The sequence below is a fragment of the Alcanivorax sp. genome (genome assembly GCF_040118815.1).
Taxonomy (GTDB): Bacteria; Pseudomonadota; Gammaproteobacteria; order Pseudomonadales; family Alcanivoracaceae; genus Alcanivorax.
Genome location: NZ_JBEDTC010000001.1, coordinates 346028 through 402324, shown reverse-complemented (window position 1 = coordinate 402324; position 56297 = coordinate 346028). Strand labels below are relative to the sequence as shown.

Annotated in this window: 59 protein-coding genes and 2 tRNA genes (2 of these 61 running past the window's edge); 15 read left to right on the top strand and 46 right to left on the bottom strand. The window is 57.7% G+C overall.

What is annotated here, in order from left to right:
- On the bottom strand, positions 1-1012 hold the 5' portion of the coding sequence (locus ABNH18_RS01835) for a DegQ family serine endoprotease (protein ID WP_349381342.1). 422 nt of this gene lie to the left of the window's left edge; the window shows 1012 of its 1434 coding nt (coding positions 1-1012); the start codon lies at positions 1010-1012; its stop codon lies off the left edge, out of view.
- Positions 1013-1135: 123 nt separating this feature from the next.
- Positions 1136-1807, bottom strand: coding sequence for a class I SAM-dependent methyltransferase (locus ABNH18_RS01830; protein WP_349381176.1), 672 nt, complete (start codon positions 1805-1807; stop codon positions 1136-1138).
- A 49-nt stretch (positions 1808-1856) separates the two neighbouring features.
- Here ABNH18_RS01830 and ABNH18_RS01825 point away from each other — a divergent pair, with 49 nt between their 5' ends.
- Positions 1857-3791, top strand: coding sequence for a hypothetical protein (locus tag ABNH18_RS01825; protein ID WP_349381175.1), 1935 nt, complete (start codon positions 1857-1859; stop codon positions 3789-3791).
- Here ABNH18_RS01825 and trmH read toward each other — a convergent pair.
- Positions 3754-4446 (bottom strand): tRNA (guanosine(18)-2'-O)-methyltransferase TrmH, encoded by a 693-nt coding sequence (gene trmH / locus ABNH18_RS01820; protein ID WP_349381174.1) that lies wholly within the window; start codon positions 4444-4446, stop codon positions 3754-3756. The two genes, ABNH18_RS01825 and trmH, sit on opposite strands and share 38 nt — an antisense overlap.
- A 306-nt stretch (positions 4447-4752) precedes the next feature.
- On the opposite strand from trmH, the gene ABNH18_RS01815 reads away from it, so the two are divergent.
- On the top strand, positions 4753-5961 hold the full coding sequence (locus ABNH18_RS01815; protein ID WP_349381173.1) for a CaiB/BaiF CoA transferase family protein: 1209 nt from the start codon (positions 4753-4755) through the stop codon (positions 5959-5961).
- An 85-nt stretch (positions 5962-6046) separates the two neighbouring features.
- Complete coding sequence (locus tag ABNH18_RS01810) at positions 6047-6220, top strand: hypothetical protein (RefSeq protein ID WP_349381172.1); 174 nt, start codon at positions 6047-6049, stop codon at positions 6218-6220.
- 15 nt (positions 6221-6235) lie between these two features.
- On the opposite strand, the gene ABNH18_RS01805 is transcribed toward ABNH18_RS01810, so the two are convergent.
- The gene (locus ABNH18_RS01805) at positions 6236-6679 is read right to left on the bottom strand and encodes a group III truncated hemoglobin (RefSeq protein ID WP_349381171.1); all 444 of its coding nucleotides are present in this window, start codon (positions 6677-6679) and stop codon (positions 6236-6238) included.
- A gap of 49 nt (positions 6680-6728) precedes the next feature.
- The gene (locus ABNH18_RS01800) at positions 6729-7046 is read right to left on the bottom strand and encodes an Mpo1-like protein (protein WP_349381170.1); all 318 of its coding nucleotides are present in this window, start codon (positions 7044-7046) and stop codon (positions 6729-6731) included.
- Between the two features lie 288 nt (positions 7047-7334).
- On the opposite strand from ABNH18_RS01800, the gene ABNH18_RS01795 reads away from it, so the two are divergent.
- On the top strand, positions 7335-8567 hold the full coding sequence (locus ABNH18_RS01795; protein WP_349381169.1) for a serine hydrolase domain-containing protein: 1233 nt from the start codon (positions 7335-7337) through the stop codon (positions 8565-8567).
- Positions 8568-8673: 106 nt separating this feature from the next.
- Here ABNH18_RS01795 and ABNH18_RS01790 read toward each other — a convergent pair whose 3' ends face one another.
- The 7 genes from ABNH18_RS01790 to xerD form a co-directional block, all read right to left on the bottom strand.
- Positions 8674-8898 carry a DUF3565 domain-containing protein gene (locus ABNH18_RS01790; RefSeq protein WP_349381168.1) on the bottom strand — a complete coding sequence of 75 codons (225 nt, stop codon included), beginning with the start codon at positions 8896-8898 and terminating at the stop codon, positions 8674-8676.
- A 98-nt stretch (positions 8899-8996) separates the two neighbouring features.
- On the bottom strand, positions 8997-10565 hold the full coding sequence (locus ABNH18_RS01785) for a BCCT family transporter (RefSeq protein WP_349381167.1): 1569 nt from the start codon (positions 10563-10565) through the stop codon (positions 8997-8999).
- A gap of 650 nt (positions 10566-11215) precedes the next feature.
- On the bottom strand, positions 11216-12298 hold the full coding sequence (gene thrC / locus ABNH18_RS01780; RefSeq protein WP_349381166.1) for a threonine synthase: 1083 nt from the start codon (positions 12296-12298) through the stop codon (positions 11216-11218).
- Positions 12299-12465: 167 nt separating this feature from the next.
- The gene (locus ABNH18_RS01775) at positions 12466-13767 is read right to left on the bottom strand and encodes a homoserine dehydrogenase (RefSeq protein WP_349381165.1); all 1302 of its coding nucleotides are present in this window, start codon (positions 13765-13767) and stop codon (positions 12466-12468) included.
- A 42-nt stretch (positions 13768-13809) separates the two neighbouring features.
- Positions 13810-15000 carry an alanine transaminase gene (gene alaC / locus ABNH18_RS01770; RefSeq protein WP_349381164.1) on the bottom strand — a complete coding sequence of 397 codons (1191 nt, stop codon included), beginning with the start codon at positions 14998-15000 and terminating at the stop codon, positions 13810-13812.
- 121 nt (positions 15001-15121) lie between these two features.
- Positions 15122-15865 (bottom strand): DsbC family protein, encoded by a 744-nt coding sequence (locus ABNH18_RS01765; RefSeq protein WP_349381163.1) that lies wholly within the window; start codon positions 15863-15865, stop codon positions 15122-15124.
- A 45-nt stretch (positions 15866-15910) separates the two neighbouring features.
- Positions 15911-16840 (bottom strand): site-specific tyrosine recombinase XerD, encoded by a 930-nt coding sequence (gene xerD / locus ABNH18_RS01760; protein WP_349381162.1) that lies wholly within the window; start codon positions 16838-16840, stop codon positions 15911-15913.
- 186 nt (positions 16841-17026) lie between these two features.
- Here xerD and ABNH18_RS01755 point away from each other — a divergent pair, with 186 nt between their 5' ends.
- On the top strand, positions 17027-17281 hold the full coding sequence (locus ABNH18_RS01755) for a GlsB/YeaQ/YmgE family stress response membrane protein (protein ID WP_349381161.1): 255 nt from the start codon (positions 17027-17029) through the stop codon (positions 17279-17281).
- 183 nt (positions 17282-17464) lie between these two features.
- Here ABNH18_RS01755 and rplS read toward each other — a convergent pair whose 3' ends face one another.
- The 5 genes from rplS to ffh all read right to left on the bottom strand — a co-directional run bounded on the left by rplS (position 17465) and on the right by ffh (position 21135).
- Entirely contained in the window at positions 17465-17821 is a 357-nt protein-coding gene (gene rplS / locus ABNH18_RS01750; protein ID WP_349381160.1) for a 50S ribosomal protein L19, read from the bottom strand.
- 10 nt (positions 17822-17831) lie between these two features.
- Positions 17832-18629 (bottom strand): tRNA (guanosine(37)-N1)-methyltransferase TrmD, encoded by a 798-nt coding sequence (trmD, locus tag ABNH18_RS01745; protein WP_349381159.1) that lies wholly within the window; start codon positions 18627-18629, stop codon positions 17832-17834.
- Positions 18630-19196 carry a ribosome maturation factor RimM gene (gene rimM / locus ABNH18_RS01740; protein WP_349381158.1) on the bottom strand — a complete coding sequence of 189 codons (567 nt, stop codon included), beginning with the start codon at positions 19194-19196 and terminating at the stop codon, positions 18630-18632.
- A complete protein-coding gene (gene rpsP / locus ABNH18_RS01735) occupies positions 19196-19444 on the bottom strand; it encodes a 30S ribosomal protein S16 (protein WP_007149040.1) in 249 nt (82 codons plus the stop codon). Before rpsP ends, rimM begins: the two co-directional genes overlap by 1 nt.
- A gap of 269 nt (positions 19445-19713) precedes the next feature.
- Positions 19714-21135 carry a signal recognition particle protein gene (ffh, locus tag ABNH18_RS01730; protein WP_349381157.1) on the bottom strand — a complete coding sequence of 474 codons (1422 nt, stop codon included), beginning with the start codon at positions 21133-21135 and terminating at the stop codon, positions 19714-19716.
- Between the two features lie 229 nt (positions 21136-21364).
- Between ffh and ABNH18_RS01725 the strand changes: the two genes are divergently transcribed.
- Together ABNH18_RS01725 and ABNH18_RS01720 are read left to right on the top strand one after the other, a co-directional pair.
- Positions 21365-22165 carry a cytochrome C assembly family protein gene (locus ABNH18_RS01725; protein ID WP_349381156.1) on the top strand — a complete coding sequence of 267 codons (801 nt, stop codon included), beginning with the start codon at positions 21365-21367 and terminating at the stop codon, positions 22163-22165.
- A 154-nt stretch (positions 22166-22319) separates the two neighbouring features.
- The gene (locus ABNH18_RS01720; RefSeq protein WP_349381155.1) at positions 22320-23582 is read left to right on the top strand and encodes an HlyC/CorC family transporter; all 1263 of its coding nucleotides are present in this window, start codon (positions 22320-22322) and stop codon (positions 23580-23582) included.
- A 143-nt stretch (positions 23583-23725) separates the two neighbouring features.
- Here the strand turns inward: ABNH18_RS01720 and rssA are convergent, their stop codons facing one another.
- From rssA to ABNH18_RS01700, 4 genes are read right to left on the bottom strand one after another with little or no spacing between them, the layout of a single operon-like run.
- The gene (gene rssA / locus ABNH18_RS01715; protein ID WP_349381154.1) at positions 23726-24655 is read right to left on the bottom strand and encodes a patatin-like phospholipase RssA; all 930 of its coding nucleotides are present in this window, start codon (positions 24653-24655) and stop codon (positions 23726-23728) included.
- On the bottom strand, positions 24652-24861 hold the full coding sequence (locus ABNH18_RS01710) for a DUF1289 domain-containing protein (protein WP_349381153.1): 210 nt from the start codon (positions 24859-24861) through the stop codon (positions 24652-24654). The genes rssA and ABNH18_RS01710 overlap by 4 nt, the downstream gene beginning before the upstream one ends.
- On the bottom strand, positions 24854-25390 hold the full coding sequence (locus ABNH18_RS01705; protein ID WP_007149553.1) for a gamma carbonic anhydrase family protein: 537 nt from the start codon (positions 25388-25390) through the stop codon (positions 24854-24856). The genes ABNH18_RS01710 and ABNH18_RS01705 overlap by 8 nt, the downstream gene beginning before the upstream one ends.
- Before the next feature lie 50 nt (positions 25391-25440).
- The gene (locus tag ABNH18_RS01700) at positions 25441-26013 is read right to left on the bottom strand and encodes a CoA pyrophosphatase (RefSeq protein ID WP_349381152.1); all 573 of its coding nucleotides are present in this window, start codon (positions 26011-26013) and stop codon (positions 25441-25443) included.
- A 319-nt stretch (positions 26014-26332) separates the two neighbouring features.
- Here ABNH18_RS01700 and ABNH18_RS01695 point away from each other — a divergent pair, with 319 nt between their 5' ends.
- A complete protein-coding gene (locus ABNH18_RS01695) occupies positions 26333-26890 on the top strand; it encodes an NUDIX hydrolase (protein WP_349381151.1) in 558 nt (185 codons plus the stop codon).
- Between the two features lie 20 nt (positions 26891-26910).
- Here the strand turns inward: ABNH18_RS01695 and ABNH18_RS01690 are convergent, their stop codons facing one another.
- The 4 genes from ABNH18_RS01690 to purL form a co-directional block, all read right to left on the bottom strand.
- On the bottom strand, positions 26911-27255 hold the full coding sequence (locus ABNH18_RS01690; RefSeq protein ID WP_349381150.1) for a YqfO family protein: 345 nt from the start codon (positions 27253-27255) through the stop codon (positions 26911-26913).
- 27 nt (positions 27256-27282) lie between these two features.
- Positions 27283-27996, bottom strand: a complete 714-nt coding sequence (locus ABNH18_RS01685) for a PaaI family thioesterase (RefSeq protein ID WP_349381149.1) — start codon at positions 27994-27996, stop codon at positions 27283-27285.
- 3 nt (positions 27997-27999) lie between these two features.
- On the bottom strand, positions 28000-28665 hold the full coding sequence (locus ABNH18_RS01680) for a PaaI family thioesterase (RefSeq protein WP_349381148.1): 666 nt from the start codon (positions 28663-28665) through the stop codon (positions 28000-28002).
- A gap of 177 nt (positions 28666-28842) precedes the next feature.
- Entirely contained in the window at positions 28843-32733 is a 3891-nt protein-coding gene (purL, locus tag ABNH18_RS01675; protein WP_349381147.1) for a phosphoribosylformylglycinamidine synthase, read from the bottom strand.
- 421 nt (positions 32734-33154) lie between these two features.
- On the opposite strand from purL, the gene mltF reads away from it, so the two are divergent.
- Entirely contained in the window at positions 33155-34558 is a 1404-nt protein-coding gene (gene mltF, locus ABNH18_RS01670) for a membrane-bound lytic murein transglycosylase MltF (protein WP_349381146.1), read from the top strand.
- A gap of 193 nt (positions 34559-34751) precedes the next feature.
- Here mltF and ABNH18_RS01665 read toward each other — a convergent pair.
- Positions 34752-34828: transfer RNA gene (locus tag ABNH18_RS01665), tRNA-Val, on the bottom strand.
- A 143-nt stretch (positions 34829-34971) separates the two neighbouring features.
- Positions 34972-35667 carry a GntR family transcriptional regulator gene (locus ABNH18_RS01660; protein WP_349381145.1) on the bottom strand — a complete coding sequence of 232 codons (696 nt, stop codon included), beginning with the start codon at positions 35665-35667 and terminating at the stop codon, positions 34972-34974.
- A 195-nt stretch (positions 35668-35862) separates the two neighbouring features.
- Here ABNH18_RS01660 and ABNH18_RS01655 point away from each other — a divergent pair, with 195 nt between their 5' ends.
- On the top strand, positions 35863-36408 hold the full coding sequence (locus ABNH18_RS01655; RefSeq protein WP_349381144.1) for a hypothetical protein: 546 nt from the start codon (positions 35863-35865) through the stop codon (positions 36406-36408).
- A gap of 269 nt (positions 36409-36677) precedes the next feature.
- A complete protein-coding gene (locus ABNH18_RS01650; protein WP_349381143.1) occupies positions 36678-36836 on the top strand; it encodes a hypothetical protein in 159 nt (52 codons plus the stop codon).
- Between the two features lie 196 nt (positions 36837-37032).
- Here the strand turns inward: ABNH18_RS01650 and ABNH18_RS01645 are convergent, their stop codons facing one another.
- The 6 genes from ABNH18_RS01645 to dapA all read right to left on the bottom strand — a co-directional run bounded on the left by ABNH18_RS01645 (position 37033) and on the right by dapA (position 41002).
- Positions 37033-37539, bottom strand: a complete 507-nt coding sequence (locus ABNH18_RS01645) for a hypothetical protein (protein ID WP_349381142.1) — start codon at positions 37537-37539, stop codon at positions 37033-37035.
- Between the two features lie 142 nt (positions 37540-37681).
- Positions 37682-37915, bottom strand: a complete 234-nt coding sequence (locus tag ABNH18_RS01640) for a DUF6726 family protein (RefSeq protein ID WP_349381141.1) — start codon at positions 37913-37915, stop codon at positions 37682-37684.
- 72 nt (positions 37916-37987) lie between these two features.
- Positions 37988-38704: a phosphoribosylaminoimidazolesuccinocarboxamide synthase gene (purC, locus tag ABNH18_RS01635; protein ID WP_349381140.1), complete on the bottom strand. Its 717-nt coding sequence runs from the start codon at positions 38702-38704 to the stop codon at positions 37988-37990.
- Positions 38705-38730: 26 nt separating this feature from the next.
- Positions 38731-39504, bottom strand: a complete 774-nt coding sequence (locus ABNH18_RS01630) for an MBL fold metallo-hydrolase (protein ID WP_349381139.1) — start codon at positions 39502-39504, stop codon at positions 38731-38733.
- Entirely contained in the window at positions 39504-40121 is a 618-nt protein-coding gene (bamC, locus tag ABNH18_RS01625; protein ID WP_349381138.1) for an NlpB/DapX family lipoprotein, read from the bottom strand. The genes ABNH18_RS01630 and bamC overlap by 1 nt, the downstream gene beginning before the upstream one ends.
- The gene (gene dapA / locus ABNH18_RS01620; RefSeq protein WP_349381137.1) at positions 40118-41002 is read right to left on the bottom strand and encodes a 4-hydroxy-tetrahydrodipicolinate synthase; all 885 of its coding nucleotides are present in this window, start codon (positions 41000-41002) and stop codon (positions 40118-40120) included. Before dapA ends, bamC begins: the two co-directional genes overlap by 4 nt.
- 351 nt (positions 41003-41353) lie before the next feature.
- On the opposite strand from dapA, the gene ABNH18_RS01615 reads away from it, so the two are divergent.
- Positions 41354-41881 (top strand): glycine cleavage system transcriptional repressor, encoded by a 528-nt coding sequence (locus ABNH18_RS01615; protein WP_349381136.1) that lies wholly within the window; start codon positions 41354-41356, stop codon positions 41879-41881.
- A gap of 74 nt (positions 41882-41955) precedes the next feature.
- Complete coding sequence (gene bcp / locus ABNH18_RS01610; protein ID WP_349381135.1) at positions 41956-42444, top strand: thioredoxin-dependent thiol peroxidase; 489 nt, start codon at positions 41956-41958, stop codon at positions 42442-42444.
- Between the two features lie 70 nt (positions 42445-42514).
- Here the strand turns inward: bcp and ABNH18_RS01605 are convergent, their stop codons facing one another.
- Together ABNH18_RS01605 and ABNH18_RS01600 are read right to left on the bottom strand one after the other, a co-directional pair.
- Positions 42515-43606 (bottom strand): AI-2E family transporter, encoded by a 1092-nt coding sequence (locus ABNH18_RS01605; protein ID WP_349381134.1) that lies wholly within the window; start codon positions 43604-43606, stop codon positions 42515-42517.
- Positions 43606-43869, bottom strand: coding sequence for a sulfurtransferase TusA family protein (locus ABNH18_RS01600; RefSeq protein ID WP_349381133.1), 264 nt, complete (start codon positions 43867-43869; stop codon positions 43606-43608). The genes ABNH18_RS01605 and ABNH18_RS01600 overlap by 1 nt, the downstream gene beginning before the upstream one ends.
- A gap of 125 nt (positions 43870-43994) precedes the next feature.
- On the opposite strand from ABNH18_RS01600, the gene ABNH18_RS01595 reads away from it, so the two are divergent.
- Entirely contained in the window at positions 43995-45428 is a 1434-nt protein-coding gene (locus tag ABNH18_RS01595) for a M48 family metalloprotease (protein WP_349381132.1), read from the top strand.
- Positions 45429-45656: 228 nt separating this feature from the next.
- Here ABNH18_RS01595 and nadA read toward each other — a convergent pair whose 3' ends face one another.
- The 7 genes from nadA to ABNH18_RS01560 form a co-directional block, all read right to left on the bottom strand.
- A complete protein-coding gene (nadA, locus tag ABNH18_RS01590) occupies positions 45657-46706 on the bottom strand; it encodes a quinolinate synthase NadA (protein ID WP_349381131.1) in 1050 nt (349 codons plus the stop codon).
- Positions 46707-46859: 153 nt separating this feature from the next.
- Positions 46860-48128 (bottom strand): class I SAM-dependent methyltransferase, encoded by a 1269-nt coding sequence (locus ABNH18_RS01585; RefSeq protein ID WP_349381130.1) that lies wholly within the window; start codon positions 48126-48128, stop codon positions 46860-46862.
- Positions 48129-48133: 5 nt separating this feature from the next.
- Entirely contained in the window at positions 48134-48934 is an 801-nt protein-coding gene (locus ABNH18_RS01580; protein WP_349381129.1) for a DUF1365 domain-containing protein, read from the bottom strand.
- The gene (locus tag ABNH18_RS01575; RefSeq protein WP_349381128.1) at positions 48931-50202 is read right to left on the bottom strand and encodes an NAD(P)/FAD-dependent oxidoreductase; all 1272 of its coding nucleotides are present in this window, start codon (positions 50200-50202) and stop codon (positions 48931-48933) included. Before ABNH18_RS01575 ends, ABNH18_RS01580 begins: the two co-directional genes overlap by 4 nt.
- Positions 50199-51704: a cryptochrome/photolyase family protein gene (locus tag ABNH18_RS01570; RefSeq protein WP_349381127.1), complete on the bottom strand. Its 1506-nt coding sequence runs from the start codon at positions 51702-51704 to the stop codon at positions 50199-50201. Before ABNH18_RS01570 ends, ABNH18_RS01575 begins: the two co-directional genes overlap by 4 nt.
- A complete protein-coding gene (locus ABNH18_RS01565; RefSeq protein WP_349381126.1) occupies positions 51701-52603 on the bottom strand; it encodes a MerR family transcriptional regulator in 903 nt (300 codons plus the stop codon). Before ABNH18_RS01565 ends, ABNH18_RS01570 begins: the two co-directional genes overlap by 4 nt.
- Positions 52600-53601 (bottom strand): YbgA family protein, encoded by a 1002-nt coding sequence (locus tag ABNH18_RS01560; RefSeq protein WP_349381125.1) that lies wholly within the window; start codon positions 53599-53601, stop codon positions 52600-52602. Before ABNH18_RS01560 ends, ABNH18_RS01565 begins: the two co-directional genes overlap by 4 nt.
- Before the next feature lie 213 nt (positions 53602-53814).
- On the opposite strand from ABNH18_RS01560, the gene ABNH18_RS01555 reads away from it, so the two are divergent.
- Positions 53815-54207: a DUF2493 domain-containing protein gene (locus ABNH18_RS01555; RefSeq protein ID WP_349381124.1), complete on the top strand. Its 393-nt coding sequence runs from the start codon at positions 53815-53817 to the stop codon at positions 54205-54207.
- Between the two features lie 110 nt (positions 54208-54317).
- Here the strand turns inward: ABNH18_RS01555 and ABNH18_RS01550 are convergent.
- The 4 genes from ABNH18_RS01550 to ybgF all read right to left on the bottom strand — a co-directional run.
- Positions 54318-54393, bottom strand: a tRNA-Lys gene (locus ABNH18_RS01550).
- Between the two features lie 72 nt (positions 54394-54465).
- On the bottom strand, positions 54466-55134 hold the full coding sequence (queC, locus tag ABNH18_RS01545; protein ID WP_349381123.1) for a 7-cyano-7-deazaguanine synthase QueC: 669 nt from the start codon (positions 55132-55134) through the stop codon (positions 54466-54468).
- Positions 55135-55201: 67 nt separating this feature from the next.
- The gene (gene queE, locus ABNH18_RS01540) at positions 55202-55843 is read right to left on the bottom strand and encodes a 7-carboxy-7-deazaguanine synthase QueE (protein ID WP_349381122.1); all 642 of its coding nucleotides are present in this window, start codon (positions 55841-55843) and stop codon (positions 55202-55204) included.
- Positions 55844-55947: 104 nt separating this feature from the next.
- Positions 55948-56297, bottom strand: the 3' portion of a protein-coding gene (gene ybgF, locus ABNH18_RS01535; protein WP_349381121.1) for a tol-pal system protein YbgF. Its footprint extends 403 nt past the window's final position; the window shows 350 of its 753 coding nt (coding positions 404-753); the start codon falls outside the window, past its right edge — the gene reads right to left on this strand; it ends in the stop codon at positions 55948-55950.

Here is a 56297-nt window from a genome sequence, read left to right as displayed (position 1 = left end):
CGTCCACGGCGGTGACCACATCACCGCTTTTCAGTCCTGCTTTCTCAGCGGCGCTGTCTTCTACGACCTGGGTAATCACCACACCGCGCTGGCGCTCAACACCAAAGGCTTCTGCCAACTCCGCCGTCAGGTCCTGAATAGTGACGCCGAGCATGCCGCGACGCACTTCACCATGTTCGATGAGCTGCTGCATCACGTTCTCGGCCATTTCGGTAGGGATGGCAAACCCAATACCTACATTGCCACCGGCAGGCGCCAGAATCGCCGTATTGATACCGACGAGCTCACCGCGCAAATTGACCAGTGCACCACCGGAATTACCCGGGTTAATGGACGCATCGGTTTGGATAAAGCTTTCGTACCCTTCAATGCCCAACCCGGTGCGCCCCAGTGCGGAGACTATGCCGCTGGTAACGGTCTGACCAAGTCCGAAGGGGTTACCGATGGCGACCACAAAGTCACCGACCCGCAGGCCAGTGGAATCCGCAATGGCGATTTGCGTGAGGCGCTCTGCGTTCTCCAGTTTCAGCACGGCCAGATCCACTTCTTCATCCACCCCCACCAGTTCCGCCGACAATTCGCGGCCATCGGTAAGGGTGACTTCAATATTGTCGGCGTTCTTGACCACGTGAGCGTTGGTCAGCACATACCCTTCCCCGGCATCCACAATCACCCCGGAGCCGGCACTGGCCGCACGGCGCTCGGAGGGCTGCTGGCGTTCTGGCATGTCGAAAAACCGACGAAAGAAGGGGTCATTCATCAACGGATTGCGCGCCGCCCGCACCCGGGTTTCGATGGCAATATTCACCACCGCCGGCGAGGTTTTTTCCAACATGGGCGCCAATGAGGGCAGTGCATCGCCTTCAGCGGTTACCGCCGGCAACGCCGCACGGGCTGGGGAAAAGGCGACGCACAAAAGCGCCAGTGTCCAGACCAGAGGGATGATCGATTTTTTTTGCGTAGACAACGTTTTTTCAAACAACGGTTGTTCCTCCTGTTCCAAGGAAAACATCATCGATAAAAGGGATGATGGGCTAAGAGTCCAGTACCGGGTTGGCGCCCAGAAAGGCCCGGCCGATCAGGGCTGGTACCGGGAATTGAGCGTCACCCACTTTTTTCTGACCAGCACAAGCGCCTACGGTTCCGAAGCAAACAGGCGAACATGGTTATACTCCCGCGATTCCCCCAAATCCGGCCAGGTACAGGACTCCCACTCACCTAGCAGACGATAGCCCGGCGGATTCAGGTCCGGCACCCGGGAATCTGCCAGCAATACCGCACCCGCGGCCTGAAAGCGGGCCAGTAACGACAGGTTTTCACGGTCATAGAGAATATCCGCCGCGGTCACTAGGTCAGCGTCCGCCAGGGCTACATCGAGATCATTACTCAGGACCACATCGACGCCGTTTTCCCGGGCGTTCATGGCTGTGGCGGTGAGCGCATCCTCGTCCAGATCACAGGCGATGACCTTGCGTGCCCCAGCCAGGGCCGCAGCAATGGCAACCACTCCGGAACCCGGTCCCACATCCACCACACAGCGCCCGGCTACCTGCTCGGGATTGTCCAGCAGATACTGCGCCAGCACCTGCCCGGACGCCCAGCAGAACGACCAGTACGGCGGCTCTTCCATGATCGCATTGACAATTTCCGGGTCCAACGCCTGCTCCGGAAACAACTCGTCCAGCAGCCACAGGCGCAGGTCCGGGGTTTGCGGCAAAGCCTGGCAAGACAGGGACACCGCCGGCAATACGCGATGGAGCCGCTCGTGCAAGGCGTTGAGGCCTACTTTTTCCTGTTCTGTTGTCATACTCTAGAGCCTTGATTGCCTATCCAACATCGTCGAAGAGAATAACAAAATGACCGGCAGACAGGGATGGATTGGCGTTATCGCGCTACTGCTCAGTGTGACCAGCCCCCTCAAGGCACGGGAAATCTGGACAGACGGCGTACCCGACGCCTATTTCAAACATTTCGTGGAGTTCTACAAGGCCGATCCCAGTGCCATGGGCCGCTGGGCCACCGGGTTGACTCGCATCTCCACCGAACAGCTGGATTACACCCTTAAAGCGCTGGATACCACCCAGTTCACCTACCTGTACCCGATGGAAATCAAAGGGTACGACCTGCCTCGCCACAACGGCATTGCCACTGACGAGCTCTCGCTGATGGCCGTGCGTGCCGGCAAGCTGATCCCGGTGCCCTTCCAGATTGACGAATTCGACAAGACCGGGTTGATCTGGATCGATGGCGAGAACGACAGCAAGGCAGAAGGCGAGCCCGGTATTTTCGATGATTTCGACGAACTGGTTTTCATGTTCCGCGACGGCGGCTGGGACCGCTTCGATCCGAAGCAGCATGCCCTGAATGAGGGACAGATGCTGGAAGAAATCCGTCTCGACTCGCCGCGTAACAAACCCCGTTATCTGTATCTGGTGCGCAATAACAGCGAACGTTCACGGGCGGATTATGTGGAGGTGAATCTGGACGAAGGCTGGATCCAGACCACCCTGATGCGCATGGAGTACGAGCCAAAGGATTTCACCCAAATACAGTCCATGGCACCGCGCCTGGGGCCGCACAAGGACGAAAATGTCTTTGATAATGTGTATGTGAATATCAGCACCGGCATCCTGAACCAGAATCTGCGCGTGGATCTGGATACTCGCAAGAACATCAAAGCGACTCCTGTCGCTGTGCGTGACGGCGCCGTGCGCGCCTCCATGCTGGTCAAAGCGCGGGTCTGGTATGCTTTCATGCCCACTTTTTTCAGCCAGAAATTCCAGGTGGATTTCTACGAACAGTCGGTAACCATCCCTTCGCGGTTTGCCATCGGCAGCATGAAAGTATTGAAGTTTTTCCTGATGTTCCTGCGCGAGCCACGCATCCATTTCGCTCTTGATTTCCAGAACCTGGAGGGCGCCCGGCTGACCTTTGATTCGGTCTATGAGGATCAGGAGTACGGCATCGTAGACGGCACCATGAGCGACTTCGAAACCCGCATGAACGCCACCCGCCTGCCAGGCGACTGGCTACACCTGGATTCCAACCAGGGCTGGGAAATGTTCTTCAGCAATCACATGCCGGTAGTGCCCAATGGTCTGTTCGATTCCTTCCTGGATGGTGTGACCATGAACATGTTCTATGAGGATGATGCCAACAGCACCACCAAATACGAACGCCATCCCGGCGCGACACCACGGCTGGGTTTCCAGAGCGAAGGTATTCCCGATACGGTCATTGACCTGATGGGGGCGATTCCCAAACTGGATTTCCAGAACATGGACAGTCTGGGTGAAGCAATCGTGGCGTTGGCCGCAGCCGAACAGGACGGCGCGTTCGAAAAATACGATGAGGTGGTCAACAAGAAACTGACTGAACTGAAAGCCGACGGCCGCATCGGCACAGTGGATGAGCTGGCCGATGCGTTTATTGCCGATCTGGATCGCATGAACTTCTCGGGCATTCCCCGCCACACCTTCAACGAGATTGTCCATCAGGCCATTGTCGACACCACCCCCGCGGTGGATCAAATTCACCACGGCAAGGTATTGGCCCGGATGATTACCCTGGCCAGCGATCAAGGCATCGATATTCGCCGCCTGCGCTACGCCACCATGGACAACACTCTGTGGTTCCCGGCATGGGTAGGTGAAGGCGGGGCCAGCGATTTTCAGTGGCAGGTGAGCCACGCCCCCACAGCGACACCGCTGGGGCCGGTTGCTGCGCCAACCGCCAAGTCGGCAAGCAACCCCACTACGACTCCGTCTGAGTCTTCTGCAACAGCGCCGTAAGCGCGGCGCTGTCTTTCACCTGCCCGTCTTCATCCAGCTCCGGGTACGGTACGCCGTGGGCATCGCACAAACGGGCAATGCGGGCATACCCCCAACGGAACAACAACTCGTGATAGCGGTCCGCCGCCACCCGTGGCTGGTCATAAAAACCTTTCGCCCGGCGCTGTTCGCAGGCTTCCGACAGAATAATGGCCGCCGCCACACTCACATTGAATGACTCCACCATACCCATCATGGGGATCGTCACATTCTGGTCCACCACGCTGGCGACCTCGTCGCTAACGCCGAATTTTTCGGTGCCCAACAACAGTGCGGTGGGTCGGGTGTAGTCCACCTCCCGGTAGGGGATCGCATCATCGGACAAGTGCGCCGCCAGCACCTGCACGCCCTGCCCCTGCAATTCGCGAATCACGTCGGTGCTTTCATCACGTTTGTGCACCTTCACCCAGCGTTGCGATCCCATGGCCGTACCTGCCGCCATACGCGCCCTGTTTTTGGGTAGCACGGCATGCACATCGAGAATCCCCACTGCGTCGCAGGTGCGCACAATGGCGGCAATATTATGGGGCTTGTGCACGCCATCCATGATCACAGTCAGGTCAGGCTGGCGGCGGTCCAGGGTGTCGCAAATGCGACGGTAACGTTCCGGGGTCATGGCTTTTCCTCGTAGCAAGCCGCGGATTGTATAGGCTGCGGGCAGGCAGGCAAAATTTACAGCCGGAAACCCATGGGCGCGATAATCCGACCACGAACATCCCGTTACGAGAAGCGAGGCACGCGTTGCCGAAAGACCACTGGATTTTGCATTTCGAAACGCGCCCCTCGTTACGGGCTCTGATCTTTCACTCCCCCCGGACAGACTGCCCCCAAGCGACCTGTGTCAGTTATTTTGGACACTGCCACTCCCCTGCCCAATCCGCTAGGCTTGTGGGCTTGTGAAAACCCACTCCCTGGAGGCTCCATGACTCAACCCTCATCCCGCCGCTTGCCCCTGGACGGGGTACGCGTTATCGAACTGGGACAGCTACTCGCCGGGCCTTTTACCGGTACCCTGCTGGCCTACTTCGGCGCCGATGTGGTGAAAGTGGAGCCCCCCGGGGGTGACCCGATTCGCGGCTGGCGCAAACTGGATGAGGATGGCACCTCGTTCTGGTGGCGCAGCCTGGGGCGCAACAAGAAATCGGTCACCCTGGACCTGAAAACCGATCAGGGCAAAGCGCTGGCCCGCAAGTTGATGGTGGGGGCCGATGTGGTGATCGAAAACTTCCGCCCCGGCACCATGGAAAACTGGGGCCTGGGCCCGGACAGCTTTGCCTCCGACAACCCCGGTCTGATCTATACCCGCATTTCCGGCTACGGCCAGACCGGCCCCTATGCCAGCAAACCCGGCTACGCCTCGGTCTGTGAAGGCATTGGCGGACTACGCTATGTAAACGGCTTTCCCGGCGAACGCCCGGTGCGCCCCAACCTGTCGCTGGGCGACACCATTGCCGGGCTGCACGCAGCGCTGGGCATTTTGCTCGCACTGTTCGAGCGACAAAACAGCCAGCAAGGACAGGTTGTCGATGTGGCCTTGTACGAATCCGTGTTCAACCTGCTGGAAGGAGTGATTCCGGAGTTTGATGGCGCCGGGGTGATCCGTGAACCTGCCGGCTCCACCGTCACCGGCATTGTCCCCACCAACACCTACCGCTGCGCCGACCGCAAATTTGTAGTGATCGGCGGCAACGGCGATTCCATTTTCAAACGCTTGATGACCGCCGCCGGCCGGCCGGACATGGCCGAAGACCCGGCCATGGCCAATAACGCCGGGCGCGTGGAGCACGAAGACGCCATCGACGCCGCGCTGGATAGCTGGTGCCGCAGCCTGCCCAGCGATCAGGTTCTCGCTACGCTGGAGGAAGCGCGCGTACCGTCCGGCCCCATCTATTCCGTGGTCGACATGATGCAGGACCCGCACTTCCAGGCCCGCGGCCTGTTCCAGCAGGTAGAGATCAACGGCAAACCACTCAAGGTCCCTGCCATTACGCCACGGCTGGCAGACACCCCCGGCGAAACCCGCTGGCCCGGTGGCGAGGTGGGAAGCCATAACCACGCCGTGCTCCGTGATGAACTGGGCTTGAGCGAAGCGGAATTTGCGGACTTGCAGGCACAGGGCATTATTGGCTAACGAAGGAGCCCGCCCACGGTGTCATTGACGGCAACGTAGAGACAGCGTTAAAAATAAAAAACGTCATCAAAAGCAGGACATCACCATGACCCAGATTCTCTGGATTGGCGTGTGCGTTGTTGCGGTGGGCTTACTGGCCACGGGCCTGTATTTTCATCTCCGGCGCCAGACTCTCGGCTCCGATCCGATCCTGATCGGCAGTTGCTACCTCAGCGGCGCCGGCCTGCTGGCCGGCAACATCCTGCTGCCGTTGTTCTGATCGGCCAACAGCAGGTCATGCCTGCCCGGTGCCCCGACGAGCGCTCAGTTGCATGTACAGATTGTGCATGACTCGCTGGGCGATCAGACGGGCGCGATCTGTCATCGGCCCGGCAAAACGCCCTTCCAGATTGGCCATAAAGTGCCCCAACCAGCGTTCGTGATGCTCCCCTGTTAATGGCTCCCGATCATCCAGCGCCCGATGCTTGGCCATCATGTGCCGCTGGTACTCCTTTTCTCCGAGCAGCATCTTGTACCAGTACTGGCAGATGGTCGGCAGGTGCTGTTGCAGGTCGATACCCGCTACCTCCAGAAACACCGGCGCCATCACAGGGTCATCCAGCAGGCGCTGGTAAAACCCGTGCACCATGACATCAATATTCTCCCGGCAGTCCAGATCTGGCAGTTCGCTCTCCCTGGTGGGAGATTCACCCGGCCGAAAAACCCCAACTGCGGTCATTATCCCCTCCGCATGCCAGCGAGCAGCATGTTGCGCGGTGCGTTACCTGCTACCACTCAATACGCCCGATGAGGATGTCCTTGAACATGACAAAGTCGCCGGCAAGGCTGTACCAGGGATGCTTGAAGGTGGCCGGGCGGTTTTTTTCAAACACATAGTGTCCCACCCAGGCAAAGCCATAGCCCACCACCGGCAGCAACAGTAAGCCCCACAGGTTGCCGGTCATGAACACACCGGCCAAAACGCCAAATAAACCCAAGGTGCCGAAAAAGTGCAGCCGTCGGCAGGTGGGGTTGCAATGCTCCTGGAGGTAATAGGGGTAGAACTCCGCGAAGCTCTGGAAATCAGATTGCTTGATGGTCTCCATGGGACCTCCTTTTAGATGCTCTTGTTCTCAGTATCCAGCTTGGCACAGTCCTTGGCTTCATTCTTGTAACCAAAGGCTGTCAGGTAAACATTCCGTTCCATTGTACCGCAGCGCCAGGGTTCCAACGGGTCAATTTATTGTGATTTGGCGCCAATCGGATGGCACAGGTATCCATTGCAGTCCCACAGCCATCATGGACAATGGCGTACTTTCACAATAAATAGCGTCGAACTCTATTATCGGCGCCCTGCATGCTCCCTCATTGCGACCCTTTTTTGCGAGACAGTTATGGCCTTTCGCCCGCGTGTACGCCGCCTGATCAGCAAGCATGGCAACCCCATTCCCCGCAGCCTCGACGGACTGATCCAGCACGGTGATGAAGCGCCGCTGGACAAGACCGGCATGGGCTCCGAGCAGGTTGAGTCTATCTGGCGCGCCACACGCAAACTCTATCGCAGTGGTATGAGCCCGGCGATCAGTCTCTGCCTGCGCCGTCACGGGGAAATTATGCTGAACCGCAGCATCGGCTATGCGGACCCGGCAACACAGCGCATCATGACGCCGGACACTCCCGTATGCCTGTTCTCCGCCTCCAAGGTGGTTAGCGCCATGCTGGTACACCATCTGGTAGAACAGGGCCAAGTCGACCTGGACGACCCGGTCACCCGCTACCTGCCCGCCTACGGGCAAAACGGCAAGGGCCGCACCACCCTGCGTCACCTGCTTACCCACCAGGCAGGCATTCCTCGCCCTCAGGAACCAGTGGAAGCCGATATTCTTTATCGCCCCCAGGAAATCATCGATATCCTCTGCGCTGCCAAGCCCAGCGGCTTCAATACCCAGGCCTACCACGCAATAACCGCAGGCTTCATTCTTGGTGCCGTGGTGGAAGCAGTAACCGGGGAATCCCTGAATGGCACCCTCGACCGGGTAATTCGCCAACCCATGGGGATGAAGTACTTCACCTTCGGACAAACCGGCGCAGAACGCGCGATGGACGTCTCCACCGGACTGCCCCTGAAACTGGTAGATCTGTTTCTCAGTTATGCCGTGGGCGGCAGTATCGACGAGGTTGTTGAGGTCACCAACGATGATCGCTTCCAGGAAGCCATCGTGCCAGCAGGCAACTTGTACGCCACAGCCGATGAAGCCAGCCGCTTTTTCCAGATGCTACTCAATGGCGGCCGCTATGGTGACCAGCAGATTTTCCAGCCGGACACCGTGGCCCGGGCACTGGAGCCGGCCTACCACCGGCCCCGCTTCGACCGCACACTGATGCTACCGCTGAATTTCTCCAGTGGCTTTATGCTCGGCAATCGGGGCATGGGCATGTTTGGCCCCGGGGCACCAAAAGCTTTTGGCCATCTGGGCTTTATCAGCATCTATTGTTGGGCGGATCCTGAACGAGACTTGAGCGGAGCCCTGTTAACCACCGGCAAAGGCGTAGTCGGCCCGCACTTGCCTGCCCTGTTCGGCTTACAGCACACCATTAACCGCCATACACGGCTGCGCAGCGCCTGATGCCTGATGCCTGATGCCTGATGCCAATAAATAATAGCCGCGGGGATAACAGGCGTTGAGCCCATCTCCCTTTTTTTGGTTTTCTTTTAGCGTCGGGCACCTGGCATCAAGCGTCTGGCGTGTTTTCCGGAAACTTCATGCCCCGCTGACACTGCGTGCACGTCACCACCATACCCAGATGCTGTTGCCGGCCCTCCTCGGTTACCGCCCAGGGACGATTAATGAAAGGCGGCTGGTGGCGAACGTGCTGGCGATGGCCACAGGACAACAGCATGACCCAGTCTCCCACCTCATCTTGTTCAAACCCGTTGACCGTTACCTGAAAAGACATGATTCTCTCCTCCGTCAGTCTTTGCCGTCATACGGCCGGCATGACGCAAAAAAAATGCCCGCATAAGCGGGCATTTTTAAGGGTCACCAACGTTGTGATCAAGCCAGTTTGAGGCGTTTCCGCTCTGCCGAAAGGGCGATAAACAGACTCACGCACATCAACAACAGCACGATGGTGAACGGCAGCCCTGTTGTTACTGCCCCTGATTGCAGGGCTTTCAGAGCTTCCTTACCGCCGCCGTACAACAGAACACCAGCAATCAAACCTTCCATAACCGCCCAGAAAATACGCTGGGGCACCGGTGCATCCACCTTGCCACCGGCCGTGATGGAATCAATCACCAGAGAACCAGAGTCCGAGGAGGTCACGAAAAAAATCAGCACCAGGGCAATTGCCATGAACGAAATAATCCCGGTCCACGGCAAGTGCGCCAGCATCTGGAACATGGCCAGCGATGCATCACTCACGCCATTGGCCAGCTCACCTACTCCATTGATGGATTGCTCAAGCCCGGTGCCACCAAAAGTGCTCATCCAGATAATGGTAATTACCGTGGGCACCAACAGCACCGCCACAATGAACTCACGCACGGTACGTCCCTTGGAAATGCGGGCAATGAACATCCCCACAAACGGCGACCAGGAAATCCACCAGGCCCAATAGAACACGGTCCAGCCATGCATCCACTCACTGTCTTCACGGCCAAACCAGGTACTTAGCGGAATGATATTACTGATGTAATCCACCGCCGTGGTGCCAAAGCCGGTGATGATCAACATGGTGGGCCCGGCGATAATCACGAAAAGCAGCAAAAAAACGGCCAAACTCATGTTGATGTTACTGAGTAGTTTTACGCCACCATCCAGGCCACGCACCACCGACAGCACTGCCACCGCGGTAACGCCGACAATAATCCCAACCTGCACATTGATCGCATTGTCCGTACCAAACAGGAAATGTAACCCGCCGGCAGCTTGTTGAGCCCCCAAGCCCAGCGACGTGGCGAGACCAAAAATCGTGGCCAGCACCGCCAGAATATCGATGATATGGCCCGGCCAACCCCAACAACGCTCACCCAGCAGTGGGTAAAACGCAGAGCGAATCGTCAACGGCAGTCCCTTGTTGTAAGTGAAGAAGGCCAACGATAGGGCAACTACCGCATAAATGGCCCAAGGGTGCAGCCCCCAGTGATACATAGTCGCCCCCATGGCCGTGTGCCGCGCCGCTTCCGACCCGGCCTCCACCGCCAACGGAGTGCCGTACCACTGGCCATTCAGGTAGGCCACCGGCTCCGCCACACTCCAGAACATCAAGCCAATCCCCATGCCCGCCGCAAACAGCATGGCAAACCAGGACATGGTGGAAAATTCCGGTTTGGCGCTCTGTCCACCCAGGCGAATTTTACCCAGCGGTAGCACCGCCAGTAGCAGGCAGAACAATACAAAGAAATTGCCACTGACCATAAACAGCCAGTCGAAATGCTCAATCGCCCAGCCCTTGGAGCCATTCAACAAGGTGTTGGCCTGCTCGGGCAAAATCAGCGTCCCGATAACAAACGTGAGGATCAGTACCGCACTGATAAAAAAGACAGGGTTGTGCATGTCCATACCCATGACCTGCACATTGTCCTGGCCGACGTCATAGTCGGTCTCGTAATTAATTTTCATCTAAGCTCCGTATTCCGTCTTGCTTCGAGGGGCAGAATCACTGCCTTCCAGCTAGTCGGTCCGGACGATGCGAGGAAACGGGATTGCTTTCCTCTACAGCCAAACAGCCAGACATCACCTGAACGCGAAACGACCCATCAGGTCGCACCTTCATCAGTTCGTCAGAAATAAGCATCCGCAGAAAATCTTGGAACATGGGCGTTATCGGTACAGCCGCAGAGGAACACAACGGCGTCTTGCACGGCCAATAAACGTGTCGTCATCAGTCTCTCCCTTCCTTATTGTCTTTAAACAGACTAAATAGTGGTCAACCAATGTCAAATACCTTACTACCGCTATGCACTAGCGCGCGCATAAACACGGGCAGTTAGAAGCGGAAAGACATTGGTCAGAGCGTGGCTGGAAAGCAATCCAGCCAGGATATGGGCGCAGTCAGTCAGCCCAAAGAGGGGGTGTTACAGGTAGGTGGTTTCAGTAATCTCGACACCGGGTCGTCGTTCCTTTCGCCACAAAAGAGTGCGCATCGTATCACACCGCGAACCTTCTTGCTTTTATCGCCAGTACAGGCATCGAGTAATGAGTGCCCCCACAAAACGCCGCCCATAAAAAAACGGAGCCGAGGGCTCCGTTTTTTATTACGCCTGACGCAATCAGGACATGTTGGATAGGATCGCGCCTTTCACCGCATCCAGGTCCGCATCGATGGTGACCATGCGGCTGTCTTGGCACTGGGCAATGGCGGTATCCGGGTCTTTCAGGCCGTTACCCGTCAGCGTGCAGACAATGGTAGAGCCTTCTGGAATTTTACCCGACTTGATGTCGCGCATGGCGCCACCGATAGAGGCCGCAGACGCGGGCTCACAGAAGATCCCCTCTTTCTCGGCCAGCAACTTCTGTGCAGTCAGGATTTCATGGTCGCTCAGCTCATCGAACCACCCTTTGGAGTCTTCCTGCAGCTTCCAAGCCTTATCCCAAGACTGCGGGTTACCGATACGAATGGCCGTTGCCACGGTTTCCGGATCCATCACCCGCTCACCACGCATGAATGGCGCGGCGCCTTCTGCCTGGTAGCCCACCATTTTCGGCGCGGCATTAACGATGCCAGACTTGTGGTATTCGCTGTAACCCATCCAGTGCGCGGTGATATTGCCGGCATTGCCCACGGGCAAGCAGTGGTAATCCGGGGCACGGCCCAGCTCTTCAACAATTTCAAAGGCGGCCGATTTCTGGCCTTGCAAGCGGTACGGATTCACCGAGTTAACGATGGTCACCGGCGCCTTCTCCGCCACCTGCTTCACCAGCTCCATACCCTGGTCGAAGTTGCCACGGATCTGCATAATAACGGCGCCGTACATCATTGCCTGGGCCAGCTTGCCCATGGCGATCTTGCCTTCCGGAATCAGTACAAACGCGGTAATCCCGGCACGGGCGGCATAGGCTGCTGCGGCCGCAGAGGTGTTGCCGGTGGAAGCACAGATGATGGCATTACTGCCCTCTTCCACGGCCTTGGTCACCGCCATGGTCATACCCCGGTCCTTAAAGGAGCCAGTAGGGTTAAGGCCTTCGTATTTGACGTAGATATCCACGTCCTTACCCAACAGCTTGGGAATATTCTTAAGGCGAATCAGCGGGGTATTCCCCTCGCCCAGGCTGATGATGGGCGTGTCATCATTCACCGGCAGGTGGTCACGGTAACGGTTGATCAGGCCGGTGTAACGGTCACGAAAAGGCATGGTTTTGGTCTCTGCTGCTAGTGTAAAGCCTCTAAGCTAGGCTCTGCGGTTCTCAAAAGTCAGGGGTTCTTGCCAGACTGCCCGACGCCGGAAGCCAAACGCCTGACGGTGAATCTTGGGTGGATTCTAACGCGTCTGGCCTCCAGCGTCTGGCTTCGGGCGTTTAATCAGGCATCGAGCGTTTCCACCCGAATACGCATTATATCGCTATTCACAGCTTCAAGGGCACCGATCTTGGCCAAGGCCGCGCTCATGTCGCCTTCGCGTACCTTGTGGGTCATCATCACGATAGGCACCAGGCCCTGGTCCACTTCGCGCTGCACCAGTGCATCAATGCTGACATTATTATCACTGAGAATACGTGTCACATCGGCCAATACGCCGGTCTTGTCCTGCACGTGCAGGCGCAGGTAGAAGCTGCAGGACACGTCATCGATGGTCAGAATCGGCTCATCGGACATCTGGTCGGTGTGGAAGCCCAGATACGGTACACGCTCGTCATGGTCCACGGTCAGTGCGCGACCCAGCTCAATGATGTCAGCCACTACCGCGGAAGCGGTCGGCTCGGCACCGGCACCGGCGCCGTAGAACAGCGTTGGACCGACAGCGTCGCCATCGATCATGATGGCGTTCATCACACCATTCACGGCGGACAGCATGGTTTCCTTGGGGATCAGGGTCGGGTGCACCCGTAGCTCAATACCGTTGCCGGTGTCCTTGGCGATACCCAGATGCTTAATGCGGTAGCCAAAGTGCTTCGCGCTGGCCACGTCTTCAGTGGTAATCCGGCTGATCCCCTCGGTGTAAACCCTGGAAAACTGCAGCGGGATACCGAACGCAATGGACGCCAAAATAGTCAGCTTGTGGGCCGCATCAATGCCTTCCACGTCGAAGGTGGGGTCTGCTTCGGCATAACCCAGCGCCTGCGCTTCTGCCAACACGTCATCAAAAGCCCGACCACCCTCTTCCATTTCGGTGAGGATGAAGTTGCCGGTGCCATTGATAATGCCCGCCAGCCAGTTCACGTGGTTCGCGGCCAGGCCTTCACCCAGGGACTTGAGGATCGGAATCCCGCCGGCCACAGAGGCTTCGAACGCCACATCGACACCATTGTCCTGGGCGGCCTGGAAAATTTCGTTACCGTGCTCGGCGATCAACGCCTTGTTGGCGGTGACCACATGCTTGCCGTTCTTGATGGCGGTAAGTACCAACTCACGGGCAGTATCAATGCCGCCAATCAGCTCTACCAGGATGTCGATATCCGGGTCTGTCGCCACCGCAAAAATATCGCGGGAAAGACGAATGTCACTGGTGTCACAGGCCGCATTGTCACGGCGGGCACCGATATGGGTAATTTCAATCGGACAGCCCACGCGGCGGGCAATATCCCGCGCGTTACGCTTCAGTACATTCACGGTGCCAGAACCCACCGTGCCCAGACCAGCAATACCCACCTTCACCGACTTCACGTGATTTCCTCTCTTTATGCAGGGCGCACAAGGCGCAGCCTGTTAGCCCAACAGCCCATCCTGACGGAACATCTTCTTGATGCCGCGCATGGCCTGTCGGGTACGTTGTTCGTTCTCGATCAGCGCAAAACGCACATGATCGTCACCATAGTCGCCAAAACCAATGCCCGGCGACACTGCTACACCCGCATCGGTGAGCAGCTTCTTGGAAAACTCCAGCGAGCCCATGGCCTTGTAGGGTTCGGGAATCTCTGCCCAAACAAACATGGTGGCACGGGGTTTTTCCACCGGCCAGCCAATGTCACACAGCCCCTCCACCAGGACATCGCGGCGTTCGCGATACATCTCACAGATTTCGGCAACACAACTCTGATCCCCTTCCAGTGCAGCAATCGCCGCCACCTGAATCGGGGTAAAGGTGCCGTAATCCATGTACGACTTGATACGTGCCAAGGCGTGAATCAGCTCTTTATTGCCGCAACAGAACCCCACACGCCAACCGGGCATGTTGTAGCTCTTGGACAGGGAAAAGAACTCCACCGCCACATCCTTCGCACCTTCCACCTGAAGGATCGAGGGGGCCTTGTAACCGTCGAACACGATATCTGCGTAGGCGATATCGTGCACCACCCAGATCTGGTGCTCACGAGCAATGGCCACCACTTTCTCGAAGAAATCCAGCTCCACACACTGGGCCGTCGGGTTACCGGGAAAATTGAGCACCAGCATTTTCGGCTTGGGCCAGGATTCCTTGATCGCCCGCTCCAGCTCCACAAAGAAATCCACCCCTTTCACCATGGGCACATGGCGGATATCCGCATTGGAAATCACGAACCCATAGGGATGGATCGGATAACTGGGGTTGGGCACCAGCACGGTGTCCCCCGGGCCCATGGTCGCCAACGCCAGATGCGCCAGACCTTCCTTGGAACCGATGGTGACAATGGCCTCTGACTCCGGGTCCAGCTCCACGTCATAACGGCGTTGATACCAATCCGTCATGGCCTTGCGCAAGCGTGGAATACCCCGCGACTGCGAATAGCGATGGGTATCGCCACGCTGGGCCGTCTCTGTCAGCTTGTCGACAATATGCTTGGGCGTGGGCTGATCCGGATTGCCCATGCTGAAATCGATAATGTCCTCACCCCGTGCTCGCGCCGCGGCCTTCATCTCTCCAACAATATTGAAGACATAGGGCGGCAAACGACGGATTCGCTGGAAATCGGTTTCCACGACAGCACCTTGGGTGGGAGTAAAAGAAGGCCGACACATTAACGGCGCAACCCTGCGTCGTCAATGTGTCGGCACCGTGTTTACGACAGCAAAGCGCCGTAATACGGGGGGTACAGGCCGATCAGTCCAGCCGCTTGAGCATATCTTCCGGGGTTAGATAGCCACCCAGCTGCTTGCCTTCGGTGGTGTAGATCGCCGGCGTACCGCGAACCCCAAACGTCAGGCCCAGTTCGTACTGCTCATCGACCGGCTTGGCACACTCGCCCAGCTCCGCATCGCTGATCTGGTCATTGAGTTTGGCATCCGACAGCGCCTGGGCGGGATCATCGGCACACCAGATATGGCGCATGGCGGCAGCCGCCTTGGTGGTCGGGCCACCGCGAGGAAACGCCAGATAATGCACGGTCACCCCGGACGCCATGTATTCGTCGATATGGCGATGCAGCTTGCGGCAATACCCACAGGTGATATCGGTAAACACGTAGACTTCCACTTTCTCGTCTTCAGCGGCGTAGGTGATCATGTCGTCCTTGCTCAGCGTTTTGATACCTTCAGCACGAACCTTTTCCAGGCGCTGTTCCGCCGGGTTAACCACCTCACCGTCTTTGAGCTCAAGCAGTTTGCCGATCATGATAAAACGGCCATCTTCGCTCATGTAAACGGTCTCTCCGCCGTTCACGTCCAACTCCAGCATCCCTTCCATGGGGGCAGCACGTACATCGCTGACCTCAACAGCAGGAAAGGCTTTTTCAAAAGCCGCTTTCGCCTTCTCACCGTCGACCTTGGCGTTACCCTTGGCGGTTTCAGAACTGGCACCACAAGCGGTCATCAGCCCCAACAATACAAACAGCAAAACCTTTTTCATTGTGTCGTTACTCCTTCTCTTACCTGTGAGAACCCGTCACCAGGCTCAGGTTCCCGATCGGGGGTGATGTTTCTGGTACACGTCTTGTAACCGCTGCTGTGCCACATGGGTGTAAATCTGGGTGGTGGACAAATCCGAGTGCCCCAAAAGCAGCTGTACCACCCGCAAATCCGCGCCGTGATTCAGCAGGTGCGTGGCAAAGGCATGCCGCAGTGTATGGGGAGAGAGCTTTTTTTGCACCCCCGCGATCACGGCCAACTGCTTGATTCGATGCCAGAATGTCTGCCGCGTCATACAGGTGCCACGGCGACTGGGAAAGAGCAGCTCCTGGTTGCCATCCGCCGCCAGCAACAGGGGACGCCCCTCCTGCGCATAACGGCCCAGCCAGTGCAGCGCCTCTTCACCCAACGGCACCAACCGCTCCTTGTCGCCCTTACCAATCACCCGAATCAGTCCCTGACGCGGGTTAATCTGGCTCTGGGTCAACGTCACCAGCTCTGTCACCCGCAACCCGGTGGCATAGAGTACCTCCAGCATGGCCCGGTCGCGCAGCCCCAGCGGTGTAGACAGATCCGGAGCCGCCAGCAACGCTTCCACATCCGCTTCGCTGAGTGTTTTCGGTAACGGCCTGCCCAGTTTCGGTCGTTCGATCAGCAGCGCGGGATCGTCCGCAATGCGCCCTTCCCGCTTGAGCCAACGATAGAAGCTTTTTACCGCCGACAGCTGCCGGGCGACAGAGCGCGCACTGAGGCCTTTCTGGTGCCGGGCGGCCAGGAATTCCAACAGTTGATAGCGTTCGCAGGCCAGCAACGCCGCTCGTTCGCTCTGCAACCAAACGGCAAGCTGACTAAGGTCACGGCGATAATTTGACAGACTGTGCTCACTGAGGCCTTTTTCCAGCCACTGCTGGTCCAGCCAGCTATCAATCAGCCTGCCATGCTCATCCGTTAATTGCTCATCGGTCACCGTTCCCATTACCCCATCAAGCCTTATTCAAAGAGAAAAAACAATGAGTTACCCGGCAGCGCTATCTTTAACTGACAGCACCTCTTTTACCAAATATTACGCATAATCCTGACACCATTAACGACAAGCACCGCGATTTAGGGCAACAATGGAGGTCAGCAAAATTTCAAGAAATCGTCACCAAGGAGAGGAATCGTGGGAATTTTATCCTGGATTGTATTCGGCTTGATCGCCGGCATCATCGCCAAATGGATTATGCCAGGGAAGGACCCAGGCGGCTTTATTGTCACCACCCTGATCGGTATTGCCGGCGCCGTGGTCGGCGGCTGGCTCGGTTCCATTACCGGCCTCGGCGGCTCTGTCAGCGGATTCAGCTTGGGCAGCTTCATTACCGCCATCGTCGGTGCGCTAGTGCTGCTGGCCTTGTACCGGATGATGAAGAAAAACTAGCACGCCTGATGTCATAAGCGCTATGCATTCGACATCTAGCGCTCGGCGCTCCAACAAAAAAGCCGCTTCCCCAAAAGGAAGCGGCTTTTTTGTTGGAGCAATCTACCGGGCCAGAGGTTGATTTCGCATGCCCTACAGCAAAGGCTAAACCAACATTCGCTCGCGGTAGACGGAATCCGCAATCTACCGGATTTTTTCTTTAATCCGTGCAGACTTACCAGAGCGATCACGCAGGTAGTAGAGCTTGGCGCGGCTCACATCACCACGACGATTCACTTCGATGGAATCGATCAGCGGGCTATGCAGCTGGAATACACGCTCAACACCCACACCGTGGGAGATTTTACGAACGGTGAAGGCAGAGTTCAGGCCACGGTTACGACGAGCGATAACCACACCCTGGAACGCCTGCAGACGCTCACGGGTACCTTCCTTTACTTTCACTTGCACGGTGACGGTGTCACCAGCGCTGAATTCCGGCAGTTCGGTCTTCAGCTGGGCGTTTTCGATGCCCTGGATAATAAGGTTCTTGCCACTCATGGCAGTGCTCCTAATCAGAGGTTTTTGCTGTATGCGACGGCTGCTCGGCGATGTATTCGTCCAGCAGCTGTTGCTCTTCTTTGCTTAAGCCCCGCGCCCGGCGGGCCTCCAGCAGGTCAGGACGCTGTTTCCAGGTCCGTCCCAGCGCCTGTTTAAGGCGCCAGCGGCGAATCAGTTCATGATTGCCGCTGAGCAGTACCGGTGGCACTGCCTGCTCGCCATACACCTCCGGGCGGGTGTAATGCGGGCAATCGAGCAGGTTTTCGAAGTCACCCGAAAAAGAGTCCTGCTCGGCGGAATCCTGGTGACCCAGCACTCCGGGAATCAATCGGCTGACCGCATCGATCAGCACCAGCGCCGGCAGTTCGCCGCCGCTTAGCACGTAGTCGCCGATGGATATCTGCTCATCCACCTCGGCATCGAGCAACCGCTCGTCTACGCCCTCATAGCGCCCCGCCAACAAGATCAGGCCGGGCTGCTCCGCCAACGCCGCGGCCTTGGCCTGGGTCAGCGGCTGTCCTTGCGGGGACAGATAAACTACTTTCGCTGCCGGGTTGGCAGTGCGTGCAGCCTGCAGGGCTTTCGCCAACGGCTCCACTTTCATCACCATGCCGGGGCCGCCACCAAAAGGGCGATCGTCCACGGTGCGGTGGCGGTCTTCGGTGAAATCCCGAGGGTTCACCGTTTCCACCTGCAGCTGACCATTATCTACGGCCCGCCGAGTAACGCCGAAGTCCGTAATCGCTTGCGCCATCTCCGGGAACAATGTCACCAGAGTGACGGCAAACGCAGGCTTCGTCGCCATCATTTAAAAGTCCGGATCCCAATCTACTGTCATCTCGCCATCGGCAAGACTGATAGCAGTAATCACATCGTCCGGAAGCCAAGGAATCAGGCGCTCACGCCGATCCAGGCTATTGCTGTCGCCGCGTACCACAACCACATCGTTGGCACCGGTTTCCAGCATGCGCGTCACTTTGCCCAGGTCCATGCCATCCACATGCTTTACCCGCAGGCCAATCAAGTCACGCCAGTAGTACTCACCCTGCCCGGACTGTGGCAGCAAATCAGCGGGTACGCCGATTTCTTGCCCTACCAAGGCCGATGCAGCTTCCCGGTCGGTGACCCCTTCCAGTTGCGCAATCAGTCCTTTGCCCTGAGGGCGAAAACCGGTCACTTTCACCGGTTTCCATTCTCCCTGCGGGCCAGCCTGTTTCAGGTGCCAAGGCTGATACTGCCGGAGGTTATCCATCGGGTCGGTATTGGAGTAAACCTTCACCCACCCTTTGACGCCGTGCACCCCGAGGATGCGGCCGACAACCTCCAGCGCAGAGGACGCGCCCTCTTCAGAAGAGGATTGTCCTCGCTCTGCCATCAGGCTGCCTTACGGGCCTGCTTGGCGAGGGTCTTAACACGGTCAGACAGCTGTGCACCCTTGGCAACCCAGGCATCCAGGCTTTCCAGGTTCAGCTTAAGAGGGATTTCACCGCCACGGGCGATGGGGTTGTAGAAACCCAGTTGCTCGATGAAACGGCCATCACGTGAGTAACGGCTATCAGCAACAACGATGCTATAGAACGGACGCTTCTTGGAACCGCCGCGAGCGAGACGAATAACTACCATGGTTTACCTACCTATTTATCAATCCGGTTTCCCGGCCCAACCATCAAGAAAGACAGCCAGACCATCGTATCCGCTTGAAAGCCACCCGTGAAAAGCACGTAGAGGCCGCGAAGGGCGCGAATTGTACAGGGAGATGGGCCACGCAACAAGCTCCACGCAACACACTTTCACGGCAGCGATCCCAAACGCAACGCGGGCAGAGAGGCGGAATCCCCACCCACTCTGCCCGCGTTATTGCGAGAAGCATGCTGCGCGATGCGTGCGCAGCCTCACATCGGCGGCAATCCGCCCGGGCCGCCCATGCCACCCGGTGGCATTCCGCCGCCCGGGCCACCTTGGCCGCCGCCCCCCATCATGCCTTCCATGCCACGCATCATGTTCTTCATGCCACCCTTGGTGCGCATCTTCTTCATCATCTTGGCCATCATCTTCTGCTGCTTGATGAGGCGATTCAGATCCTGAATCTCCAGACCCGCACCGGCGACGATCCGTTTCTTGCGCGACCCCTTGAGCAGGTCCGGATTACGGCGCTCTTTCGGGGTCATGGAATCAATCAGGGCTTCCATGTGTTTCATTTGCTTCAGAGAAGCCGGGTCCTGGGCCGCCTCCATCATCCCGCCCATGCCGGGCAGCTTGTCGAGCAAACCAGCCATGCCGCCCATATTACGCATCTGCTGGAACTGGTCCTTCAGATCCTCGAAGTCCATCGCCTTGCCTTTCTTGAACTTCTTGGCGATTTTTTCGGCTTTCTTCTTGTCCAGCTTGCGCTCAGCTTCTTCCACCAACGACAGCACGTCGCCCATGCCGAGAATCCGGCTGGCGATACGATCCGGGTGGAACGGCTCCAGGGCATCGGTTTTCTCGCCCATACCGATAAATTTGATCGGCTTGCCAGTGAGGTGGCGGACGGACAGAGCCGCACCACCGCGAGAATCACCGTCGGCCTTGGTCAGAATCACACCAGTAAGCGGCAGGGCTTCATTGAAGGCCTGCGCTGTATTGGCGGCATCCTGCCCCGTCATGGCATCCACCACGAACAGGGTTTCCACCGGGCTAATAGCCCCGTGCAGGCGCTTGATCTCGCCCATCATCTCTTCATCGACGTGCAGACGACCGGCGGTATCGACGATCAACACATCCATATAACGGCGGCGAGCTTCTTCGAGCGCCCCGTTGGCGATATCTACCGGGTCTTGATCTGCCGTGGACGGGAAGAAGTTGGTCTCCACTTCCCCGGCCAGGGTTTTCAGCTGCTCAATGGCCGCCGGGCGGTACACGTCCGCGGATACCACCATGACCTTCTTCTTCTCGCGCTCCTGCAGAAAACGCGCAAGCTTGGCCACGGAGGTGGTTTTACCCGCCCCTTGCAGGCCCGCCATAAGAATGATGGCCGGCGGCTTGGTGGCCAGGTCCAGGGCGTCGTTGGCGTCGCCCATGGTATGAACCAGTTCGTCATTGACGAGTTTCACGAAGGCCTGGCCCGGATTCAGGCTCTGCAGCACGTCCTGACCAAGCGCTTTTTCCTTTACCTGTTCGACAAACTCTTTCACCACCGGCAAGGCCACGTCGGCCTCCAGCAGTGCCTTGCGCACTTCGCGCAGGGTGTCGCGGATATTGTCTTCGGTCAGGGAACCCTGACCTGCCAGGCTTTTAAGCGACGATCCCAACCGATCGGTGAGATTCTCGAACATGGGTCTACCTCCAAATGCACCATGTCTGCGGTCAGGCGTGCCTGCCGCAGTGACAGGGGCGCGATTATAGCCCTCCTTGGGCACCAACGTCATGGCCCCGGCCCCAGTCTTCCTTATTACAGACACAAAATGAGAATGATTGTTGATAGATAACTGGCGGCTATGCCAGACTTCAGCGGGCTTGGCCCGCCATTTTATGCTGGGCGCCTACTTCGGATAACAACGACTTATGAACTTTTCCGTGATCACCGGCTTCGCGGCGTTTGTTTTGTATCTCGCAGCCTGCCTGATCCTGTATCGGCAATTTCGCGGCCAGACGGTCCCGTCCCGTGCCAGCATCCTGATTCCTGGCACCCTGGCCGTTATCGCCCACGCCGCCAGCCTGTGGCAGGTGATGATCACCGCAAACGGACTGCAACTGGGGCTGTTCCCGGTCGCTTCCGCCGTGGCCATGACCGGCGCTGCCGTGGTCGTTGTGTCCAGCCTGTATCGTCCTTTCGAGTGGATTTCAGCATTAGTCTATCCCTTTGCCGCGTGCACCATTCCTGCCATGTTATGGGTCAACACCGGCTATACCGCCCACCCGCTGGCCCACGGCTTGGGGGTACATGTACTGTTTTCCATTGTCGCCTACGCCGTGCTGGCGCTGGCCGCCTGTCAGGCCATTTTGCTATGGATCCAGGATCGCCAACTCAAGAGCGGCCATATCCGTGGTGTCATGCGGCTTTTCCCACCGATTCAGGTGATGGAATCCATGCTGTTCGAGGCGATCTGGCTGGGCGAAATCCTGCTGACCGTCGCCATCTTCAGCGGCTTTCTTTACGTGGATAATCTGTTTGCGCAGCACTTGATGCACAAAACCGTGCTGACCCTGGTGTCCTGGGTGGTGTTCGCCATCCTACTGGCGGGCCGTTATGTGCGTGGCTGGCGGGGGCGCACCGCCATCCGCTTTACGCTCAGCGGCTTTGCGGTACTACTGGTGGGCTTTTTCGGCAGCCAGCTGGTTCTCGAATTCATTTTGAGACGCTGAGAAATTGAAAAGCGCTGCATCGACCCCCTGGGTGTGCTCCAAGCGTCGGCTCGCGTTTCAACTTTAAACTTTCAACTCGTCCCTCCTTTCCTTGACACCTCAACCCCCCGGCCCGAACAATAGCGGGCCGACTGGCGGATAAACGATATTTCCTTTGGATACCTACTCTGACGGGTGGCTAATTGGCGCCCTGGTTATTCTGATTCTGGTCTCAGCTTTCTTTTCCAGCAGCGAAACCGGCATGGTGGCGATCAACCGCTATCGCCTACGGCACCTGGCTCGCCAGGGTCAGAAAGCAGCCAGCCGGGTGGAAGCCCTGCTCAAACGCACCGACCGGCTGCTGTCCGTCATCCTGATTGGCAACAATTTCGTTAATAATTTTGCCGCCACTGTGGCCGCCATTTTAGCGATTCGCTGGCTGGGCGACAGCGGTGCCGCTGTGGCACCGGTAGTGATTACCATCATCATGCTGGTGTTTGCGGAAATCACCCCAAAGACCTATGCCGCCATGCGCCCGGAACGGGTCGCCTTCCCCGCCAGCCTGGTCCTCAAGCCGTTGCAGGTGATATTGGCTCCGCTGGTATGGATGGTGAATGGGGTCAGCAGCATGCTGCTGCGCCTGGGCGGTATTCGCCCCAACGAACAAGATGACGATCATCTAAGTCCGGAAGAACTCCGCACCGTTGTGAATGAAGCCGGCGGGCTGATTCCCGAGAATCACCAGAAAATGCTGCTCAATATTCTTGATCTGGAAACCGTGACCGTCGAGGACATCATGGTTCCACGTAACGAGATGGTCGGCATTGATCTGGATGACGACATGCACGAGATCCTTACCACCTTGCGCGCCAGTCAGCATACCCGTCTGCCGGTCTTCAATGGCGACCCGAACAACATGATCGGCCTGCTGCACCTGCGCAAACTCAGCCGTTTACTGCTCAAGGAAGACATCAACAAAGCTGAACTGATGCAGTACACGGTGGAGCCTTACTTCGTACCGGAAGCCACCTCGCTGCACCAGCAGCTGATCAACTTCCAGAATGCCAAGCGGCGCATCGGCATTGTCGTGGATGAATACGGGGACGTGCAGGGCCTAGTTACACTGGAAGACATTCTCGAAGAAATCGTCGGCGAGTTCACCACTGACCTGGCCGCCACCAGCCAGGACATCCACCCCCAGGACGACGGCAGCTTCGTGATCGACGGTTCCTCCACCCTGCGCGACATCAACCGCGCGCTGCAATGGGAACTGCCCACCGATGGCCCCAAGACGCTTAACGGGCTGATTCTGGAATACCTGCAGGATATTCCCGACGCCAACATCTCAGTGAAAATCGACCAGTACCTCATCGAAATTCTACAAGTGAAAGACAATATGGTGAAGGCCGTCAGAGTCAGGCAGGCGGAAGCTAATTAATCATTAAGAAGGAACAATTAATAACCCACGTTCCAGCCTCACCCTGTCTCTAACGCAAGAGGCCGCGCCCAAACCTTGAGCGCGGCCTCTTGCGTTTATACGACGCGTATTTTTTCCGTGCCGCTCAACGTTCCATTACTATTTCAAACACGATCCGCGATCGGCGACCCGACCCAGGCCAGGATATCGGCCTCGTACCGCTTCACCAGCGCACGCCCTTCAGCGATGGCTTCCTTGGCGCGATGAAAATCCATCAGCGCAAAATCCTCCAGCATCGGCACCAGCGTGACCTCCGGAGGATCACCGGCCATGCGCGATCGGGTAATCCGGTCTTGCATGATATTGATACTGGAGGCCACCACATCAAAGAAGCCCGGGTCCTGCCCATCACCCGAGGCGAAATAATCCATCATCTTTTGCCAGATGCTGCGCTCCTCATCCGTACCCTCTGCGCCTTCTGCCTGGCTGCGGGTATCCCGGGACAAGTGAGCCCCCACCAACTGGGCATTCAGGTTCACCGCAATCACCACATCCGCGCCCATAGCACGGGCTGCAGAAACCGGCACCGGATTCACCAAGCCACCATCCAGCATCCATCGACCCTGCATCTTCACCGGCGAAAATAATCCGGGCAGAGCACAGGAAGCCCTTGCAGCATCCAGCATACGGCCTTTGGTAATCCAGACTTCCCGGCCGCTGGTCATGTCCGTGGCAACGGTGACCAATTTCTTGTCCAAAGTTTCAATCTCCGGGTTTTCATGGTTCTCCTGGAAAAAACTGAACAGCTTTTCCCCCTTCACCATACCCCCGGAAAAGCTGATATCCAGAAGCCCGAATACGTCTTTAACGGTCAGTGATTCCACCCAATGGGCGAAGTCATTAAGAGCACCCGCCACATACGCGCCACCGACCAACGCCCCAATGGACGTGCCTGCCACCACCTGTGGATGCACCCCAATCTCTTCCAGTGCCTGGATAACCCCGATATGTGCCCAGCCACGGGCCGAGCCGCTGCCTAATGCCAAGCCAACAACCGGCCGGCCAGGCTCCTGATCACCAATCTGTGTTGTCATTGATTGTTCTCCTTACGCACCACACAGGGAGCTGGCTCACCGTTCATGCGCTGATCAATACGGCGAAAGACTTCGCGCTTTTCATCATCCGAGAGCAGCCCCCAGATGGAAATTTCCCCGCCGGTACGAAAACAGCCTACACAGATATCATTTTCATCCAGTGCGCAGATCGAGACACAGGGTGAGACCAGTTGCCTGTCAGTCATGGAACCGTTCGTCCACCTCCAGATGCTGGTCGAACTCCTTGGCATGGGCCACGTAATGCATGCTGCCCATGGTCAGCATGGCCTTGTGGCCCTCACCAATTTCTTTCACTACCTTGGCAGGAGATCCCATCACCAGGGAATTGTCCGGAATCTTCATTCCCTCCGGCACCAAAGAATTGGCTCCAATAATGCAGTTATTGCCAATCACGGCCTTGTTGAGCACCACCGCATTGATACCGATCAGGCTGTTATCGCCCACGGTGCAGCCGTGCAGCATAACCTTGTGGCCAACTGTCACGTCCCGGCCCAACTTCATGGGTACACCCGGGTCCACGTGCAACACGGCACCGTCCTGAATATTGGTATTTTCACCGATTTCAATCACATCGTTATCGGCCCGCAATACAGCGTTAAACCAAATGCTGCTGTTGGCCTCCATGATCACCGATCCAATGACGGTTGCGTTATCCGCAATCCAATGGCCACTGCCACGCTGTTCCAGCCGGCGCTCACCAATCTTGTAAATCATTCGACTCCCCTTTTTTCCTCGTGCCAGGCAGAGGGTTACCAACTAGAAAGTTACTTCACCTCGAACTCAATGCCCGCATCATAAACGTGGTTGATCAGATCCAGAATCATGAAAGCGGTCAGGCCCCAGATTCGTTTATCTTCATAGTAATAACTGGGAATCCGGAACTGGCGGCCAAACACGTCAATGGGGCTGGACAGCTCCGGGGCCTCATCCAGAAAGAACTGTAGAGGCACCTGAAAGATGGTATCGATTTCGCCAGGCTCGGCTTGCAACTCTGCCTCCGGGCTGACGATGCCCACAAAAGGCGTCACCTTCATGCCATAACGGGAGGCCAATGGAGATAACTGCCCCAGGACATCCACGTAATCCGGGGACAGCCCCACTTCTTCCTGACTTTCACGCAGGGCCGTCATCAGCAGGTTCTTGTCACCCGGATCCCGCTTTCCACCAGGGAACGCCACTTCGCCGGCATGGGTGGGCATGGAATTGGAACGAACCGTCAGGATAACCCGTGGCTCAGGCACATCCACCAACGGCATAAGAACGGCGGCCTCAGGCAAAGCCAGGGGCAATTCTGTGCGTTTGTAATCAGGCAAACGCTGCCTGAGCTGCTCAAGCACACCCTTCTCCAATTCACAAATTCAAACGGTAGTTTGAACAGCCCGGGCGCCCTGGGCAAGCCTTGTCATCACTCGCACCCTCTGGCCATTAAGGGAACGTCCGATACAGCAACGATAATGACATCTTGAAGCATCACACAAACCTCGACACGCCCAGCCAGCCTTGAAGCTCCCTAGCTTCTGTCAGCCGAGATAGTTAGTCTATTGACCATTATCGACTGTGCCCCGGCTCTCCCCAAAACCGGCACCTGACGGAATGAGAGTAAGGCACACCAAATCATTTGCGGATATTTGTGGTATCCGTCGCAGCGAGTTTTCCATGAAATTCTGCAGCCATTGCGGTAATCCCAACCTGCAATTTAGTATCCCGGAAGGGGATAACCGCCCCCGTTACTGGTGCCCGGATTGCGAGACAATCCATTACCAGAACCCCAAGATCGTGGTGGGTGCTGTGCCCATGTGGCAAGGAAAAGTGCTGCTGTGCAAACGCTCCATTGAGCCGCGCAAAGGCTATTGGACGCTACCTGCAGGCTACATGGAAAACGGTGAAACCCTGCAGGAAGGCGCCGCCCGAGAGACATGGGAAGAAGCCTGCGCCACGGTGGCCATTGGCGACTTGTATACGGTATTCAACCTGCCCCACATTAATCAGGTATATGTGTTCTTTCTCGGTGACGTGGAAGACGGCAAATACGGCGTCGGCGAAGAGAGCAGCGACGCCGGCCTGTTTTCTCTGGATGAAATCCCCTGGGATGAATTGGCCTTCCCCACCATCGGCCGCACCTTACGGTTTTATATTGATGACCTTGCGCGCAACGATTTTCCCGTACGCACGCAGGATATCCAGCCGCTCAAACGTCGCCCGAAAGACGAATAACCGAAGTCCGGCAGCAACACTCAGTGCGTACCCGGCAACAGCTCCAGCTTCCACAAATCGATGGCAGGCTCTTCATAGGGGTGAGACAGGCGTAACGCACTGATGACCGCTTGCAGGCACGAGCCCAGGCAGAGCGTCTCCACCCGGTACTCTTCCACCACTTCCACCTGGTCATGCTGACCGAGAAACGGCTGGCTTCCAGACAGAGGACGAAACTGCCCCTGACCCAGCGTCTGAAAGCTGCAATGATCATAATCGCCCAGATGCCCTGCCCCGGCCTCAAAAATAGCCGTTTTCACTTGTTCCACATGGCTCACGGGCACGTAAAAGCACAGCTTGTAGTGCTGCTCATTGGCTTCAGTCATCCTTGCCTCCTCTCGACCCGCTAAGAATTACGACGCCACCTCGGCATCCCGCGATGGCGCAGGCGAGAATTCCGGTTTCAACGCGTACTCGCCGTGGGCCGAAATCCAGATTCCTTCTGCTGAAACCGTTTGCTCACCATTCACCCAAACACTGCCTTCACAGCATAATTTTCGGCGCTCCAGCGAAACCAGCCGGGCTTCGAAATCCACCGGCGTATTCAACGGCGTGGCTGCCAAATAGCGGATATTCAAGGTGCCGGTCATGCCTATCTGGCGAACATAATCCTGTGTCTTGGCCATCAGCATATCCAATGCCAGCGCCAGCACGCCACCATGCACCCGCCCAGGCGGCCCCTGAAACACCGAGCCAAAGGTGGCCCGACCCCGCACGCGGTCGCCATCGAGCCACAGCTCCAGCGGCGGCGATAGCGGGGAAGCCTTGCCGGACAGAATCTCGAAATCCACCAGGTCGGTTACGTCATCACCACTGCCCTGCCCAGCCAGCAAGCGCTGCAGCACCTCGCTGTAATCCCGCTGTCCTTCTTGCTGCAACGCCTGTCGCAGCTTCTGCACCTGAGCAATGTAATCCTGCAACGTATCCTGCGACGCATCCAGACGCAGCACCTGCTCATTAAGGCCCGCCAACTCCTGACCCAATTGGCGATGCAACTGCGCCCGCGCTGAAGGTTCGGGCGTTTCCGCCACACGAATATCACGAAAATGGTAGGTGGTTTCAGTCATCGATTACCCCAGACTCTTGGGCGTCAGCCAGACGCCTTCCGCGTGAACGGTCTGGATGTCTCCGTGCCAGATACCGCCTTCTACAAAAATTTTCCGCCCTTCCTGGCCGGTAATATGCGCCCGACATTCAATCGGCGTTTCGATCGGTGTGGCCGCCAGATAACGAATATTCAGCGTACCGGTGACACCCAAACGAAACGCGGCATGCAGCGCACGGGAAAGCCCCGCATCCAGCAGCCAGGCGATCACACCGCCATGCACTCGCCCCGGCGGCCCCTGGTACTGCAGCCCCAGGCTCACCTCACCCCGGATACCATCCTGATCTTCCTGCAGCCACTGCACCTGGGGCGCAACCGGGTTGGATGGCCCACCCACCGGGTCGTAATCCATCATGTGATAAATGTCTTCCGCGGTAGCCTTGCCGGTAAACAGCTTACGGTTGGCTTCGCGCGTATCGCGACGCGCCGGCGCTCCTACCGTCTCCACCATGGCTTCCAGCTGTTCTGCCCAGGCGGCCAGGGTGGCTTCATCCGCCTCTGCACGGATCAACCGCTCAGCCAGATGCTGCATGGCCGCGCTGATACGGCGGCGCTGCACAAAATCACTGGGCACAGGCTCGGTTTTGTAGGCCTTTTGCAGCTCAAAAGGCCCGAAGGTTTTTTCAGACATGCATGTCTCAATCGACAGTTGATGGTGGACAGCAAAATGCGTTCAAACAATCGTTTGATTCTGAGCGGAGACTGGGCCTGCCTCAAGGCCCGAAGAGGACATAAAAAAGGCGGAAAGGGTCATCCCCTTTCCGCCTTTTTCCGTTTCCCGCTGTCAACGGTCCACTATCGATTGCTCTTAACCCACCCACTTCCTGGCATTGGCAAACATGCGCAGCCAAGGGCCGTTTTCATGGCCACGCCAGTCATCCGGGATCCAGCTGTTCTGCAACACACGGAATACCCTCTCCGGGTGCGGCATCATGATGGTGACGCGCCCGTCGGTGGTGGTAAAACCGGTGACGCCCTGGGGAGAACCATTGGGGTTAGCCGGGTATTGTTCGGCCGGGTTACCCAGACCATCCACATAGCGCAAGCTCACCAAACGTTGCTCGATATTACGGTTCAGCGCATCGTCGGCCAGCTCCACACGGCCTTCACCGTGGGCCACGGCAATCGGGATTCGCGTGCCCGCCATGTCTTTCAACAAAATGGACGGGGAGTCCTGCACTTCCACCAATGAAGTGCGCGCCTCAAACTGTTCGGACAGGTTGCGCACAAAACGCGGCCAGTGTTCGGCACCGGGGATCAGGTCTTTCAGATGCGAGAGCATCTGGCAGCCATTACAGACGCCCAATGCAAAGGTGTCTTCGCGGAAGAAGAAACGGTTGAACGCTTCACGCATTTCTTCGTTGTAGAGCACCGTCTTGGCCCAGCCACCGCCAGCACCCAGCACATCCCCGTAGGAGAAGCCGCCACAGGCCACCAAGCCTTTGAAGTCGTCCAGCTTCACGCGACCTTCAAGCAAATCACTCATGTGCACATCAACGGCGGAGAAGCCGACGCGATCAAACGCCGCCGCCATTTCTGTCTGGCCGTTAACGCCCTGCTCGCGCAGGATCGCCATTTGCGGTTTGGCACCGGTGTTAATGAAGGGCGCCGCCGGGTTTTCCGTCATATCGAAGGTCAAACGCACGTTCAAGCCCGGGCCATTGCTGTGCGGAATGGCATCGAACTCCTGACGGGCGCAATCCGGGTTGTCACGCAGGGACTGCACCTGATAACTGGTTTCCGCCCAGATGCGCTGTAGCTCGCGGCGCGGCGTTTCCAACAGAATGCCGCCGCCCAGACGCAAACGAATCACATCATCACCATCCGGTTGACCCAAACGGTGAACACATTGCCCCAGACCCGCTTCGGCATAACGAGAAACCACCGCGTCAGCCTGGGATTTTTCCACCTGCAACACCGCACCCAGCTCTTCGGTAAACAGGGCAGCGATGGCTTCCGGGGTATCGCCGGCAAGATGATCCAGGCTGATATCCAGTCCAGTGCGGGCGGCAAACGCCATTTCCACCAATGAAGTAAACAGGCCGCCGTCGGAGCGATCGTGGTAGGCCAGCAATTTGCGTTCGGCCAGCAACTGCTGGGTAATTTCAAAAAACGCGATCAGGTCTTTGGCATCGTCCAGGTCCGGGGCAATGTCACCGACCTTGCCGTAGACCTGTGCCAGAGCGGAACCGGCCATGCGGTTGCGGCCACGCCCCAGGTCCAGTAACAGCAGCTCGCTGTCCACGCCGGTTTTCAGTTCCGGTGTCACCGTCAAATCGATATCGGTGACCGTGGAAAACGCAGAAATGACCAGCGACATGGGCGCGGTCACGCTTTTATCGATGCCCTTGTCGTTCCACTCGGTGCGCATGGACAACGAATCCTTACCCACCGGAATGGCAATCCCCAGTTTCGGGCACAGATCCATACCCACGGCTTTCACCGCGTCGAACAGTGCCTGGCCTTCGCCTGGATGGCTGGCAGCAGCCATCCAGTTAGCCGACATGCTGATTTGCCCCAGATCGCCCAGGTGCGCACCAGCAATATTGGTAATCGATTCCGCCACGGCCATGCGCCCGGATGCGGCCGCATCCACCAGGGCCACCGGGGTACGTTCCCCCATGGCCATGGCTTCGCCTGTGGTTTTATTTTCTGCGTTGGGATTAAAACCCGTCGCGGTGACCGCGCAATCTGCCACCGGCACCTGCCAAGGGCCAACCATTTGGTCACGGTGCACCAGCCCGGTAATGGAGCGGTCGCCAATGGTAATCAGGAAGCTCTTGGAGGCCACGGATGGCAGGCGCATGACCCGCTCACCGGCTTCCTTCAAGTCGATGCCGTCAGTGGTAAATGTCTGCCGCACAAAGTCTTCACGCTCAAAACTGCGCTGCATTTTCGGCGGCTTGCCGAACAGCAGATCCATGGGCAGATCCACCGGCGCCTTGCCGAAATGCTCATCGCTCACGGTCAGGTGCTCGGCATCGGTGGCTTCACCCAGCACTGCATAAGGAGTGCGCTCACGTTGGCAGATGGCATCAAAGCCCGTTACGTCCTCTGGCATCACTGCCAACACATAACGCTCCTGGGCTTCATTACACCAGATCTCCACCGGGCTCATGCCGGGCTCGGAGCTAGGCACTTTGCGCAGCTCCAGCTGAGCACCCATATCATGGTCGTGGACCAACTCCGGCAAGGCGTTGGACAAGCCGCCGGCGCCCACGTCGTGGATGGACACAATCGGGTTGTCGTCCCCGCGGGCCCAACAACGGTCGATCACTTCCTGTACCCGACGTTCAATTTCCGGATTCTCACGCTGCACTGAAGCAAAATCCAGCGCTTCCGCAGACTGGCCGGAGGCCATGGAGCTGGCCGCCCCGCCGCCCAAGCCAATCAGCATGGCCGGGCCACCCAGAACGATGATCTTGGCACCGGCGGGGATCGGATTCTTTTCCACATGACCTTCGCGGATATTGCCCAAGCCACCGGCGATCATGATCGGCTTGTGGTAACCGCGTACTTCCTCACCGTTCACACCCGGAGCATTTATTTCCAGGGTCCGGAAGTAACCGCACAGGTTCGGGCGACCAAACTCGTTATTGAACGCAGCAGCGCCAATCGGCCCTTCGATCATGATGTCCAGCGCGGAGGCGATACGCCCGGGCTTACCATAGGGCTGCTCCCAGGGCTGACCAAAACCGGGGATATTCAGGTTGGACACGGAAAAACCGTTCAACCCGGCCTTGGGCTTGGAACCGCGCCCGGTGGCGCCTTCGTCACGAATTTCCCCACCGGAACCGGTGGCCGCCCCCGGATGCGGTGCAATCGCCGTGGGGTGGTTATGGGTTTCCACCTTCATCAGCATATGAACCGGCTCGTTCACGAACTGATACTGCTGGGTGCCCGGCGCCGGGAAGAAGCGGTCAGCCACCGGGCCGATCACCACCGACGAGTTATCGCTATAGGCACTCAATACACGCTCAGGCGCATGCTTGTAGGTATTGCGGATCATCCCGAACAGGCTCAGGTCCTGCTCTTCGCCATCGATGGTCCAGTCCGCGTTGAAGATCTTGTGGCGGCAGTGTTCGGAATTGGCCTGGGCAAACATCATCAATTCTGCGTCAGACGGGTTGCGCCCCAACGCGGTGAATTGCTCTACCAGGTAATCGATTTCATCTGCAGCCAGGGCCAGGCCCAGCTCGCCATTGGCGGTTTCCAGCGCGCCACGGCCACCGCCCAGAATATCCACAGTGGTCAGTTCCCGCGGCTGGTGATGGGTAAACAGCGCGTCGGCGTCGTCCAGCTCCGCCAGTACCACTTCCACCATGCGATCGTGAAGGGCTGCCGCCAATGCTCCACGCTCACCGTCGCCGTCCAGGCGATACTCGATCCCGCGCTCAATCCGCTCTACCTGAGTGAGCCCGGCGTTGTGGCAAATATCCGTGGCCTTGGAGGACCAGGGAGAAATCGTGCCCGGCCGGGGCACCACCACAAAACGCTGCCCCTCAACCGGGGTTTCTTCGACACTCGGGCCATACTGCAGCAAACCTTCCAACACCTGCTGCTGCGCAGCATTCAGTGGCGCAGACAACGCCACAAAATGCACATAGCGGGCAGACAGGACGGATACGCCATTCAGGGACTGAAGCAGTTTTTCCTTACGAAATGCGGACAGGGCCGGGCTTCCGGAGAGGATCAGCATAGTGCGCCTTATATGATTACCAATGGGGATTGAGGGGTGCCAGATGTTCAGGGCCGTTTATTCAGGTTGGCAATGATACGGGATTTGCTCGCCGCTCGCAGCCTCTCAAACCGCCCAATTACACCGACATTTACCCGCCCATCCACGGGCCTCTCACCCTGACATCAGGCAGTCGCCAATCACCTACGACTGACGCCCTATACGCAAATTAATGCTCTTTTCCTGACTTTTAAAAATTGTGCAAAAAAGGAGCAATTGTTCGACAAAGCTTTACAGAACAGCCATTTGCCGATGATAGAGTTGCGCCGCAATTTCGTGATATAGATCACAAGTAAGGAATTACAGCGAAGGCACGGGCCTTCCACCGGTCGGCGGTAAGCAGTATCGACCTGTCTGGACAACCTGACAGAGGTACCACCAAGTGACGGTATTCTTTCGACACAGCAAGCATTTACTCGCCTCGCTGGCACTGTTCAGCGTACTGGGGATGATGCTGGCTATGCGTCCCACCCCCTCCGCCATGGAGCGTGTCATCGCCCGTGGAGAGCTGGTGGTGCTTACCCGTTCGTCCAACACCACCTACTATGAAGATCAGCACGGCTTCACCGGCATGGAGTACGAGCTGGCCAAAGGCTTTGCCGACAGCCTGGGCGTGGAACTGCGCATGCTCGAGTCCAACGACCTGTCCTACATTCGCTACGCCATCCGCAAGGGCACCGCTGACATTGCCGCTGCCGGCCTGGTCGCCACTGCAGAGCGCAGCGAAAGCCTGCGCTTCAGCACCAACTATCAGAATATCGATACCCTGCTGGTACGCCGCCTAAGCAGCCCCCGGATTACCAACCTGAGCGAGCTGGACAACCAGAAAGTGGCAGTGAGCGCCGGCTCCAGCCACGCCGAGCTGCTGATCAAGGCCCAGCTGGACAACCCCGAGCTGGACTTCCAGGAAGTGGAAAACGCCACCCCTGAGCAGCTGCTGGCACTGGTAGAAGACGGCCAAGTCGATTACACCCTGATCAATTCCAACAGCTACGCGCTGCAGCGTGCGCTCTGGCCTGACCTGATTGCCGATTATACCGTCGCCACCGACATGCCGCTGGCTTGGGCCTTTAACCCCAAAGATGACAAAAGCCTGTACCTGGAAGCGCAACGCTACCTGACCCAGGCCAAGGCGGACGGCACCACTGCCAAGCTGGAAGACCGTTTCTACGGGCATGTGGAACAGTTCAACCTGTACGCGGCTCGCAGCTTCATGCGCCACATGGACGACCGCCTGCCACTATATGAAGGGCTGTTCAAAGAAGCCGAAGACAATAGCGGTTTTGACTGGCGTCTGCTGGCCGCCCTGGCCTACCAGGAATCCTTGTGGGATCCCCAAGCCATCTCCCCCACCGGGGTCAAAGGCCTGATGATGCTCACCAACGACACCGCTCGCCAGATGGGCATCAGCGACCGCACCGATCCGTCACAGAGCATCAGTGCAGGCGCCGCCTACCTGCGCCGCACCCATGCGCGGATTCCTGACCGCATTCCTGAACCCAGCCGCACCTGGATGGCACTAGCCGCCTACAACGTGGGCTTTGGTCATCTGGAAGATGCCCGCGTGCTGACCCAGCGTCAGGGCGGCGACCCAGACAACTGGCAGGACGTGAAGCAACGCCTGCCCCTGCTGGCAAAATCCGCCTATGCGGACCAGCTTCGCTACGGCAATGCCCGAGGCGGCCAGGCAGTGATATATGTCCGTCATATTCGCCGCTACTACGACCTGTTGGTCTGGGCTGAAAACTCCCGCCGCCGCGACGGCACCCTCGTTGCCCTGAACTAATACCGTTGCCAGCCAGGCAACACAGAGGCACAACGCGACAACAGGCTTTCAGTGATCTTTGTTCTCTGTGGTGAGTCATCCAGCCTGTATGGGTTTTCCTGCACACACAGCGACGCACCCGCCAAGGATCAGCCGAACGCCAGACACAAAAAAGCCCGACTATCGTTAGCCGGGCTTTTTTGTGTCTTTAATATGGTAGAACCGGGCGGATTCGAACCGCCGACCTCCGCCATGTCAAGGCGGCGCTCTAACCAACTGAGCTACGGTTCTATGGCGACCTTCAGAAGAGCAGTAAGCGTTTGATCAACGGCCCTGCCTGAAGAGGGTGGCAATTCTATGCAGCTTGGCCCTTCAGGGCAAGACCCCATCGCAGATTGCCTGTTATCCGCAACCGATCGCCACGCAAACAGGCATTACTTGCGGCGGCGCGAGCCCCAGGCGGTTTCAATCTGGCGGGCGCGGGTGATGGATTCTTCCACCAGGTCCGACTGGTGCTCGGCGAACTCGCGAATAATCTCCAACGCCGAACGCACATCACGGCGGAAAATGGTTTCCACCAGCGCCTTAAAGAACGACAGGCACTCCTTGATTTCATCCGGCTCCAGGTGCAAGGCCATAAAGTAAGCCCGCTGCATGGCCGGCTGCATATTGATCAGCACATCTTCCACGAAGACATTGCGGGCGAACGGATAGACATGTTCCAGAAAGCGAAAGCTGAGGGTAAAGAAAACATCGTGGTCACGCTCCTCCGTCGCCACTTGCAAGCCATGCACCAGCTCGATGAAGGAATCCAGGTCTTCTTCGCGCACCACCTTGATGGCCTTACGAATCACCAATCCCAGCAGCACCTGCATCACTTCGTACAGGCTACGCACATGCGCTTCGGACATCTCTTTCACCACAGCACCACGGCGCGGCAAAATGTCGATCAGCTGGCGACGCTGCAAGATCAGCAGCGCCTCACGCACAGACCCCCGGCTAACATCCAGCTCCCCTGCCACACGCAGCTCCTGAATGCGGTCACCGGCGAGCATGTCGCCATGAATGATTTGCTGAGCGAGATGCTGGGCAATTTGCTCAGAGAGGCTTTCCTTCGCTTTAAAGCTCACCGAACCCCCGGTACTTGTTGAACAATCCAATTAGGCTTGTCCGACTATAGTACACAAGAAACCCACCACCAAGTGCTGGATTTGCCAACCATCCCCCGCCAGTATCAAATACATCAATGCCATACTGAATTCACTCACAGAACGGATTCACCCACAAAAAAAATTGTGACCACACCCAGTACCGGGCGGAGCTGCATGAACAAGGATTTGATCACCCAGTTACCCAGAGTTGAGCAACTGTTCGACCAGTACGCGGAGCGTTTTGGCAAACAACAGACGGCTTACCGCAACCATGTGTATCGGCTAGTAAACCTGGTCATGGCCCAACGCCCCATCAACGACGAAGAGCTGGGCAAGCTGCAAGTCGCCGCCTTTTTCCATGATGCCGGTATCTGGCTGGCCGGTACCTTCGACTACCTACAGCCATCCGCCCGCCTCGCTGAGCACTACCTTCAGGAAGAAGGCCTGGAAGACTGGTGTCAGGACGTGCACACCATGATCATGAATCACCACAAGCTCAGCCGCTTCAGCCGCAACCATCAGGACCTCACCGAAGTGTTCCGCCGGGCAGACTGGGTTGATGTGAGCCTGGGGCTGCTGCGATTCGGCATCCCCATGGCGCGGATCCGGCTGATCAAACGGGGCTTCCCCAACGCAGGCTTTCATCCGCTATTACTAAAGCTCAGCGGCCAGCAACTACTCAACCAGCCCTGGCGCCCCCTGCCCATGCTCAAACGATAAACACGCCCGCCAGAACCGTAGCGCACCGACAAGAAAAGTTACTCACAACTTCTGTGGATAACTCTGTGTATAGACTGTCAGGAACTGCCGCCACCGCCTGCCGTGCCTGCCATGTCATTAAAATGATGAAAAAATGGCCATAAAATTAAACCCTTTAAAATCATGAAGTTACAAATACGCTCTGCAAATCAATAGCTTAGCCACCAACGCTCACGCATCGGGTGAAATAAGCGTTTTCGCTGTGCAAAACTGTTGCCCGGGAACAGGGCATGACAGGAAAAGCAAGTGAAAGGAGCGCCCGATTGACGAAAAATCCGGCGAACGGTTTTACCCAGCGCGGCAAGCAGGCGGAGTCATCAAAACGAGAAAAGCCGCTTATTGAGCGGCTTTTCTATAAAACGGGGATTTCAGGCTTAGGGAACCTCTGAATAACTCCTGGCATGCTCAGCGTGAGCCTGAAGCGTGCAGCTGCTGTGTCTTGTTTCGATGGATGGGCATATCTCGATCCCCCTTGAGGGGACACCTTCAAAAGAGCGCCCCTCTTTACCTTGGCCGAGGGGGGCGAACCAGCCTGAAAGACTGAGTACGCAAGGAGTTATTCAGAGGTTCCTTAGGCTTGAGCAATCAACGGCGCAGACTGAAACTCACTCCCAGCACAACCACCGGCTCGATATCCAGATCATACCGATCCCGCTCTTCCTCGCTATCGCAAGCCCTGCTACCACGGTATTCCCCGCACTCCAGCGCTTCCAGCACCCCTACCGCCGCGCTCACGGTCCAGCGCGAATACGGTTTCACCCACTGGTGTCCCAGCTCAACGCCAGCGCCCAGACGCTCATAGTGGCGCTCGCCACCCAGATCGCCCGCCATCAGCCCCGTGTAGAAGCCCTTTTCTGACATCAGGCCGCGCTCCATTTTATGGCGCCAACCCGCAACCCAACGGAACTCTTCCGTATCCAAGCCACTGGAATCCACATAATAGGAAGGCATACCGTAGAAGCTGTTCTTTTCGGTGGCCCATTCGAGGTTAAGCCCGACCAGACCATTGAGATAACCGATACCGATAAGGGCATCGTCCGCCGCTGCCGACAGAGGCAGCAACGCAAGGAAGGAAAGCAGCCAGCGGCGCATGGCAAACTCCAGTTTATTGTTGTTATATCGGGCAAGCTCCGGCAAAGAGCCTGTATTTTTCACAACACCCCAGCCAATTACAAGCGCCAAGGCGTCACCGCCCCGCCGGCAAAAACGCCGGCCCAGGCCGATGCAGTATGGATCAGAGCGGGATTTTATCGATGTTGTCGGCAGTCGCATCAATGGCGCCGTCAACCTTTTCCAAGGCTTCATCGGCGGCATTGCCAGCCACCGGGATAATCGACAGCACGGCCCCGACCACGGAACCGGCCGCCCCCACTAAACGCATGGGCGTGGTTGCCAACTTGGTGAGGAAACAACCGCTGAGAACGGCTGCCAACAGGCCAATCACGGCCAGACGCATTACGGATTTCATACCTTTTCCTTTTTTCTACTTATTATTGGGAGCCCACCAACACCGATCGGTCCAGCAGGCCCACGCGATCTATCAGTACTCGAACGTCATCCCCAGACGCTTGCCCACTTCTTCGTAGGCTTCTACCACGCCGCCCAAACCCTGGCGGAAACGGTCCTTGTCCAGTTTTTCGCGGGTGTTCTTGTCCCACAGGCGACAACCGTCCGGGCTGAATTCATCGCCCAGCAGTACTTCACCATTAAACACACCAAATTCCAGCTTGTAATCCACCAGCAGCATTTCACCATCCAGAAACAGCTGCTTGAGTACATCGTTCACCTGGAAGGTAAGCACTTTCATCTGCGCCACCTGATCATCGGTGGCCCAGCCAAAGCTCTGAATATGGTAATCGTTGACCATGGGATCCCCCAGGTCATCATCCTTGAGGAAGAATTCGAAGGTGGGCGGGTTCAACTCCAACCCTTCTTCCACGCCCAAACGACGGCAAATGGAGCCTGCGGCAATGTTTCGCACCACACACTCCACCGGAATCATCTCCATTCTCTTGACCAGCGATTCCGTGGCCGACAAGGTTTTCTCGAAGTGGCAGGGAATGCCTGCTGCCTTCAGCTTTTCCATGATGGCCGCGTTGAACTGATTGTTCACCGCTCCCTTACGTGCCAACGCCTCCTTTTTTTTGCCGTCGAAGGCTGAGGTGTCGTCACGAAACAGCATGATCAGCTTGTCCGCGTCATCGGTGGTGTACACAGACTTGGCTTTGCCGGCATACAACTCGTCGCGTTTTTCCATGGAAAGGCCTATTACTCAGGTCAGTATTAATGTACTTGCAGCCAGTCAAACCCTTCCGTCTGACTGGCAACGCCAATTCGTTCACGCCCTTGGGTAATCACCCGTTCGACCGCATCCAGCGCGTGCCGGGACGTGTTGTTCTGTTCGCTCAGGTGCGACAGCACCAAGTGTTGCAAGCGATCCACATTCGCTTGGCGCAACAAGGCTGCGGCCTGATCATTGCTCAGATGCCCTAACATACCACCCACGCGCCGTTTCAACGATGATGGATACGGGCCAGATGCCAACAATTGCGGGTCGTGATTGCACTCCAGCACCAGCGCATCGCATTCGCGGTAAGCATCGACCACATGGGGAGTAATCGCGCCCAGGTCCGTCAACACGCCCACGGTGCGCTGTTGCCACGAAAAACGGTACTGGCAAGGTTCGCGGGCGTCATGGGGCACCAGCACCGGCAAAATTTCCATGGCTCCCAGGGTAAACGCCCGACCGGGGCGAATTTCCTGCCAGTCTGCGCCTTTCAGGGTAGCGCGTTTATCGTGCACCGCACTGGCGGTGCCAAACGAGCTGTACACCGGGCACCCCACCTTGCGGGCCAGCGCCCCAGCGCTGCGAATATGATCGCCATGCTCATGGGTGACCAGAATCGCGCTTAGCTGCTCCGCCGCCAACCCAAGACGGCCCAACCGTGCTTCGGTTTCCTTGACGGTAAAACCGCAATCGATCAGCACCAGGGTATCGTCAGCCCGGACCAGCGTGGCATTGCCTTTACTGCCACTGCCCAGTGACGCCAGCTGCATTAATCGAGCTCGTCGTAAATTCGCTCAAGAATAGCCAGCCCCGGGGTTTTATCCACCAGAGCGGTGCCTTTCTCGTTGAGGACCGCCACCTGGATACCGTTAGTGGTGTGGCTCAGCTTCAGCTGGGCTTCGCGGGCCCCCAATTCATAACGGTTGGGCACCTTGAGATAGAAAATACCCACTTCACGATCGCGGTCACCCACTTTCAAATCAGTCTGTTTCAGAGCATCGCCCACGTATTCCCACGCCCAGGCGTATCGGGTGGACATCATGATGATCGGGTAGCCGTTGCCATCACGGCCCAGCAACGCCTTGGCGGACTCCCCTTCCGGAGCGGGCTCATCATTTTCCTTGTCCGGCGCATTCCCCAGCACCACCAGCTGCGGCGGGCGTGGCGGCTCAAAACGGTCTTCATCTTCACGGGGAGCCGTCAACCGTTCGTCCTGACGGGGTACCGCATACAGCGGCTGCTCACCAATAAATACGCCACCCTCCGGTACCTCGATCGGAGCTGTCACGTCCGCTTTTCGGTACTCCAGGCTGCTATCCGGCAACCAGCTACAACCGGTGACCAGCAGGGCGAGCATGAGTGGTGCAAGCGACGCCGCTTTCTTCATTTAACCTCCAGCAGGCCGCATTGACGCATGGTTTCACGCAACCGCGGCTGGGCCGCTTCTGACAGCGACACCAGCGGCAGCCGGATGCCTGCGTCAATCAGCCCCATTTCAAACAGTGCCCATTTCACCGGGATCGGATTCGCTTCAATAAACAAATCACGGTGCAGGGGTTCCAGTTCCGCATTCAGTGCACGGGCGGTATCCGCATCCCCGGCCAACGCGGCCTCACACATGGCCGCCATTTTTGCCGGTGCTACATTGGCGGTGACAGAAATATCGCCGTGACCGCCAGCCAGAATGAAGTCCATGGCGGTGGCGTCATCACCGGAGTAAAGCATGAAGTCGTCACCGCAACGCTCACGGATTTCGCGGGCCCGCTCCAGGTTCCCGGTCGCTTCCTTAATGCCCACAATGTTCGGCACCTTGCTCAAGCGCTCCACGGTTTCCGGCAACAGATCGCAGGACGTCCGCCCAGGCACGTTATACAGGATCTGGGGAACATCCACGGCGCGGGCCACCGCCAGAAAGTGCTGATACAGACCTTCCTGGGGCGGCTTGTTGTAATAAGGCGTCACCAGCAAACAGGCATCGGCACCATCACGTTTGGCGTCACGGGTCAGGCGAATGGCTTCTTCGGTATTGTTGGCACCGGTACCGGCAATCACAGGGAGCCGTCCCCTGGCCAGCGCCACCACTTCACGGATCACGCTGTCATGCTCTTCAAAACCCAGCGTGGCGGATTCACCCGTAGTGCCCACAGCCACGATAGCGTGAGTGCCCTGCTCTACATGCCAGTTAACCAGCGAGCGCAAACGCTCCCAGTCCACGGACCCATCTGCACGCATGGGGGTCACCAAGGCCACTATGCTGCCGCGAATCATGCCTGTCTCCTGTTGTGCGCAAACGCTATGCGCCAATTAACCGCGACGCTTCCTGCAAGCAGGCGCTATCGTCGAGTGAAGGGCGCTATGGTAAACCTCGCCCCCAAGCCGGACAAGGCGCGCGTCCCCCGTTTACCTCTGCAAACGCAAGGGGAAGCGAAAAATGGCAGCGCCTCGGCGGCCAGGTATTGAGACAACCCCAGCCGACAAGTGTTCAGTCCGTGATGAACTGGTTAGACTCATTAGCCACACACGCCCCATCAGAGGGCGAATTCAGCCCGGCATACCGATGGCCATTCGGGTATTGCTTGGGCCGGAATATTGATGGCCCACCACTGATGGAGAGCAGCCATGGACCAGTTGATTGTAATTTCTGCCCTCGGCACCGACCGGCCCGGTATTGTGCAGGCCCTGTCCAAAGCCGTGCTGGAATACGACGGCAGTATCATGGATTCGCGCATGACGGTATTGGGCGGCGAATTTGCCGTGCTGATGCTGGTCGCCGGCAACGCAGCCACCCTGGACAGCCTGGAAGCCGGGCAACAGCAAATGGCCGAACAGCTGGACCTGCTGATCACGCTCAAGCGCACCCGCGCCCCGGATGCCGGCCCTGCGGCCCTGCCCTATGAGGTAGAAGTCGTCGCCATGGACAACCCCGGCATCGTTCATGAAATCGCCAATTTCTTTTCCACGCGCAATATCAATATTGATGATTTGCATACCGGCACCTACGCTGCGCCCCACACCGGTACCCGCATGTTCAGCCTGCATCTGGTCCTGAGCATGAGTGCGGAGCACTCCGTGGCCCAGTTGCGTGATGCGTTCCTGGATTTCTGTGAAGCGCGCAACCTGGACGCCACCATGACGCCCAAGCGCTAACGAGACGCTCGACGCATCACGCTGCAGGCAACACGTAAAAAGATATCAACCAAACAAGGGAAACAGACACAGACATGGCACACCCCAAGATTGGCAATCTGGCCCCCAACTTCACATTGCCGGATCAGGACGGCAACCCGATAGAACTGAAATCCTTCAGGGACAAGAACCCGGTGGTGATTTTCTTCTACCCCAGGGCCCTCACCCCGGGTTGCACCACCCAGGCCTGCGGCATTCGCGATACCAAGGCCGAGCTGGAAAAGCGTGGCGTGGCTGTGTTCGGCATCAGCCCGGATGCCGTTGCTCGCCTACCCAAGTTTATCGACAAACATGACCTGAACTTCACCTTGTTATCGGACGAAGATCACGCCACCGCCGAGAAATACGGGTGCTGGGGTATGAAAAAGTTCATGGGCAAGGAATTCATGGGGCTGATCCGCACCACCTTCATCGTCGGCAAGAATGGCAAGCTGCTGAAGGTGATGGACAAATTCAAAACCAAGTCCCATCACGACGATCTGCTGGCAGAACTGGATGCGCTGGGGATTACCCCTAACGCCTGATGCCCAAAGCCTGGCGCCATGCAGTGACGGAAGCCTGTTGTCTTCCGTCTTCCGACGCGTCAGGCGTTTATCAGGCCTCTGGCTGCGCTTCCAGCTTCCCGGGAGAATAATCTGCTTGCCGGGGCCAGGCGTTGATCACCGCCTTGATCAACGTAGCCAGAGGGATCGCAAAGAACACCCCCCACAGCCCCCACAACCCGCCGAACAACAGAATCGCGGTGATGATTGCCACCGGGTGCAGGTTCACCGCCTCGGAAAACAACAGCGGCACCAGAATATTGCCATCAATGAACTGGATAATGCCGTACACGATCATCACCAGGGCGAAATCGCCGCCCCAGCCGAACTGCACATAGGCTACAGCGGCCACCGGCAAGGTCACCACGGTGGCGCCAATATACGGCACCACCACCGACAACCCCACCAGCACCGCCAGCAGCACCGCGTAATTCATGTCCAGCAGCACAAAAGCAATAAAGGTCGCCCCACCCACCAGCAGGATTTCAATGGCCTTGCCCCGCACATAGTTGGCAATCTGGCCGTCCATTTCCTGCCACACATGGGACAAAATCCGGCGTTTGCGAGGCAGAAAACCCAGCATCCAGTTCACCAGGGTTTCCCGGTCTTTCAGAAAGAAAAAGACTAGTAGCGGCACCAACACCAGGAACACCATGATTTCCACCAGGTTCGGAATCGACGCCAACGACAGGGTCAGCACCCCCTGCCCGGCTTCCGCCACTTCCCGCTGAATCACCGCAACAATGGAGTTCACCTGTTCCATGGAAATAATTTCCGGGTAATGCGCCGGCAATCCACGCAACCAGATCTCCCCGTTTTTGAGCACATGGGGCAACTGGTCCTGGACCAGCAACACCAACTGCCGCCAAACCATGGGCAACAACACAATCAGCGTTGCAATCAACAGCCCCATGAACAGCGTGAACACCAGGCCTACCGCCAGCATGCGTTTCACACCCCGACGCTCCAGCGCCCCCACCAGCCCCTGCATCAGGTAAGCAACCACCATGGCCGTCAACACCGGAGCCAACATGCCGCCAAAGAACGCGATGGTCAGGCCAATAACCAGCAGCAGGACAACCAGATAGACCGCTTCTTCATCGGAGAAGTAGTTATCGGCCCAGTTTCTCAATATGCGTAGCATCAAGGCTCCTGTGTGCCGCAGCGAATAACAAAACAATAGCGACCATGGGTTTCCTGCATGCGAACTAGCTCATGGCAGGACTGTCTCAGATAAGCAGGAATATCACTGGCTGAACCAGTGTCCGTGGCGATCACTTCCAGCAATTGTCCGGCGCGCAGCTGCCGTAACGCCTGCCGGGTTTTCAATAACGGCAGAGGGCATTGTAACGTGGAGGCATCCACATGGAGATCAACCGTTTGTTCGGATAAAGGGTACTCAGTCATGCTAATCGCTTCATTCGTCGCCGCCCTGACGGCATTATAGTCACAAGCAGGGCATTGATTCAGTGCCCGCGTAGCGATACCCGGAATTCCATGACCCGTTACTCGTCGTTGGACGGAGCCACAACTTGAAGCTGTTTTTACGTACCTTTTTGCTGTTCAGCTGCTGCTGGCTGGCCAGTCCATCCACCGCCGATGACAACCTGCCGGTGCTCGGGGACCCCACTGCCGCGCTGATGTCCGCTGATCAGGAATACCGCCTGGGGCGGGCCTGGCTGCGTAGCCTGCGCGGACAGACCTCCATTATGTCGGACCCGATGGTGCAGGAGTACGTGGAAAGTCTGGTTTACCGCCTGGCGTCCTACAGCGATCTGAAAGAACCGAACCTGGATATCGTGGTGATCAACAGCCGCCAGATTAACGCCTTTGCGGTACCTGGCGGCGTCATCGGGCTGAATGCCGGGCTATTTCTTGATGCAGAAAGCGAAGATGAGGTCGCCGGGGTAATCGCCCACGAAATTGCCCACGTGAGCCAGCGGCACTTTGCCCGCCGCTATCTGGATTCGAAAAAGATGAACACCGCCGTGCTGGCCGCCATGCTGGCCAGTCTTGCCGTGGCCATTGCCGGGGACGGCGAAGCCGGCATGGCCGGCATTGCCGCCACCCAGGCCGGTGCCATTCAGGCCCAGCTGGCCTATTCTCGCCAAAATGAACGCGAAGCCGACCGGGTCGGCATGCAAACCCTGGCCGCCTCCGGAATGGACCCGAGCGCCATGCCACGCTTTTTCGAACGCATGCACGATAGCCAGCGTTTTTCCGGCGACCCACCGGAGTTCCTGCTTACTCACCCGGTCACCGAGAGCCGCATTGCCGACAGCCGCGCCCGTGCTCGCACCCTGCCCCCGGCACGGCTGTCGGTATCCACCGGCTTTCTGCTGGCCCAGGCACGCCTCAAGGCGGGCTTCATTACCTCTGACGACCAGGCCATTGAATACTTCAGACGCTACAGCAACGAGCGCAGTGCCCTGGGCCTGAAAGCGGCTCGTTATGGCCTGGCACTGAGCTACCTGCGCGCCAATCACTATGATCAGGCCCGCGACCTGATGCAGGGGCTGGCCGATCAATACCCGGACGAGCTCTGGTTCCGCCTGGGACTGGCGGAAGTGGCACTGGATGAAGGGGATTACCCACGGACCATTCAAGCAACCGAGTGGGTGCAGAAAATTTCTCCGGATAACTACGCCGCGTCCATCCTGCAGAGCAAAGCCTACCTGCGCAGTAAGCAGCCGGAAAAAGCCCTGCCGCTACTCAAACCGCTTGTCCATGAGCATACCAATGATCCGCATATCTGGGATCTAGCTGCCGATGCCTACGGCAACAGCGGGGATACCGTGCGTGCCCTGCATGCCCGCGCCGAAAGCCAGTTCCTGCGCGGCAACGATCCCAAGGCCCAGCAACAAATGCGCTACGCCCTGCGCGATGCAGAAAACGACTTTGCCCTGTATAGCAAATTGAACGGACGCTTACGGCAAATGAAGCGACTCTCCGAAGAGGAATTCTAAGGAACCGCTGAAAACGCCAGCACGAGTGCGCGAAGCGATGCTTGCATCGCAAAGCAACCTGTGTCGCACAGCGGTTATTCGTGATGCAAGCATCACTTCCCACAGAAAGTCAGTGGTGTTGGGCGTTCTCAGAGGCTCCCTAAAAAAAGCGAGACAATAAAGCCTGGGAGGTTGATACGGCCTGCGGTATTTCCACAAGCCCTATCAGACAAGGCGGCCTCACCCCCTTCAGGCTTTCAAGGATTGGCCAAAATCCAGCATGCGGTTCAACGGCACCATGGCTTTCTCTGCCAGATCCTCATCGACAAAGATTTCCTGGCCCATGCCGTTTTCATCTTCCAGCACCGCCAGCATATTCTGCAGGCCATTCATGGCCATCCACGGGCAGTGAGCGCAACTGCGGCAGGTTGCACCAGACCCCGCCGTCGGCGCTTCCAGGAACGTTTTCCCCGGCGCCAGTTGCTGCATCTTGTAGAAAATGCCCTTGTCCGTCGCGACGATAAACGCTTGGTTATCCATCTCACAAGCGGCTTTGATAAGCTGCGAGGTAGAACCCACCACATCCGCCATGGCTACCACTGAAGCCGGAGATTCCGGATGCACCAGAATGGCCGCATCCGGGTACGCTGCTTTCAAATCATGCAGACCTTTGGCCTTGAACTCTTCGTGCACGATGCACGCGCCATCCCAGCACAGCACATCGGCGCCGGACTTATCGCGCACGTAACCGCCAAGATGCTTGTCCGGGGCCCACAGAATTTTTTCGCCGTTGCGGTCCAGATGTTCGATCAACTCCACCGCAATGGACGAGGTGACCACCCAATCAGCTCGGGCTTTCACCGCAGCGGATGTATTGGCGTAAACCACCACCGTGCGGTCCGGGTGCTGGTCACAAAAGTCGGAGAATTCGTCTTCCGGGCAGCCGATATCCAGAGAGCAGGTGGCTTCCAGCGTCGGCATGAAGACACGCTTTTCCGGACTGAGAATTTTGGCGGTCTCGCCCATGAACTTCACCCCAGCCACAATCAATGTGGACGCAGGATGGTCTTTACCGAACCGGGCCATTTCCAGGGAATCGGACACACAGCCCCCGGTCTCTTCCGCCAGAGACTGAATTTCAGGGTCTGTATAGTAATGCGCCACCAGTACCGCATCGCGTTGACGCAACAGCGCCTTGATCCGGTCTCGATAGGATGCACGCTGCTCATCGCTGAGTGTATCGTCCGGCGCTACCTTGGCCAGGTGCGCCTGAACCCGTGCTTGTGCCTCTGCAGTCATTGCCTTACCGCCCGGGGTTTCCCCCTGATATCAACAACTTAGAAAATTAATACCAAAATAAGGCGGGCATAATACCACAACAGCGAAAAACCGCTGAATAGCGGCCTGTTGCTAGCCCTGCAGAGAATAAAATGCGCCCGCCAATGGCTGTTTTCAAGCCTTTAACGAGGGCCGATAGGCGGGACCTGCGGCAACCAGGTGTACCGTGCTGATGGCGCGTTCCAGAAACGCCCCCTCGCAATAACAGAAGTAGTACTCCCACATGCGCACGAACCGTTCATCAAAGCCCAGTTCACGGATGCGAGACAAGGCACCATGAAAACGTTGCCGCCAATGATTCAGGGTCAGGGCGTAGTCGTAGCCGATGTCGTGCAGCTCTGTGGTCACCAGACCAGTGTGTCGCGTCAGGTTATCGCACATCACTGACACGCTGGGCAGGAAGCCGCCTGGGAAGATATAGCGCTTAATAAAATCCACCTGCTTGAGCGCGTAGTCATAACGCTGATCCGGCACGGTAATCGCCTGTATCAACAACAACCCTTCCGGCTTCAGGCGCTTGCCCAGCACATCAAAATAGCCCGGCAAAAATTCTGCCCCCACCGCTTCGATCATTTCCACCGACACCACCCGATCGTACTGGCCGGTCAGTTCCCGGTAATCGTTCTCCAGAATGGTAATACGATCATCCAGCCCCGCATCGGCAACCTGTTCACGGGCATAACGGGCCTGCTCGCGGGAAATGGTTGTGGTGGTCACCGTAACCCCATAGTGCTGCGCGGCATGCAGGGCCAGGCCACCCCAACCGGTGCCGATTTCCAGCAAGGTCATACCTGGCTGTAATTGCAGGCGCTGGCAGATCAGGTCCAGCTTGTGCACAGACGCTTCTTCCAGAGAGGCATCCGGGCGAGGAAACACCGCACTGGAATACATCATGGTGCGATCAAGAAACAGGCTGAAAAAATCGTTACCCAAATCATAGTGGGCAGAAATATTTCTGCGTGACCCTTGCAGAGAATTTCGGTTGTAGCGGTGCAGCATTTTCAGGGCTGGCTTGGACAGGGAAGCAAACCCGCCTTCCAGGGCCTGCATGGCATCCACATTAGCCGCGAAATAGCGAATCACTTTGATCAAGTCCGGGCTGGACCAGCCTTGCTCCATAAACGCTTCCGCCGCCCCCAGCGCCCCACCGCTCATCATCATGCCGTAGGTGCGCCAGTCGGTCAGTACGATGTGTCCCAGTTCATGAGCCTGAGCACTATTGCCCAGCATGACGGAATTGCCGTCCGGCTCATCGATACGCAGGCCGCCATGGGGCAGTTTCGCAAGCTGGTTCAACACCAGTGTACGCGCCACCGATTGCGGCCAACTCAGTGTGCCGGCCTGGTCACCTTTATTGTCAGAGGCTTTATCGCCAGACAGCATGTGTCTCACTCCCTGTTTCCATCATCGCGTTCATCGCGCTTGCCAGCGGGGTGGCCATGGAAGACCGCCCCCTTGCGCCACAGTTTGAAGGCCTGCCAGTAAATACGTTTCAGCGTGGCCAGCCCCTGTGCTCCAAACCGGAAAACCCCCTTGCCCATCGAGGCCGAATCTGACGCAAATAATTGCAATTTCAGACCGGCCTTAAAGACGGGAGTCTGATCGTCCCGGTCCTCCAACCCTATTCGCAAATCGGGTAAGGCAACGTGAAGATACCAGTGGTATTGCAACAACATAGGTAGGAAAGGCGAAACATGAAACGCTTTGGGGTGGTCAACTACCAGGGCGCCGTCATCATGGCGAGAAAACGTGAGGGGGTAAAAGTGGCGTTCTCGCCACGGCGTATTCTGCACCTCGGCAATCATGCTGTCGGGCTGGTCTTTCCCTTCAGGAAAATGCAGGTACAACACCAGCGGATTAAACAGGGAACCAAAGGTGCGCCACTGCCCCAACATAAAGGTCCGCCCCCGGGACCAGTCCAGCCCCAGGGTGAGCGCTTTTTCTCGCACTTTGTCTGCCAGTGCAACGGATCGGCCATCCAGGTAATCCCGGTCACGAAACGTCACCGGCCGCCATGCCCGGCCCCAAGCCCAGTGTCGCCCCAGCAGCACATCGATTTTTTCCAGGTCGCACCAGACCATCCACAGCGGGTAATCAAAGCCGTGCGTAAAAGGTTGCAGCCGCTGATGCCAGACTCGCCCCTGGGCAATGGCACAGGATGTTACCCCCTGCTCTGCCGGCGCATTCATTGCGTAGTGCTCCCCGCCCGAGCGGCGGCAGCGATGCCTTCCACCACGTTCAGCGCAGACACAACCCCATCTTCATGGAAACCATTGCGACACCAGGCACCGGCGAACCAGGTACCCTGCTTACCGTTTTCTTTCAGCAATGCCTCCCGGGCCGCCACGGTTTGCGGAGTAAACAGCGGGTGAGCAAAACGGTAGCGAGCCAGGATGTGTTTTTCATCAATACGGTCCGTGGCATTGAGCGTCACGCAGAACGTTTCCGGGGCGGTGATGCCCTGCAAAATATTCATGTTGTAGGTAACCTGAACCCGCTCCTGATCTTGCTCGAACAGCAAGGCATTCCAGCTGGACCAGACACGTTCGCGACGCGGCAATAGCCGGGTATCGGTGTGCAAGACCACCTCATTGTCCTGATAGCCCAATTGCGACAAGGTGCTTTTTTCCCGATCATCCGGATCACTGAGCAATGCCAGTGCCTGGTCGCTATGGCAGGCCAGTATCACCTGATCAAAGTGCTTATCTTCTTTGTGTACGGTGACGTGCACGCCTTGATGATCTCGACGTATGGCCTGTACCGGCGTGCCGACATGAAAAGTGGCATCGCAACCGTCTACCAACGGCTGCACATATTGATTGGAACCACCGGGCACCACAAACCACTGCGGCCGATCATTCAATGACAGCAGCCCATGGTTCTGAAAAAACTGGATGAAAAACCGGGCGGGAAACACTTCCATCTGCTCCAGGGAACAGGACCATATGGCACCGCCCATGGCCAGAATATAGTCCCGGGAAAAGCGCTCGCCGTAACCGTTGTCGCGCAAATATTGCCCCAGCGGGATATCGCCCTGGGCGCTATTGAGCAAGGCCGGAGCCTGCTTGTTAAAACGCAGAATGTCACGGATAAACCGCCAGTGAGAGGGACTGAACAGATTACGCTTCTGGGCAAACATGCCCCCCAGTCCGTCACCGCAATATTCCAGCCCGTTCTTCTGGTCACTGACCGCAAATCCCATGGGGGTCGGCTGGCCCTGCATGCCCAGCTCATCCAACAGACGAATATAGTTCGGGTAAGTGCGGTCGTTAAAAACGATAAACCCTACATCAATCGCGTACTCCCCGTGGGGCCGGGAAACCGGCACCGTACAGGTATGGCCACCCAGATAGTCATTGGCTTCAAACACCTCCACCTGGTGGCCCGCTTTTGACAGATACCAGGCGGCAGTCAGCCCACTGATTCCGGCACCGACGATGGCAATACGCTGACTCATGCTTTTCCCTTTCCGTTGTTATCCATATTGTCATCCATAGCCGAGCCCATGGATTGCTCCTGATCAAACTGTGTCTTTGCTGCCTTGAACGCAGTGGTCACCCGCTCACGCACCCCGGCATGGGGCACGATGGGTGGCGGATAATCTGGCGCCAGTAACGGTTGCTTCCAGGGCTCATGGATTTGCTTGCTATCCAGGCCTCGCAATTCAGGCACCCAGCGAGCAATGAAACGGCCCTCGCTATCAAAGCGCTGGCCCTGACGCACCGGATTGAAGACCCGAAAATAGGGCACCGCATCCGTCCCCGCCGATGCGCTCCACTGCCAACCACCGTTGTTGGCGGCAAAATCCCCATCCACCAGATTCGCCATAAAAAAGGCTTCTCCCCAACGCCAGTCCAGCCAAAGATGCTTGCTAAAAAACATGGCTGTCACCATGCGCAATCGATTATGCATCCAGCCGGTGGCAACCAGCTGACGCATGGCCGCATCCACCAATGGATAGCCGGTTCGCCCTTCACACCAGGCCGCGAACCGCTCTTCATCCTGGTTCCATTGCAACAGATCGGTTTCCGGACGAAATGCCTGCCCGCGACTGACACGGGGAAACTGCGCCATGATCTGCCGATAAAAGTCCCGCCAGGCCAGCTCGCCAATCCAGCACGCGGCGCCGTCACGGCTGCCCGCATCGACCATGGCCTGAGTCGCCGCGCGATAACAGCTGGCCACCGATAACGTCCCGGCGGATAACGCCGCCGACAAACCACTGGTCGCATCCAGATCAGGAAAGTCGCGTTGGCGCCGGTAGCCCGCCAGATTCTGCTCCACAAACCGGTCGAGCTGCTGCCAGGCGGCGTCTTCACCAGCTGACCATTGCTTCGTTAATGCCTCAGGCACGCTCAGGGTTTGCAGCGCTTTCTCCACCACCGGCGCACCGACAAAATCACCACTCACATCACATTCTGGCGGCGCCGGCGTCACCGCCGGGTGATGATCCGCCATCCACACATCCCATCGCTTCTTGTAAGCACCAAACACCGTATAGGGCGTTCCTTTTCCAGTGCGCAACGCGGCTGGCGGCACCAGCACCCCATCGTCGAAACCGTGGAGAGTCACGCCCTGCCCGCGCAATCGCTCGGCAACCACCTTGTCGCGCTTTTTTTCGTTCAGGGGGTATTCACGATTGCAGTGCAGGTGCGTCACCCCGCGGGCATCGGCAAACTGCGCCAGCGCCTCAGGCACGTCATCAAAGGTATCCACCTCCAGTACATGCAGATCAACGCCCCGACGGGCCAGCGCCTCCCCCAGCTCACGCAAACTTTGCAGCACATACCAGCGCCGCAGCGGCGCCACTTGATGATGATCCCACTGGATCTGACACAGACAGTACACTGCCAGTGCGCGTGGTGTGCACGCCTCTTCTCCTGATGATTCCAACAGGGCAGCCTGCAAGGGCGAATGCGCGGCCACACGCAGGTCATTGCGGTACCAAACCAGATTCATGGCATTCTCCAGGTCTGCTGCAACACATCCAGCTCGCTCAACAGCGCCTGGCGGCGACCGGTGAACAGCGGCACGTCCGCTGGCAATGACAGCTGTGAGACATCCATCCCCCAGCACGCTTCGTTAAGACCGCGGGCGGACGCGACACCCATCTGCTGGCGCTCTGCCGCCGTCGGCCATTGATCCACTACCCACAGCACGCCACCACCTCGCTCGACCAGCCCTTCGAACACACTGCGCGACTCACCGGCAAGCAGATTCGCACCCAAACACCAAAGCGGGCGATTCAAGACCATCGCCAGCTCCAGCGCTGGCAAAGCGCTGCCCACCGGCACCAACAACCAGCCGGCCTCCCGGCGCCGTGGCGCCAGCGACAACGCCCGCGACGACCACTTCGCCATCAGCACGCCGTCCAGCACCGTCAGCAAGCCGCCCAGCGACGGCGTCGCCGCCAACCGCGCCCGCAACGGGTCACAAAACTGCTCCAGTACCAGCGCATGGCTGTAATCGCTCAACAACCCATTGAGCAACTGTTCCAGACGGCGGGTATTGAGCGATTCCAACGCCGCCATGGCCGCCGCCGCGGCCTCATGCCAGGGACCGGCATCCTGCTCGTGAGTGACGCTCACGCCGGTGTCTGGCTGAGCCAACAAGCCGCCCACCTGACTGATCGGCACGCCACGCTCCAGCCACTGCTGTATGTGCTGAATACGGGTTATATCCGCCTCGCTATAACGCCGATGCCCTTTCTCGGTCCGACCCGGCGACAGCAAGCCATAACGGCGCTCCCAGGCACGTAGAGTGACTGCCGGAATACCGCAGCGCAGGCTCACTTGCTGAATACTGACGCCGCCGTTTTGCGAGGCCGGCAAAGGGGACGCATTCACCGGCTCATTCATACCCGGTTTCTCAGGCCGAGAGGATCGGGATAGGGCGACAGATAGCACTGCTGGGCCAGATAGGGCTGATCCGTCTTACGCAGTGCGCCACGCAACAATGTCATGGGCACCACTAACGGCACTTCTTCACGAAGGTAAGCGTCAATCTGCTCGTTGATCAGTGCCAGGTCCGCTTCACCCAGATCCTTGCGCAGAAACCCGGCCAGGTGTTGCAGGGTATTCACATGTGCCCCGCGGGAAACCCGCTTCTTCATGGCAACCATTACCGCATGGATATAATCCCCGGCAATGTCCTCCAAGGGGCGCGCCTTCATATTCGCCAGCATGGGGCCCAGTTCGCGGTAGGTTTTCTGACAATGGGCCAGCAACTGGAATTTGTGCCGGCTATGGAAATCGATCAGCTGCTGGGCGGTGAGCCCACGCTCCACCATCTGGCACCAGTCTTCGTACAGGTAAACGCGCTCAATAAAGTTTTCCCGCAGGGTCGCATCATTCAGTCGCCCTTCTTCTTCCAGCGGCATCAGCGGGTAGCGCTCTGCCAGCGCCGCCGCGAACAGCCCGCTGGCATCACGGCGCTGCACATTGCCTGCTGCGTTGTAGACACGGATGCGCTCCATGCCACAACTGGGTGATTTCGCCATCAGGATATAACCGCGCAGAGGGGCCAGTGACTCCAGCGTGCGGTCAATGAAATCCTGCATCTGGGCGGTGCAATCACGCTCGCCATCGGTAGTCAGCAGGCGTAGCGCCTCAGTGCCACTGTCAGGATCCGGTTCCACCAGATGCATCGCCTTGCGCGGCGCAGGCATGCCGGCCCCCATTTCCGGGCATAGGGAACGAAACTCAAAATATGGCGCCAGCACCTCCGTACAGTAACGGGAATGCTTGTGACCCTTGTCGTGGCGCACCTCCATGCCCATCAGGCAAGCACTGATGCCCACCGGAATACGCATGCGGGGCAATGTAGACGACGGTGATTCCGGTTGAACAGTGTCCATGGAGGACCTCACAGGCTGCAGGAAAGAGCACCACGACGGGATTGCCCTTTCAGGTTGTACACAAAGGAAATCTTGTACAACTTTAACCTGCCGCCCCGTCAACGGCCTGTGAATACCGGAATGCATCACACGCCTGCAAGACAACAATCACAAAGGTGCAATCGCCAGCCCCTATGCTTATACTCCCGGAACACTGACCTTATGGACAGCACAATGCGTATTCTTGTCTGCGGTGGCCGCGATTTTGATAACCACGCCCTGCTGGAACAAACCCTCTGCCGGCTCCACCGGGATAGCACCCTAAGCCTGCTGATTCACGGCAACGCCAGCGGTGCCGACCGGTTGGCTGGCCAATGGGCCCACAGCCACGGCATCGACCAGGTGAGCTACCCCGCCAACTGGAAAGCCCACGGCAGGGCCGCCGGCCCCATGCGTAACCGCCGCATGCTCCATCATGGGCGCCCACAGGGCGTCATCGCCTTCCCCGGCGGGCGTGGCACCGCGCACATGGTAGAACTGGCCGAGCAGGCAGGGCTGCCCGTGTGGAAGCCTGCGGAGGCAAAGGATGAGGGTCTGTTTCAGGCGACAGGCGCATTACAGCGCTGATAGATCCACCACACAGGGAAACATCAAAGGGGAGCAGTTGGGCAGCGGAGGCTGAAATGGGAAAGGGCTGAAACGAAAAAGGGCCCGCCGTAGGCGAGCCCTTTTAAATATGGTGGGTCGTGCTGGATTCGAACCAGCGACCAATTGGTTAAAAGCCAACTGCTCTACCAACTGAGCTAACGACCCGCTCCCGAAGGAGGCGCAAATAATACGGATTTATTTCTGGGAGACAAGGGGTTAACCGAATTTTTTTCCGCTTTATTGATAGTTTGTTGGATCTTTAACCAATGCATCCAAGAACCCCTGGCTCCGCAGACGGCAACTGTCGCATTTGCCACAGGCATTGCCATTCTCGTCAGCCTGGTAGCAAGACACTGTGAGCCCGTAATCCAGCCCCAGTGCCACACCCTGCTGAATAATCTGCGCCTTGCTCAGGTGCATCAGCGGGGTCTCAATCTGCATCGGCCGGCCTTCCACGCCGGCCTTGGTAGCCAGATTGGCCATTGACTGGAACGCGTCGATAAACGCCGGGCGACAATCCGGGTAACCGGAGTAGTCCACCGCATTCACACCAATAAAAATCGCTTGTGCATCAACGACTTCCGCCAGGCCCAGCGCCAACGACAGGAACACGGTATTGCGCGCAGGTACATAGGTCACCGGAATGCCCTCGCCACCGTCTTCCGGAACATCGATGGAATGATCGGTCAGCGCGGAGCCACCGATATTGCCCATGCCCAACTCGATAACACGGTGGCTCAATGCCCCCAGCGCCCCGGAGACCTGCACTGCCGCATCCAGCTCCGAACGGGTACGCTGGCCATAATCGAACGCGATGGTATGGCATTGATAGCCCTGATCCCGGGCGATGGCCAGGCAAGTGGCTGAGTCCAGGCCACCGGACAGCAACACCACAGCGTTTTTCATGGCAGGCTCCTTAATTACTCATTGTAGAAGGTTTTGCGGTTGTACATCTGGCGTCTGGCATCAACAATCAACGCCCCCGGGCATCATTCCACAGGTATTTATGCAGCTGTAACTGAAAACGTACCGGTAAGCGGTCAGCCACAATCCAATCCGCCAAGTCCCCCGGTGCCAGACCGTCCTGCACCGGCGAAAACAGCACATCGCTGACCCGTTTATGCAGCTGGTGCTGGTCCAGCATAAAACGCGCCCAGTCATAGTCCTTGCGATCCGCCAGCACGAACTTCACCTGATGGTGCGCCTTGAGCAGGGGGATATTTTCCAGACGATTGTTGTGCTGTTCCCCCGAGCCCGGCGCTTTCAGGTCCATGACCACAGAAACGCGCTCATCCACTCCGGCAAGATCCATGGCCCCGCCGGTTTCCAGGCTCACCTGGTAACCGTCATCACAGAGCGCCGTGAGCAGCGGCAGGCAGTTGGGCTGGGCCAGCGGTTCGCCACCGGTCACCGTCACGTATTGCGCCCCATGGGCCGCTACCTGCTCGCGAATCGCCGCCAGTGTCCATTTCTCCCCACCGGAAAAGGCATATTCCGTATCACACCAGACACAGCGCTGCGGGCAGCCGGTCAGGCGCACGAATACCGTTGGGCAGCCCACGGTGCGGGATTCACCCTGTAGGGAATGGAAAATTTCGGTAAGACGGAGTTCCACAACATCTCCTGAGAGCCCCTTAGCGGTCTGTCTGGGGCGGAAATGCGCGGATTCTATCACCTTTGCCGGCCTCTGTGCCGCCGGCAACGGTGACAGGAAGACATCTACGGGTTGAGCTGGTCCAGCAAGCTCTTGGCCTGGCCGGCTTCACTACTATCCGGGTATTGCTTGATCAGCTTGTGCAAATTGACCTTGGCGGGCGAAACCTCACCGGCCTTGGCCTGCATGACAGCCAGAATATAGAGGCTTTTCGGGGCCTTGCTATGGTCCGGATAATCGTCAGCCACCGCCTGAAAATGGGTTTCGGCTTTCTTCAAGTCCGGCTCTTTCAGGTCACTGTACAGCTTGCCCGCCCAGAAATGGGCGTTGGCCCGGGACATTCCCTGCGGGAATTCACCCAAGTAGGCCTCGAAACCGGCAATGGCCCCCTTGAAGTCACCACTGACCAATTTGT

Excerpts from the sequence above, each read along its gene's own strand:
- ABNH18_RS01830 (WP_349381176.1), bottom strand. The coding sequence starts at position 1,807 with ATGACAACAGAACAGGAAAAAGTAGGCCTCAACGCCTTGCACGAGCGG.
- ABNH18_RS01825 (WP_349381175.1), top strand. The coding sequence starts at position 1,857 with ATGACCGGCAGACAGGGATGGATTGGCGTTATCGCGCTACTGCTCAGT.
- trmH (WP_349381174.1), bottom strand. The coding sequence starts at position 4,446 with ATGACCCCGGAACGTTACCGTCGCATTTGCGACACCCTGGACCGCCGC.
- ABNH18_RS01815 (WP_349381173.1), top strand. The coding sequence starts at position 4,753 with ATGACTCAACCCTCATCCCGCCGCTTGCCCCTGGACGGGGTACGCGTT.
- ABNH18_RS01810 (WP_349381172.1), top strand. The coding sequence starts at position 6,047 with ATGACCCAGATTCTCTGGATTGGCGTGTGCGTTGTTGCGGTGGGCTTA.
- ABNH18_RS01805 (WP_349381171.1), bottom strand. The coding sequence starts at position 6,679 with ATGACCGCAGTTGGGGTTTTTCGGCCGGGTGAATCTCCCACCAGGGAG.
- ABNH18_RS01800 (WP_349381170.1), bottom strand. The coding sequence starts at position 7,046 with ATGGAGACCATCAAGCAATCTGATTTCCAGAGCTTCGCGGAGTTCTAC.
- ABNH18_RS01795 (WP_349381169.1), top strand. The coding sequence starts at position 7,335 with ATGGCCTTTCGCCCGCGTGTACGCCGCCTGATCAGCAAGCATGGCAAC.
- ABNH18_RS01790 (WP_349381168.1), bottom strand. The coding sequence starts at position 8,898 with ATGTCTTTTCAGGTAACGGTCAACGGGTTTGAACAAGATGAGGTGGGA.
- ABNH18_RS01785 (WP_349381167.1), bottom strand. The coding sequence starts at position 10,565 with ATGAAAATTAATTACGAGACCGACTATGACGTCGGCCAGGACAATGTG.
- thrC (WP_349381166.1), bottom strand. The coding sequence starts at position 12,298 with ATGCCTTTTCGTGACCGTTACACCGGCCTGATCAACCGTTACCGTGAC.
- ABNH18_RS01765 (WP_349381163.1), bottom strand. The coding sequence starts at position 15,865 with ATGAAAAAGGTTTTGCTGTTTGTATTGTTGGGGCTGATGACCGCTTGT.
- xerD (WP_349381162.1), bottom strand. The coding sequence starts at position 16,840 with ATGGGAACGGTGACCGATGAGCAATTAACGGATGAGCATGGCAGGCTG.
- rplS (WP_349381160.1), bottom strand. The coding sequence starts at position 17,821 with ATGAGTGGCAAGAACCTTATTATCCAGGGCATCGAAAACGCCCAGCTG.
- trmD (WP_349381159.1), bottom strand. The coding sequence starts at position 18,629 with ATGATGGCGACGAAGCCTGCGTTTGCCGTCACTCTGGTGACATTGTTC.
- rimM (WP_349381158.1), bottom strand. The coding sequence starts at position 19,196 with ATGGCAGAGCGAGGACAATCCTCTTCTGAAGAGGGCGCGTCCTCTGCG.
- rpsP (WP_007149040.1), bottom strand. The coding sequence starts at position 19,444 with ATGGTAGTTATTCGTCTCGCTCGCGGCGGTTCCAAGAAGCGTCCGTTC.
- ffh (WP_349381157.1), bottom strand. The coding sequence starts at position 21,135 with ATGTTCGAGAATCTCACCGATCGGTTGGGATCGTCGCTTAAAAGCCTG.
- ABNH18_RS01725 (WP_349381156.1), top strand. The coding sequence starts at position 21,365 with ATGAACTTTTCCGTGATCACCGGCTTCGCGGCGTTTGTTTTGTATCTC.
- rssA (WP_349381154.1), bottom strand. The coding sequence starts at position 24,655 with ATGACAACACAGATTGGTGATCAGGAGCCTGGCCGGCCGGTTGTTGGC.
- ABNH18_RS01710 (WP_349381153.1), bottom strand. The coding sequence starts at position 24,861 with ATGACTGACAGGCAACTGGTCTCACCCTGTGTCTCGATCTGCGCACTG.
- ABNH18_RS01705 (WP_007149553.1), bottom strand. The coding sequence starts at position 25,390 with ATGATTTACAAGATTGGTGAGCGCCGGCTGGAACAGCGTGGCAGTGGC.
- ABNH18_RS01695 (WP_349381151.1), top strand. The coding sequence starts at position 26,333 with ATGAAATTCTGCAGCCATTGCGGTAATCCCAACCTGCAATTTAGTATC.
- ABNH18_RS01690 (WP_349381150.1), bottom strand. The coding sequence starts at position 27,255 with ATGACTGAAGCCAATGAGCAGCACTACAAGCTGTGCTTTTACGTGCCC.
- ABNH18_RS01685 (WP_349381149.1), bottom strand. The coding sequence starts at position 27,996 with ATGACTGAAACCACCTACCATTTTCGTGATATTCGTGTGGCGGAAACG.
- ABNH18_RS01680 (WP_349381148.1), bottom strand. The coding sequence starts at position 28,665 with ATGTCTGAAAAAACCTTCGGGCCTTTTGAGCTGCAAAAGGCCTACAAA.
- purL (WP_349381147.1), bottom strand. The coding sequence starts at position 32,733 with ATGCTGATCCTCTCCGGAAGCCCGGCCCTGTCCGCATTTCGTAAGGAA.
- ABNH18_RS01655 (WP_349381144.1), top strand. The coding sequence starts at position 35,863 with ATGAACAAGGATTTGATCACCCAGTTACCCAGAGTTGAGCAACTGTTC.
- ABNH18_RS01650 (WP_349381143.1), top strand. The coding sequence starts at position 36,678 with ATGACAGGAAAAGCAAGTGAAAGGAGCGCCCGATTGACGAAAAATCCG.
- ABNH18_RS01645 (WP_349381142.1), bottom strand. The coding sequence starts at position 37,539 with ATGCGCCGCTGGCTGCTTTCCTTCCTTGCGTTGCTGCCTCTGTCGGCA.
- ABNH18_RS01640 (WP_349381141.1), bottom strand. The coding sequence starts at position 37,915 with ATGAAATCCGTAATGCGTCTGGCCGTGATTGGCCTGTTGGCAGCCGTT.
- purC (WP_349381140.1), bottom strand. The coding sequence starts at position 38,704 with ATGGAAAAACGCGACGAGTTGTATGCCGGCAAAGCCAAGTCTGTGTAC.
- ABNH18_RS01630 (WP_349381139.1), bottom strand. The coding sequence starts at position 39,504 with ATGCAGCTGGCGTCACTGGGCAGTGGCAGTAAAGGCAATGCCACGCTG.
- bamC (WP_349381138.1), bottom strand. The coding sequence starts at position 40,121 with ATGAAGAAAGCGGCGTCGCTTGCACCACTCATGCTCGCCCTGCTGGTC.
- dapA (WP_349381137.1), bottom strand. The coding sequence starts at position 41,002 with ATGATTCGCGGCAGCATAGTGGCCTTGGTGACCCCCATGCGTGCAGAT.
- ABNH18_RS01615 (WP_349381136.1), top strand. The coding sequence starts at position 41,354 with ATGGACCAGTTGATTGTAATTTCTGCCCTCGGCACCGACCGGCCCGGT.
- bcp (WP_349381135.1), top strand. The coding sequence starts at position 41,956 with ATGGCACACCCCAAGATTGGCAATCTGGCCCCCAACTTCACATTGCCG.
- ABNH18_RS01605 (WP_349381134.1), bottom strand. The coding sequence starts at position 43,606 with ATGCTACGCATATTGAGAAACTGGGCCGATAACTACTTCTCCGATGAA.
- ABNH18_RS01600 (WP_349381133.1), bottom strand. The coding sequence starts at position 43,869 with ATGACTGAGTACCCTTTATCCGAACAAACGGTTGATCTCCATGTGGAT.
- nadA (WP_349381131.1), bottom strand. The coding sequence starts at position 46,706 with ATGACTGCAGAGGCACAAGCACGGGTTCAGGCGCACCTGGCCAAGGTA.
- ABNH18_RS01585 (WP_349381130.1), bottom strand. The coding sequence starts at position 48,128 with ATGCTGTCTGGCGATAAAGCCTCTGACAATAAAGGTGACCAGGCCGGC.
- ABNH18_RS01580 (WP_349381129.1), bottom strand. The coding sequence starts at position 48,934 with ATGAATGCGCCGGCAGAGCAGGGGGTAACATCCTGTGCCATTGCCCAG.
- ABNH18_RS01575 (WP_349381128.1), bottom strand. The coding sequence starts at position 50,202 with ATGAGTCAGCGTATTGCCATCGTCGGTGCCGGAATCAGTGGGCTGACT.
- ABNH18_RS01570 (WP_349381127.1), bottom strand. The coding sequence starts at position 51,704 with ATGAATCTGGTTTGGTACCGCAATGACCTGCGTGTGGCCGCGCATTCG.
- ABNH18_RS01565 (WP_349381126.1), bottom strand. The coding sequence starts at position 52,603 with ATGAATGAGCCGGTGAATGCGTCCCCTTTGCCGGCCTCGCAAAACGGC.
- ABNH18_RS01560 (WP_349381125.1), bottom strand. The coding sequence starts at position 53,601 with ATGGACACTGTTCAACCGGAATCACCGTCGTCTACATTGCCCCGCATG.
- ABNH18_RS01555 (WP_349381124.1), top strand. The coding sequence starts at position 53,815 with ATGCGTATTCTTGTCTGCGGTGGCCGCGATTTTGATAACCACGCCCTG.
- queC (WP_349381123.1), bottom strand. The coding sequence starts at position 55,134 with ATGAAAAACGCTGTGGTGTTGCTGTCCGGTGGCCTGGACTCAGCCACT.